General features: G+C 44.5%; 27 protein-coding genes. 9 read left to right on the plus strand and 18 right to left on the minus strand.

What is annotated here, in order from left to right; all coding sequences use genetic code 11:
- Window positions 1–498 precede the first annotated feature (498 nt).
- From BFP75_RS01750 to BFP75_RS01770, 5 genes are all read right to left on the minus strand, one after another.
- Window positions 499–4,395, minus strand: a complete 3,897-nt coding sequence (locus tag BFP75_RS01750; RefSeq protein ID WP_099542963.1) for a PVC-type heme-binding CxxCH protein — start codon at window positions 4,393–4,395, stop codon at window positions 499–501.
- 161 nt (window positions 4,396–4,556) lie between these two features.
- Window positions 4,557–4,847 (minus strand): hypothetical protein, encoded by a 291-nt coding sequence (locus tag BFP75_RS01755; protein ID WP_099542964.1) that lies wholly within the window; start codon window positions 4,845–4,847, stop codon window positions 4,557–4,559.
- A gap of 685 nt (window positions 4,848–5,532) precedes the next feature.
- Window positions 5,533–6,153 carry a DJ-1/PfpI family protein gene (locus BFP75_RS01760; RefSeq protein WP_099542965.1) on the minus strand — a complete coding sequence of 207 codons (621 nt, stop codon included), beginning with the start codon at window positions 6,151–6,153 and terminating at the stop codon, window positions 5,533–5,535.
- Between the two features lie 136 nt (window positions 6,154–6,289).
- Complete coding sequence (locus BFP75_RS01765) at window positions 6,290–7,066, minus strand: 5'-methylthioadenosine/adenosylhomocysteine nucleosidase (RefSeq protein ID WP_165776520.1); 777 nt, start codon at window positions 7,064–7,066, stop codon at window positions 6,290–6,292.
- Between the two features lie 20 nt (window positions 7,067–7,086).
- A complete protein-coding gene (locus BFP75_RS01770; protein WP_206073472.1) occupies window positions 7,087–8,394 on the minus strand; it encodes an NCS2 family permease in 1,308 nt (435 codons plus the stop codon).
- Window positions 8,395–8,764: 370 nt separating this feature from the next.
- Here BFP75_RS01770 and BFP75_RS01780 point away from each other — a divergent pair, with 370 nt between their 5' ends.
- From BFP75_RS01780 to BFP75_RS01790, 3 genes are all read left to right on the plus strand, one after another.
- Entirely contained in the window at window positions 8,765–11,953 is a 3,189-nt protein-coding gene (locus tag BFP75_RS01780; RefSeq protein WP_099542968.1) for an AsmA family protein, read from the plus strand.
- A 286-nt stretch (window positions 11,954–12,239) separates the two neighbouring features.
- On the plus strand, window positions 12,240–13,313 hold the full coding sequence (locus BFP75_RS01785) for a serine hydrolase domain-containing protein (RefSeq protein ID WP_099542987.1): 1,074 nt from the start codon (window positions 12,240–12,242) through the stop codon (window positions 13,311–13,313).
- Between the two features lie 73 nt (window positions 13,314–13,386).
- The gene (locus tag BFP75_RS01790) at window positions 13,387–14,064 is read left to right on the plus strand and encodes a hypothetical protein (protein WP_099542969.1); all 678 of its coding nucleotides are present in this window, start codon (window positions 13,387–13,389) and stop codon (window positions 14,062–14,064) included.
- A gap of 226 nt (window positions 14,065–14,290) precedes the next feature.
- On the opposite strand, the gene BFP75_RS01795 is transcribed toward BFP75_RS01790, so the two are convergent.
- The 4 genes from BFP75_RS01795 to BFP75_RS01810 form a co-directional block, all read right to left on the minus strand.
- Window positions 14,291–14,722 (minus strand): hypothetical protein, encoded by a 432-nt coding sequence (locus BFP75_RS01795; RefSeq protein WP_123803289.1) that lies wholly within the window; start codon window positions 14,720–14,722, stop codon window positions 14,291–14,293.
- Window positions 14,723–14,939: 217 nt separating this feature from the next.
- Window positions 14,940–15,539, minus strand: a complete 600-nt coding sequence (locus BFP75_RS01800) for a DUF6642 family protein (RefSeq protein WP_099542988.1) — start codon at window positions 15,537–15,539, stop codon at window positions 14,940–14,942.
- Between the two features lie 86 nt (window positions 15,540–15,625).
- Complete coding sequence (locus tag BFP75_RS01805) at window positions 15,626–18,652, minus strand: WD40/YVTN/BNR-like repeat-containing protein (protein ID WP_240531663.1); 3,027 nt, start codon at window positions 18,650–18,652, stop codon at window positions 15,626–15,628.
- A 220-nt stretch (window positions 18,653–18,872) separates the two neighbouring features.
- A complete protein-coding gene (locus tag BFP75_RS01810; RefSeq protein WP_099542972.1) occupies window positions 18,873–20,753 on the minus strand; it encodes a CocE/NonD family hydrolase in 1,881 nt (626 codons plus the stop codon).
- 725 nt (window positions 20,754–21,478) lie between these two features.
- On the opposite strand from BFP75_RS01810, the gene BFP75_RS01815 reads away from it, so the two are divergent.
- The 5 genes from BFP75_RS01815 to BFP75_RS01835 all read left to right on the plus strand — a co-directional run bounded on the left by BFP75_RS01815 (window position 21,479) and on the right by BFP75_RS01835 (window position 28,885).
- On the plus strand, window positions 21,479–22,219 hold the full coding sequence (locus tag BFP75_RS01815) for an SDR family oxidoreductase (protein WP_099542973.1): 741 nt from the start codon (window positions 21,479–21,481) through the stop codon (window positions 22,217–22,219).
- A 22-nt stretch (window positions 22,220–22,241) separates the two neighbouring features.
- Window positions 22,242–23,639, plus strand: a complete 1,398-nt coding sequence (locus BFP75_RS01820) for an NAD-dependent succinate-semialdehyde dehydrogenase (protein ID WP_099542974.1) — start codon at window positions 22,242–22,244, stop codon at window positions 23,637–23,639.
- A gap of 745 nt (window positions 23,640–24,384) precedes the next feature.
- Entirely contained in the window at window positions 24,385–25,383 is a 999-nt protein-coding gene (locus tag BFP75_RS01825) for an NADP-dependent oxidoreductase (protein WP_099542975.1), read from the plus strand.
- Window positions 25,384–25,759: 376 nt separating this feature from the next.
- Window positions 25,760–27,211 (plus strand): aminopeptidase P N-terminal domain-containing protein, encoded by a 1,452-nt coding sequence (locus tag BFP75_RS01830; RefSeq protein WP_099542976.1) that lies wholly within the window; start codon window positions 25,760–25,762, stop codon window positions 27,209–27,211.
- A 27-nt stretch (window positions 27,212–27,238) separates the two neighbouring features.
- Window positions 27,239–28,885: a M1 family metallopeptidase gene (locus BFP75_RS01835; protein WP_099542977.1), complete on the plus strand. Its 1,647-nt coding sequence runs from the start codon at window positions 27,239–27,241 to the stop codon at window positions 28,883–28,885.
- 170 nt (window positions 28,886–29,055) lie between these two features.
- Here the strand turns inward: BFP75_RS01835 and BFP75_RS01840 are convergent, their stop codons facing one another.
- The 3 genes from BFP75_RS01840 to BFP75_RS01850 form a co-directional block, all read right to left on the minus strand.
- Window positions 29,056–29,931: a sulfite exporter TauE/SafE family protein gene (locus tag BFP75_RS01840; protein ID WP_099542978.1), complete on the minus strand. Its 876-nt coding sequence runs from the start codon at window positions 29,929–29,931 to the stop codon at window positions 29,056–29,058.
- Between the two features lie 73 nt (window positions 29,932–30,004).
- Window positions 30,005–31,594: an L-serine ammonia-lyase, iron-sulfur-dependent, subunit alpha gene (locus tag BFP75_RS01845; protein ID WP_099542979.1), complete on the minus strand. Its 1,590-nt coding sequence runs from the start codon at window positions 31,592–31,594 to the stop codon at window positions 30,005–30,007.
- Between the two features lie 94 nt (window positions 31,595–31,688).
- Complete coding sequence (locus BFP75_RS01850) at window positions 31,689–33,041, minus strand: GAF domain-containing sensor histidine kinase (protein ID WP_317044501.1); 1,353 nt, start codon at window positions 33,039–33,041, stop codon at window positions 31,689–31,691.
- A gap of 720 nt (window positions 33,042–33,761) precedes the next feature.
- Here BFP75_RS01850 and BFP75_RS01855 point away from each other — a divergent pair.
- Window positions 33,762–34,058 (plus strand): hypothetical protein, encoded by a 297-nt coding sequence (locus tag BFP75_RS01855; protein ID WP_099542980.1) that lies wholly within the window; start codon window positions 33,762–33,764, stop codon window positions 34,056–34,058.
- Here BFP75_RS01855 and BFP75_RS01860 read toward each other — a convergent pair.
- From BFP75_RS01860 to BFP75_RS01885, 6 genes are all read right to left on the minus strand, one after another.
- Complete coding sequence (locus BFP75_RS01860; RefSeq protein ID WP_099542981.1) at window positions 34,050–35,432, minus strand: transglutaminase-like domain-containing protein; 1,383 nt, start codon at window positions 35,430–35,432, stop codon at window positions 34,050–34,052. The genes BFP75_RS01855 and BFP75_RS01860 overlap by 9 nt on opposite strands.
- Window positions 35,433–35,700: 268 nt before the next feature.
- Window positions 35,701–36,483 carry a hypothetical protein gene (locus BFP75_RS01865; RefSeq protein WP_099542982.1) on the minus strand — a complete coding sequence of 261 codons (783 nt, stop codon included), beginning with the start codon at window positions 36,481–36,483 and terminating at the stop codon, window positions 35,701–35,703.
- A 100-nt stretch (window positions 36,484–36,583) separates the two neighbouring features.
- On the minus strand, window positions 36,584–37,492 hold the full coding sequence (locus BFP75_RS01870; protein WP_123803291.1) for a hypothetical protein: 909 nt from the start codon (window positions 37,490–37,492) through the stop codon (window positions 36,584–36,586).
- Between the two features lie 24 nt (window positions 37,493–37,516).
- Entirely contained in the window at window positions 37,517–38,230 is a 714-nt protein-coding gene (locus BFP75_RS01875; protein WP_240531664.1) for a class I SAM-dependent methyltransferase, read from the minus strand.
- Between the two features lie 23 nt (window positions 38,231–38,253).
- Complete coding sequence (ggt, locus tag BFP75_RS01880; protein WP_240531665.1) at window positions 38,254–39,951, minus strand: gamma-glutamyltransferase; 1,698 nt, start codon at window positions 39,949–39,951, stop codon at window positions 38,254–38,256.
- Between the two features lie 282 nt (window positions 39,952–40,233).
- A complete protein-coding gene (locus BFP75_RS01885; protein WP_099542990.1) occupies window positions 40,234–41,007 on the minus strand; it encodes a DUF1080 domain-containing protein in 774 nt (257 codons plus the stop codon).
- Between the last annotated feature and the right edge of the window lie 204 nt (window positions 41,008–41,211).

Here is a 41,211-nt window from a genome sequence, read left to right on the forward strand (position 1 = left end):
TTACGCATATCTATTTGCTTATTAGCCATTGTCTTTTTAACAAAAAAAGACCTTTGACTTTTTACAAATAGAATCGACTTTTTTAGTGGTTCACTTTCACCCGTTTTAGGTGGCTCACTTTAGTCCGTTTTGGGTGGTTCACTTTAATCCGTTTTTAGTGGTATACTATGACCGTTTTTTGCACAAAGAGTATTCCATTACCTTTTTAGAAAAAACTTTTTTGAAAGAAAAAAATCAAGGAAGATTGTCACAACTTTCGCTTTTAATCAAAGCTCAAGTTACATAACGCAGAACATTATAGAACATAAATATTCTATAATCCGTCATTATGGTCAAATAGCGATAAGTTATAAGTAATTACTGAGTCTTCCTAGTGTTTTGAAATTCAAAACTATCTTACTGTTCTTCAAATTAAACTTTAATGAAAAACTCAGAATCAATTTAAACCAGTTTCCAAATATGTTCTATTCACTTGCTTAATACTAAGCAATTGTGACATTATGCCGATGGCTCCAGCTTCTTCAAATACGCTATCAAATTCAACACCTCTTCTTTGCTTAAGTTGTTCAATAACCCTTCTGGCATCATAGATTTTTCAGAAACATCCCTAGTCCTAATTTGTGATTTATTGAGCACAATCGGGTCTTGACCAACCACCCGCAGGGTAAGACTTCTGTCGTTTTCGGCTATAACGTTTCCGCTATAGGTACGTCCGTCTTGTGTAGTAATCACCACTAGTTTATAATCTTCCTGTACATCTCCACTCGGGTTTAGAATATTACTCAGTAAATAGGTCATGTTGGTTCGATTGGAGCCCGTAAGGTCTGGTCCTATCTTTCCGCCTTTCCCATGCAGCATATGGCAAGTGGCACAGACACGCGCATAGACCTCCTTGCCCCTGTCCGGGCTCGCTTTGGCGAGGGCATCATCTGTCAATATGCCTTGGTATTTGATATACTCAACTTGTAATGTTTGGGATATATCATCAATGGGACCCCAAATCTCCACAAAACCATTGCCTAAAACGGCCCTTAATTGTAGAACAGCATGCGCCGGGATATCAGATTTTGGAATCGTGCCATTTTTAAGGGCATTCCCTAAAAACCTTCCATATCTTGGCCGCGAAGCCATGGTCAATATGGCCTGCTCTTTTTCCGGCTGCGAAAGGTTCTTATATTTCTGAAATAACGCCTTGCCCAGCTCATCACTATCATAAGCTGCAATGGACGTAATAGTTTCTAATCGCAGCTCCTCATCCTCCAGTAATTTAGGTATTTCCTCTTGCAATGCTGGATTTTGCTGGGAAGCCAAGGCCCGAATTGCTTTCCTTTTTTCCTCAGGTTTTGCACTTGAATCATTGATAACCGCCAACATTTTTTGAGCTACTTCAGCATTACCAAATTTCTGAGCTACGGCATCGGCAAGGGAAGAGAACTTGGCGTTGTTTTGCAATGATTGATATACATTCGACCAATTCGAAGGCTCCTTAGCATCTATATTTCCTTCCAAACCTGCCAATAGTCCGCTTAACAGATCTGACTGTGTACTGGATTTTTGCCCAATCGCAGCAATCAATTTTTCCAATTGGCCCTCATCCACGAGACGTCTTGCAATTTTTTGTACAAGGGAGGGAATTGCACTTTCCACAGCCATCGCCAATGCTCTTCCAGGCTGCTTTGCTACTATTGGTTCTATCCCAAACCATAACATCAGAGGTATATTTGGGTCATCCGCGTCTTCCTCAAACCGAACTAGGGATTCAGCAAGAGCCCAACGGTCGGCTTCATTTATACGTTGTAGGGCTCCGGCAAGATGGCGTCTAACGACAGCCGAAGTTTCAGTATTCGCCATAGCTGTCATCTGGTTTATGGCTCTTTCCGAGGGTTGCCCATCCTCAACCAGAAATTGAATGGCCCATGAACGGACGTATTGGTCCTTGTCATTCAATAAATCCAAAAGTCTTTGTGAACTAAGGTTATTGGTTATTTGTAAAGTCCATAAGGCGCGCAGCCTTATATCTTCACTTTTCTCATTGGCCAATATGTCATTCAAGCGTTTAACCGCATTTGCATCCAGTGCTTTTTTAGCTGCTCTGTATTGCAATATGACACGTGACCGTTGCGCATGCCAATTACTTTTACTCAATTGCAACGCTACAAGTTCCTCATCACTTCTCTTGTTTAAGTCATCAAATCTGCCCGGCCAATTCTCGGCCAAGGACTTTTCGGGAGTAATTCGGAACACCCTACCCGTATCCTTATTAAGTACATCGCCCCCACATATATCGGCATCGTGCCAATCAAGTACATACAGATCGCCTGCAGGACCCACCTCCATGCTGAAGCCTACAAACTGGGCATTATTGGCCATCATGAACTCATCGCTATGGCGCGCAGTGAAGCCAGAACCGTTGGGCTCAAGAATATCCGACAGTACGCCATGGTCATGGATGTTCGCCATAAATAAGCGTCCTTGCTCACTTGCTGGAAAGGCATCGGACTGGTAAATTCTTGCGCCTCCGTGTGCCGATCGGTGACTATGGTCTACAATGGTCTTGATATCCTCATAAACATAGGGGTTAAAATGTTGTCCTCCCTGCCTGTGGTATATGCCCCCGTTCATAATGTGGAACATGTGGGGAATTACACATGCCGTTATAAACATTTCTCCCTTGGCATCATAGTCTATGCCCCAGGGATTGCTAAAGCCATGGGCCACCACTTCAAAACGTTCCTTTATGGGATGGTACCTCCAAACGCCTCCATTAATATCGACTCCTTCCTTCTCCAATAGATTTTTTGGAAATTCATCGCCATGCTTATACAGTCGTCCTTCTCCATCATTGGGCTTTCGTATTTTAGAGGGAGTAGCAAAACCCTCAAGACCATACAACCAACCGTCGGGACCCCAATGGAAGCTATTAATCGTCTCGTGCCGATCACGGATGCCCCAGCCAGTTAAAAGTACCTTAATGTCCTTTTCATCGGCCTTGTCATCATTATTGCCATCGGGCACGAAAAGCAGGTTCGGTGGTGCACCGATGAATACCCCGCCATGACCAACTGCGATGGCCGAAGGGAAAGGGATGCCCTCCATAAATACTTTTTTAGTATCCGCCACCCCATCGCGATCGGTGTCCTCTAATATAAGTATGCGACTGTCACCCGAATTGGCAAACCCTTCTTGCCTGTTTTCATAGTCCCTGTTCTCGGCTATCCACATCCTACCCTTATCGTCCCAACAAAAAGCAATGGGCTGGGTAATCATGGGCTCGGAGGCAAATGCGTTTACGGTATAACCTTCCTTTACGGTCATGGCCTCGACCGCTTCCTTTGGATTTAAAAACTTGGCGTCTCGGCCTTCCTGCTTGGCAATTTGCCAGAGCGAGGCGGTATTGTACATTCCCTTATCCCCTACATAATCGCCCCAAAGGGCGTTCATTTCCATTGTATCCAATTCGCCTGAATACGCCACTATTTGATATTGGAATATTTTTATCACCCCTTTTTTGATATGCCAATCCCCTGACTTTGCCAATACGGGGCCGATGCCAAACTGCCCGTCTACCCTCCATGGCTGTGGATATCCTTGATTCCCTGTATGATCGAAAATCGCAATATGGCCCCATGGTTCCATGCCTTCTATGTCCATTCCGACATCGGCCCACATGGCTCTTTTCTCGTTCGCCTTTTCATTTTTTTGGAGTGCGGCATTCATCACTTCGCCTTTGATGCCCTTTTCCCAAGGCATTCTAAGGAAGAGACCTCCGTAATCAAATTCATTGATCGTAATATCGGTCAAGGCCTCACCTTGCCATTCAAGACTTAAGAAATATTTGTTCCCTTTTTGGGTTAGGGTCCATGTTTGGGTCTCTTTAAGAATTGGTTTTTTTTCTGCATCCAGCATGTTGTAGACCGTCTTCCATTTTACTTCCTTCCCTTCGGGAACAAGAACTTCGGATGCGACTTTTTGCCAATAATCACCACCAGGATTATGGAAAAAATCTCTACCTATCTTTTTTTTGATAGCCTCGGGCTTATCGGGCTTGTAAAACCATTTTTTCAATTCTTCGGGAGTGGCGCCTTCGCCGTTCACTCGGGTAAAGCCCCAATAAAGTCCTGTCTGGTGCTTGTGGTGCCCGGGACTGTACTGGGTCAGTTCGGCCGTGGAGCCAGGCGCCAAAATCGGATGGATATAGGGTCTAAAATCGTGTTTAGCGTTCTGGGTCAGCAGCGCTGACGTTGCCCCGTCTTCGAAAACCCGTATTTCATTATCGCTCTCATCAATGTGAAAATTATAGGCTATTTCATCGGCCGAATCCAGGTTCTTTTCTTTCTTGGATTTGCACGACATCAGACATGTAAGTACTAGAAGCAATAGAAATAATCTTGGCATTATTTTCTTTTTAGTGGTTATTTGATTCCAAATTTTTTCCAGATAACTCTAAAGGGTTGTGGAAAAATATCATTCTTTGGATGGAAAAAGATAGCGATATGATCGCATTTCTCCAACTCCCCTATTTCCGTCGCATATTTACCCGTATGCCTCTCTTACCTTCAGCTTCCTGATTCCGTTTTCTTGGCGAATTCAAGGCTTCCCATTGGACGCCCTTTTGCCAGGTTTCGGGTCAAATGGAAAACAATTTTGAACTTACCTTCGATTTCGATTGTTCCACCAGTAACAGGGACACTTTCAGTTTTTATCAAAATAACTTCTGGGGTGTCATCAGCAGAATCTTCCGTTGGTTCTTCAGCAATGGGATTATCTTCTGAATTCGTATTCCCTTCATCATTTGAGCAACTTAGAACAAATAGTAAAATAAATAAGCCAAGTAATTTTCTGGTCATAGTAGGGTGTTTACTTTTCAATAAAATATTAATCTGAGATATAACTGTGGATGGTAAACTCTTTGGAGATTTTAAATATATTAAAAATTAACAAGAAATCAATTACGCTTTTCTGTTACTAATTGTCATTTGTAATAAAATTCCATTCCACACACATTACACTCTCCTCCTACTGTCGGCTCGTATAATAAGTGTTCCATTACCTTTTAAGAAGATACCTTTTAGAAGAAAAATTTAAAGGAGAAGTAGTACTAATTACTTTGCTTTACCAAAGCAAAGTGTCATAACGCAAGACATTATAGTACACGTGACAATATGGAAAGCCCAGTGGGCTTTTTATATTGGCGGCGAGACTTGTGCGGCTGGTAATGTGTAAAACGGCGCATGCTTGCATTTGATATAATATCAGATATCGGGCGAAGCACTATATCGGCAGATATTATGTCAAAGCCGTTTTACTGGAATGTTTAAAATATCAGTAGCTATAATTCTATTATGTACGGAATATTTTAAAAGATTGAGAATCTTTTAAAATTTAGCGAGTTGATGCGGCTGGCAAATCGCATTCTTCCTAGAAAAGCCAACGCTACATCTCGCCACCAAAAGCAATCACCCACTGGGTAATCTTATTTGCCATGGGTTATGTCAAATTGCCGCATAGCCAATCGCTATTAGAATCATCCATTTATTTGGCTTTAAAAGTATCGTTATCCTTATCCTCTATCCAATTATATTCAATTTCTAGAGCCACGTTTCGGGCAAAATCAATACCGTGTCTATCGGCCAAAAAGCCTAGTGACATATCCATTCCGGCACTTACTCCTGAAGAGGTATAATACTTTCCATCGATTTTCCAACGTGCCGTTCTGTCCCAAATCACTTTAGGACCTGTGGTAACAACCCAGGAAAAGGCCCTTTTATTTGAAGTTGCCTCCTTATTATCCAAAAGCCCCGTTTTAGCCAAGAGTGCACTGCCGGTACAAACCGTTAACACATAATCACTAGCGTTCGATAACGCTGTTATTTGATCAATTAGCAATTCATTTGTTACTTCTTTACGGGTACCAAGACCTCCGGGCACCAAAATCATATAGGGTGCATCGTTGGCTGTCGATAACTTTTCCGTCATGATAGGTACCTTGTGTCTGTTAGAAATGACACCACCTTCAAGCGAATAGAATTTTAAGCTGTATTTGTCAACGAGTCTCCCGAAAATTTCAGCTGGCCCAAAAACATCGAGGGTTTCATAATCATCAAATAGAATGAACGCAATTTCTTTCTTTTCGGTTTTTGAATCCGTTGTCATGATATTTTGAGCATAAAAAGATTTACTAGATAAAAGTAGAAAAATTACAAGGTTGGTAGCGAATACCTTAAGTTTTGAATTCATCATTTTATTTTTTTAATACTTCGTTTTCATGATTTTTAGCCGAAGCAATGCATTATTTTTCTCCTTTATAATGATCCAATAGTGCAAGTACCATTTGGGCAGAATTTCCTGCTGCTACCTTTACAAATGCAGCATAATCAGAAGGCGCATTCCTATTGGCATTATCGCTGCAACTTCTGATTACGATATACGGAAGCTTGAGCATGGTACAAATTTGGGCGACCGCGGCACCCTCCATTTCTACTGCGAGTGCCTTAAAATTTGAATACAGTTCCTCAGCCTTTTTTGAATCACTCAAAAAAGTGTCTCCAGTAGCAATAACACCGGTATAAATTTTTGGAATTCTATGCTGAAAAGGTGCCAATTTGATTTGTTCTACTACCTTCTTTGTTTTTTCCAATAAATAAGAATCAACAGGAAGATATAGTGTATTTCGTTTATTGTTTTGAACTAAATTTCGAGTGGGCCAGGTTTCGAACGCTCCATTTTTGAACGCTCCAAAGTCATATTGAATCATTTTTGTTGCAACAACAATATCTCCTGGTAAAATATCTGGATGTAAACCACCTGCAACGCCGGTAAAAATCAGTCCTTTCAACTTAAAGTTGGCAGTAAGAATGGCGGTGCTATAAGCTGCGTTTGTTTTTCCTATTCCTGCTTTTAAGAGCACTACCTTTTGTCCTTTTAGTTTACCGGTAAAAAATGTGATTCCGTTTTTACGGACTTCTTTTTTGTGTAGTAAATCAACTTTCAGTAGTTCAATTTCCTCATCCATAGCACCCATTATAGCAATGCGCTGTGCATTTGCAGTGCCAAATAAGACGAACATGAAAAGGAGTAGAATTCTATTTAGAACCATAAGTAGAGTAAGGATAATAGATTGATGAGTACTAGTACGGGGTTAATTTCTTTTGTTTTTCCCGTTACCAGTTTCAACAAGGTCCAACTTAAGAATCCAAAAATAATTCCAGTTGTAATACTGTATGTCAGAGGCATGAGAATCATTGTGAAAAAAACAGGAATTGCCTCGTCTGGACTACTCCATGGTATTTTGGTCAATGGTTTCATCATAAAAGAACCTACCAGTACCAGAGCAATCGAACTTGCAATGCTTGGCACGATCGATAATAAGGGAGAGAAAAAGAGAAAGGGTAAAAACAAAAGTCCCGCGGTAATTGCCGTTAGTCCAGATTTTCCACCTTCGCGGATGCCCACGGCAGATTCAATATATGCGGTTCCTGAACTGGTGCCAACGAGACCTGAAAACATGGTTGTAACCGCATCTACTAGCAGCGATTTTTTAAGGTTTTTAGGATTTCCTTCAACATCCTTATAACCCGCTGCTTCAGATAGGCCAACGAAGGTGGACAGACTATCGAATAAATCAGTAAATGCAAAAACAAAAATTACAGGAAGAAAAGAATACTTCATTGAACCGATCAAATCGGCTTTAAACAACATACTAAAGTCGGGCAATGCAAAAACACCTGTGTAATTTACTAGGGTAGGCAAACCAGAATTAATCAATGAGGCATCACCCCACCACCTGCCTATTGGCCATGCCAAAATAGTGGTAAGCAAAATTCCTATAACCATTGCTCCAGTAACTTTTCTTGAAATTAAAATAGCTGTGATTGCCAAGCCTGCTAAAAAAGTTTGACACGTGGTTTCTTTTAATGACCCTAGACCAACCAAAGTGGCGGCATCATCTACAATAAAGCCGGCATTTTGAAAACCAATAAAGCAAATAAAGAGCCCAATGCCCGCTGCGATAGCGTAGCGCAATGCATACGGAATAGAACGCACAATGGTATCTCGAACCTTAAAAAGGCTTAGAATCAAAAATAATACTCCAGCCCAAAAAACAGCCCCCAATGCAGCTTCATAGGATAATCCCAATCCCAAAACTGCCGTATACGTAAAAAAGGCATTTAAGCCCATGCCAGGGGCGATTACAAAAGGATTTTTGGCATAAATTCCCATGGCTATACTACCAAAGGAACACACAAGAACAGTTGAAGTTACCACTGCAGAAAATGGCATGCCCGTCTCTGAAAGAATTGAAGGATTTACAATAATGATGTAAAAAGTAGCCAGAAAAGAGCTTATTCCTGCTAGTATTTCCGTTTGAATAAATTTTCGATTTGCTTTCAACAAGCTGAAAATATTAATAAATCACTTCTTTTACACGAATTTATGTTACTATTTTAAAGCTATTGTAAAATATACAATTGCTATGGCATATTTTGATAAATATTTACTGAAACAAAGTATATTATTAGAAAAACAAAATATATAGGCACACCAAAAAGGCCAAGAAACAAACTACCAACTTCATATATGAAATATTCGTGAAGTAACCTGCCATTTCACGTACACTTACTCGCTTAAAATAATGAGGATCTGCACGGTCCTCCATAATTTGAAGCAAAATTTCACCGTCGAAATAGTGCATCAAACAATAGGATGCCCAGGGCATTCGTTTTAAGGAAAGGACAAGGTTCCTACCACATCGTATAAAATTGATTTGAGGCTTAAAAAACACTGGAAACGGATCGTCTTGTGCATCTTCTTGGTGCCTATGCTCCTTATAGGGGCCCTACTACTCTATGTCCAAAGCCACCAGTCTAAAATTATCCAAGAACAGATTGCCCTTCTCAACCTGGAGCATAAAGGCCGTATTACCATGGGCAAGAGTAATTTGTCCATTTTCGGTAATTTTCCGGACCTCTCCATAAAGATCTATGACGTTCAGGTCTTGGAGTCCAAGTTTGAAAATGCCCCCCTGATCATGGACGTTAAGGATATATATGTGGGCTTCAACCTTTGGGATATTCTGAGCGGAAACTACGAGATCCACTCGCTTTTAATAGAGGACGGGCTTCTTAATATAGTCGTTCACGAGGATAATAGCACCAATATCCAAAATTCCCTGATGACCACTTCTAACGAGGGTACGGCGACCACGAATATTCGTTTGAACAAGATCCGATTAAAAAACCTGGATGTCCATACCTTGGATGAAGCAACCCAAACCGATGTTGAAAAATTCATTTACGATGCCAAAGGGGGCTTTGGTATACAGGACGGTATGATTGCCGGACATATTGATACGGAACTGGAACTGAACGTGATCAAAGAGGGCGACACCACATTTATCCGTAAAAAACATTTTGAGATCCACACAGACCTGGTGTTCAATGAAGCTACGGGCATACTGGACATAGCGCCCAGCGGAATTGTTATGGAGAACGGTGATTTTGAGCTTGAGGGGTCTATAGATGCCAAAAACGATATGGCCCTTGACCTTGCCATTAAGGGCACAAAGCCCAATTTTGATATGCTCATTGCATTTGCCCCGGCAGATGTTATCCCCCTTTTGGAGAGGTATAAAAATGCCGGGGAAATTTATTTCAATGCCACCGTAAAAGGTGCGGCAAACAAAGGTAACAGGCCCGCGATTTTTGCCCAATTTGGTGCTGGAAAAGCCTTTTTGGAGCATCCTACCAGTGCAAAGAAAATAGATAATATGGGCTTTAAGGGCCATTTTAGCAATGGGGCCAACAGGGATGCCAGCACCATGGAATTTTCCTTGACCAATATGGCCGCCTCCCTAGAGAAAGGCGAGTTTAAAGGGTCGATCTTTGTACGGAATTTTGAATCCCCTGAGGTGGATATGCAAATGCAGGCAGACTTCAACCTGGATTTCATCTCGGAATTTTTAGAACTGCGACAGGTACGGAACGTCTCTGGCAACATCAAACTAAAGATGAATTTTCATGATATCATAGATATCGATCATCCTCAAAAGGCGTTGCAGCAACTCAATCAGGCCTACTATGCGGCCCTGAAGGTTGAAAATTTGCACCTGGAGGCGGACAATCTACCCGTACAGCTCGATAGTTTACAAGTGGAGCTGGAGATGAACGGCAAGGAGGCCACGCTCAAACAATTTGAGCTCTTAATGGGCAATTCCGATGTTTCCATACGCGGTTTTTTGTCAGACTTACCGTCCATTGTACATCATACCAACACACCCGTGAAGGCGCATTTGGATATTGCCTCCAACTACTTGGATATTGCGGCATTGACAGGGTTTTCACCACAAGACTCCATCCAAACAGGAATCGATGAACAGGTGGAAAATCTGAAAATGGGCGTTTCCTTTGTGGGTACCGCCAAAGACTTTACGGAATCCGAATATTTGCCCAAAGGGGAATTTTATATCGATAGCCTCCATGCAGACTTAAAGCACTACCCACATCGTTTGCATGATTTTCAAGCCGATGTGCTCATCAATGACGTGGATTTGAAACTAGTGGACTTCAAGGGCTATATTGACGATAGCGATTTTCATTTTAATGGATGGGTACAGGATTATGCCTTTTGGATACGACCCGAACGAAATGGCGATGTAGCCTTGGATTTCAACCTTACCTCAAAAAAGTTGCGACTGGAGGACGTGTTCTCCTACAAGGGGGAAAATTATGTGCCGGAAGAATACCGACATGAAATATTTGACGATCTGGCCCTGCATTTTACATCAAGGATGCATTATACGGATGCTTCGCTACAATCCGTTGCTGTTGACCTGGACAAGTTGGATACCAAAATGGAACTACATCCGCAACGTTTTCACGATTTTAAGGGCAACATCAGGTATGAGGACAATCATATCATGATCAATGATTTTCACGGCGAAATTGGTTCTACCAAGTTTAAGGTCGACCTGAACTATTTTCTAGGGGAAGACCCATCACTGCAAATACGTGACAATTACCTAGAATTAAGTGCGGATTATATTGATTACGATGCCCTATTCAAATTTGACCTAAGCCCTCCTCAAGCCAAAGAGGCCATTACATCCACCACAGAGGATGTTGCGGCCCATGCAGAGGCTTTTAACATTTATGAACTACCGTTTACCAATATGCGCTTTCAGGCGGATATCGCCCATTTCGTATACCACAGGATAGACCTTCAAAACATAAAGGCAGCGTTACGAACGTCGCCCGATCATTATGTGTACGTGGATACGCTTAGCATGGATGCAGCTGGGGGAAACATTCGTTTGAAAGGCTATTTTAATGGGAGTGACCCAAAACACATCTATATGCAGCCGGAGTTGGTCATGACCAATGTGGACCTTGATCAACTACTCCTCAAATTTGAAAATTTTGGGCAAGACCACCTTGTTTCTGAAAATTTGCAAGGAAAGCTTACCGCCAAAATAAACGGCAACATAAGGGTATATCCTGATTTAGTGCCAGATTTGGACCAATCTTCCCTTGAAATGGACGTGAAGGTATTGGACGGAAAACTAAAGAATTATGATCCTATGTTGGCACTTTCGGACTATATGGGAGACAAGAACCTGCGCAACATTCGGTTTGACACCCTCCAAAATAGTTTGGCCATTGACAAAGGGAAAATCACTATTCCAGCGATGTCCATTGAATCTACCCTAGGTCACATGGAACTGTCAGGAACACACGATAGCGGTCAGAATATAGACTATTACCTACGCTTACCTTGGGAAACGGTACGCAAGGCGACATGGCAAAAACTGTTCGGAAGCAAAAAGGACAGTATTGTTGAACAAGATAGGGAAGATGAAATCGTAGAAGTAGACCCCAACAGAAAAACCAAGTTTCTCAATCTAAAGATACAGGGAACCATAGACGACTATAAAGTTTCCGTGGGCAAGAAAAAGTAATAGCGTGCCTACTATTTTAAAGTGACCTGTTTATTAATTTAGAGTATGTAATTTTCCTATAAGAATTTTTGGGCATTTGGATTTCGCTCACCCACTCCACTCCTAACCCAAAACAACTGATTTATGACGACAAAAAACTTATGAAATTACACCCGGATCCCATACAACAAAGCAACCCTGAGAACGTTATCATAGTTGATTATTCCTGTCTTGTAGGGAATCCTTGAAAAAGGTTTGGCCGCAATTTGCGGGCAGGTCAGGGAACAAAACTTCAATAATTGATTTTATGAAAAACGGGTATTTGCTTTTAATATTCCTATTTGGTATGGTGGGGAGCTGTTCAACATCAGACGATAGCCCTATTGAGGTTCTCAATCCAACCATGTATTTTCCACCTGTAGGAAGCAATACGTGGGAAACGGTTACACCAAGTAGTTTGGAATGGAACGAATCACAAATTGACCCTTTGAGAGACTTTCTCATCCAGACCAATTCCAAATCCTTTATGATCCTCGTCAATGGTAGGATCGTGATTGAAGAGTATTTTGACGGCCATACGGCCCAAGAACCTTGGGAATGGAACAGCGCCGGAAAGACCTTGGTGTCCGCCACCACAGGAATCGCACAGCAAAACGGACTTATTGATATCGATAACAAGGCGTCCGACTATCTAGGGACCGACTGGACCAATATGGACCTGGACAAGGAAAACCTAATTACGGTAAGGAATCTGCTGACGATGACCTCGGGAATCGATGATACCAAACAATTGGTCGTAAAATCCAACCTTACCTATGTGGCCGATGCCGGCACCCGATGGGCCTACGGCAACGTGTTTCAAAAATTGATGGATGTCGTGGCCGAATCCAGTGCGACGGAATTTGAAACCTACTTCAATGCCACCCTCAAGTCGAAAATAGGCATGGACGGGTTTTGGAACGTGGGAACGATTTTTACCATTTATCATAGCACGACCCGGAGCATGGCCCGGTTTGGTCTGCTCAGCCTTAATAACGGCACCTGGGACGGGGAGCAAATCATTGATGCATCCTTCTTTACCGAATCTGTAACTACCTCCCAAAGTATCAATCCCTCCTACGGATACCTTTGGTGGTTGAATGGAAAATCCCAGTTTATGGTACCTAGTGAACAAACCGTGTATCCAGGTTCCTTGGTCCCAAATGCCCCTGCCGATATGGTGGCGGCCATGGGTGCCAAGGATCAACGTATCTATGTGGTTCCCAGCAAAAACATGGTGGTCATACGTATGGGAGATGCTTCGGACCCACAAAATCCCAATTTTGCGGTATCTGGTTTTGACAATACCCTATGGGGAAGAATAAATGCAGTTATTGACTAGAACTCGATACCTCCACTCCATTGACTACGATCTTAATATATAAACATCTTACACACCGATAAAGCTTATAACGATGAAAAGAAATACCTATATCTCTACCACTCTTGCCCTGATGACCACACTCTTCGCTTCGGCTCAGAATGCCAAGGAAACCGTTCAGGACCACCGACAAATCAAGGTGGGTAACGCACAATTGGAACGTGATACCAAAGAACTGGAAACCTTTAAAGCCGATGTATCCGAATTCCAATCGGCCCTTGAAAATGGCGACGCAAACTTGGCCCAAAAGTATCGAAAGGGAATCCTTTCCGCCATGGAACGGGAGATTCAACAGGCCGAGGGAAAAGTAGCCAGGGCCAAACGGGAAGTGGTGCAAAGTTCCGTGGAAAAAGGAACCAACAGAAGGGAAAAAAGAAGGAACCGCAGAGGCTACGAGGGTACACCTGACGATAGAAGGGATATGCGTCGCGACCGAAGGAATACCCGTGACGACCGACGTGATAAAAGGGACGATGTAGCCGACCGTGCCGAATTGGAAGTCCGATTGGAAAACCAAAAAGCCCTATACGAAAACGCAAAAGCCGATGAATCCCTTGGAAATGGCATTCTTGAAAGGTTTATCACTACCATGAACAATGACCTGTTGGAGACACAGGAAGAACTTAGGGAGGATAAAGGTGAATTACGGGAAGACCGTCGCGAACGCAGGGACGACCGTAGGGAGCGAAAGGAAAACAGAATGAACGGTTAATCCTTTAGGTTAAAAAGGTGTATACCCTATTCTTATCATGGTTTAATAACGCAATTTAATCCCGGATTTACAGGCATTATAACACCTCAGGTGCAACTCCTCTACCAAATCAAACATATCAACTTCTCTGTTTAGGATGCCATGAGCATATCCGTTCTTTTGGTGCTTTCATTTACAGATGCAACTAGTGAAACAAGGGCCAATACTACTTGTTTACATACACCTATCAAGGGCGCACTCCCTTAGTTCCTTTTATTTGCAAGCTGCCCTCCGGGGTTTCAGCAATCCCACTGATGATATCACCTTGCGCCTCTAAGGCAACCTTGACCAAGGAGCCCTCAACGTATACTTTAAAGTTGATTTTATTTCCTTGAACAACAACACTTTCTGCGTTAATACTTCCTCCAGGCAACATAATTTTTACCGTAAAATTGTCCTGTTCCTTGTTGATGAGCAAATCACCCTTACTATATTCATAAGGAGCGTTAGGCACGGAATAATTCCAATATCCTACTAGTTCCTCCTCGCCAAACCTAAAGGTATTGTGAACGATTTTTTCATTTTTATGCTGCACCATTAAAGCTGCACTCATTGATGAACTAAATACAAGAAAAGCCGTGCAAAAAAGTACTAATTGTAGTTCTCTGAATTTTTTCATTTTAGCTGATTTATTGTTCTAGGTTGAATATATTAAATAATTTTACAGCCCCATTAGTTTGCTAGGAGAAGTTACAAATTTCTAAGAAATTATGCATCAATTATGCGAACTTTACAACTTCGCAACGGCAACTGTGAGCCGAACGAGCAGGGAAACCCTAGCCTACTCTGTAAAGATGGTAACTTGGTACCTTTTTCAAGAAATTGGCAGCGCGGGATTAATAATACAACCTAAAATCCAGCAGCTTGCAGATATTGTAATGCCGTTGGTGCAATTCCTCTATCACATCGAACATATTGTCATCTTCCTTGAACAGGTTAAAGAAGACTTTGTCCAAGTCGGAGCTGCTGATGCCTTCATAGGCATGGCCATAGCCCGAAATCGCTTTGGCATTGGTAATATCCAAAAAATATTGGGATTCTTCCTCGTCCAGGTCCAGCACTTTGGCATTGGAAAAATGCAGGATCTTTCCTTTTAATCGGCCTTCAAACAGTTCGGCAATTTCCTGTAAACTGTAGTAGTAATCGTTCAGACAAATACTATTAGCCTCCCCGGTCATCACCAAATAGATGATCTCATAGTCCTTAAAATGATGGTCGTCCAAAACCAAGGCATTCAAACTGGCTTCCAGCCCTTCAATGGTGTCACAGGTTTGATAGATGCTGGCCACCCCATACTGCATGGCCAAATGTTCCAGGTTCTTTTGAACTTCGGTAATCGCTTCGGTTTCAATATCATCGACCGCTTCCAAACAGTAAATAAACCGTTCAGTATCGTTGGTAGGAATTTGGGGCAACTGTCGTCTTTTTGCTAACACATTCAAGCCTTTCTGCCAAAGTAAAAAAACACCAAATCAAGCCAAGGATTTTTATGATTTTTAACGTTTAACGGCTCACTACCGACTTATTTATACTTCGATTCCCAAAGGGCTTCCATCTCCCCCACACGTCTATGCAATTGCGCCGCGGCTTCCTGTGTGGCGGCTGTTGGTCGGGCATCTGCCTTTTGCAGCACATTGAGCAAAAAGAGCAATTTAGATTGCAGTCCCACAATCGTTTCGTCTTCCAGTTCCAACGCATAGATACTTCCATAGATCAAATCGCCATCCTCCGGGGCGCCATCGCCCCTGAAGGCCAACAACTTTTCCTTCTTCCTACCCTTTACCGAGCTGGCGTCAATCGCTTCCCGAATCTCCTGCAATCTCTCGTAATCTTTATAGGTCTCTAGGGATAGGTCGGTTTGAAGCTCAAGGGCTTCCTCGCTCATTTCGGAACGAGGGTCCAGTTTTACTTTGATGTTTTTTTCCAAAATTTTCCCATCAACCTTCAATTGCACTTTATAGGTTCCCGGAGCCACAAAAGGTCCTTCCGGTCCACTGGGGGTATTATATTGCACGGCCGCAATGGCAAAGGCCCTGTTCGCGCCCTGAGGCTCCTTGTATCGTAGGTTCCAAACAAATCGGTGATGGCCGGGTTCGCCCGACAATCCTTTGAACGGACGTATCCAATACGTGGGATGCTGCATTTGCGTCGTATCCAATACTTCCGCCCTATCGTCACTGGAAAAATGATTGACCAACGCTCCTTCCGAATCCAATATGTTGAGTTCCACCTTTTGTGCATCGGTACCTACATAATAGTCGATAAAAGCACCGTCCGGCGGATTCTCTCCCGTGGGTTCCTCCGGGGGTAATGGCGTGTCGCTAAACATATTGAACCGTACGCGGTAGGCAACGCTGGGCGAAAATAAATAGGCATTTTGGTCGGAAAAACTAGCCAATTCCCTTAACGGACTCACATCGTCCAAAATCCAAATGGAGCGGCCGTGGGTACCTATGACCAGATCATTTTCATGCACCACCAAATCCCGAATAGAAGATGCGGGCATGTTCATTCTTAGGGATTGCCAAGAGGCCCCATCATCGGCCGAAAAATAGACCTGCCGCTCCGTTCCGGCATACAACAGTCCTTGTTGTTTCGGGTCTTCGCGGACCACGTTTACCGGTCCGGAGGGATTCATCCCCGTAACGACTTCTTCCCAGATTTCCCCATAGTTATGGGTCTTATAGATATGGGGTTGCATATCGTCCTTTCGCATGGCATTCACCGCCACATAGGCCGTTCCCGCATCAAAATGCCCGGCATCGATCTGTGAAATTTTATCCCATGCGGTAATCGAGGTCGGTGTTACGTCGGTCCAAGTGTTACCCCCGTCCCGAGTCACCTGAATTAGGCCATCGTCCGTACCGGCCCAAATAATATCTTTATCCAAGGGCGAAGGTCCAATGGCGTAAACAATCGCCCGTTGCGGCATGTTTTCCATCGCGGCCGTTTTGTAATCCCCAACGCTGGTAGGCACTTCTGGTTGTGCTCTGGTGAGGTCGCCACTGATCTGTTCCCAATGCTGTCCCCCATCATGGGTTTTCCAAATGACATTCGTACCGAACAACAACATACTATCATCGGCCGGATGAAACAATAAAGGCATCGTACGTAGGTATCGGAAATCCCTGGAACGCAACACCTCGGGACCCACATATTGTGACTGCCCCGTTTTTTTATTGAACTTGATGACGCGACCGCCATACACAATATTGGCATCCTTTGGGTCCGGGGCCACATAGGCATATTCATCGGCACCCACCCCTATAAATTCCCGAAACGAGATTTGACCTCCATTGCTCCTACTGGCAATGCCAATGGCGCCACTTTCCTGTTGGCCGCCGTAGACCCAATACGGAAATTGGTTATCCGTGGTCACATGATACAATTGCGCCGTGGGCTGATTGTACCAAGAACTCCACGTGTCCCCGCCATTTACCGTGATTACGGCACCCTGATCGGCGGCAAAAAGCTTGATTTCCGGATGCAGGGGATTAATCCATATCCTATGGTAATCGTCCCCGCCCGGGGCACCTTTGATAGAGGTCCACGTTTTACCGCCATCCACGGATTTGTACGAAGCGATATTCCCCACAAAAACCACGTTTTCGTCCTTGGGATGTACCTTGATTTCGGCAAAGTCACTGCCACGGCCCCACAGACGGTTTTCCGTAGTGACCAAGCTCCAGTTTTCGCCGCCATCTTGACTTGTATACACCCCGCCCTTTTCTTCTGCATCTACGGTTGCATACAGCCGTTTGGAATTGCTGGCCGATAGCGCCACCCCTACCCTGCCCAGGCCCTCTTCCTCTCCCGGAAGTCCGTTGGTAAGAGGTCGCCAGGTGTCCCCGCCATCCGTGGATTTATAGAGTCCGCTGTGGGGACCGGAAAATTTGGCGTTCTCCCAAGGTCCTTCCTGATGTTCCCATAGCGCGGCGAATAGGACGTTGGAGTCGTTCGGGTCCATTTCCACCTGGATTGCCCCGGTATTAGGATTGATATACAAGGTCTTATTCCATGTTTTTCCGCCGTCTACCGATTTAAAAATACCCCGCATTTCATTGGCCCCGTACGGATGGCCCAAACCGGCCACATATACGATATCCGGATTGGTGGGGTGTACGATCACACGACTTACTTGTTGCACATCTTCCAGCCCGATATGTTCCCAACTTTTACCACCATTGGTGGATTTGAACATCCCATCCCCCACGGCAAGGTCCGGACGGTGCAGCCCTTCGCCGGTACCCACGTAAATGACATTAGGGTCCGAGGGCGAAACCGCCAAATCCCCCACGGAACCTGTGGGCACGTCATCAAAAATGGGGTTCCACGTACGGCCATAATCATCCGTTTTCCATACCCCGCCGTTGTTCACCCCAATAAAGAATACATTGGGTTGGGAAGGTACGCCCACCGCACCTACGGTTCTCCCCGCGCGAAAGGGCCCGATCATCCGGTATTCCAGATCCTGATAATAGGATGGGTCTATTTGCGAAAAGCATAGGCTCGTAAAGAGGAAACTCAAACAAAAAAGGGATGTTCTCATGGTAGCGGTCATTTAGTGGTCTCTGTTATATTCAATATTTTTTTATTGGCACCGCCAAAGGGTTTAATACTCCGAGGCTTGCCTAGAAATTAAAAATTTGTTTCCTGCGAATGCCTCGTGGGCTTGCCCCGAGGTAGTTTACTTGGGTACTGCAAATTTCCATACCAAAACGTAATACAATTCCCCATTTTACAAGGCCATCGAATCCATGTTTTTGGGACTACTTACGTATGGGCAAGCGTATCTGAGAGGGATAGGCTTTGGAGTGGTGTATCTTGTTGGTAGCCACCACACCTTCGGATTCATCGTAATTATTGCCCCCCGTATTTAAATTACGGGCAAAACGCGGGAAATTACTACTCGATACCTCAATACGAATGCGATGTCCCTTCTCAAAATAATTACTGGTTGCCATTGGGGTGAGGTCGATTTTGTACACTTCCCCTTCTTCCATAAAAACCTCTTTGTCGTACCCTTCGCGAAAACGCGCACGCTGAATGGTCTCGTCCAAGTTATAGGCCCTGCCATCCGGATAGACATCGATCAGTTTGATCGTAAAATCCGTATCCTTGACATCTGAGGATACATAAAGGGTGGATTCGATAAAACCGGTCACCTCTACGCCTTCTTGCAGCACATCGGTGGTGTAGACCAGTATATCATCACGCTCCTCCATCACCTGTTGGTCAAAGGCGCCTCCTTGGACCGCATTTCCCGTACAACAGACGTTGCCGCCATAGGAAGTTACGGGATTCATGGGGTCGTACACAAAGGTATCCGGTTGGTCTTTGGATGGTTTTTTTCTAGAAAGTGTTCCATTGCCCTTCACGGTATTGGCCGTCCCGTCACTATTTAAATAATAGGTCGTCATTTTACTGTCCTTTGGGGGCCATTGCTCGGCCGTCTGCCAAGTATTCCTCCCCATGGTGAAATATTGCACCCTGGGTGTTTTCTCCTTAAAATCGTTGTTTTCACCTTTCAGCCAAAGGTCCCACCAGGCATAGATCTGTTCGTCATAGTTCAGACGGGCATCGCCTACGCTACGCTCTCCTACGATGGTATTTTCCGTCGCCCTAGTATAGGCGCAGTGCAATGTCGGTGCGATGACCATATATTGATTGTCCCGTATTTCAGGGTCTTTGCTATTGTTCCGAACATGGTTGAAAAGCGCCAGATTGGGCGTGATGCTCACATCGTACCAGGAAGCGAACCAGAAACTGGGGGTGCCAATTTCCATATCGTCGTGATAGAGTCCGCCCGTATACCAATCCGGATGGTTGGGTTTACGGCGTACCATTTTATCAAAAATCTCTTTCTTCCCGTTCATATTTTTTAAGATGTCCTGAATAGGCAAGTGTTGTAGGGCTTCGGACATATCCACCGGCGGATTCTCTGGTGCCAGGTCGTAAAACCGCGAAATACGAATCAGGTCTTCCTGGGTCGCGCCTTCCGGGATGCGGGGTTTGAACTTATCATGCTCCACACCGTAAAGCCAGGAAAAAAATAGCAGCTGCTCCACCCCACCCCGGTACCAATTGCCCTGCTCTAGGATATCGCCCACGCGACCCACCCCCGCACCATAGCCTTGGGGCACCATGGCGGCATGTGCCGGATGGTCCAAAGCGGCCACGGCCATTTGCCATTCTGCGGTACTGGAACAGCCATAGGTACCAATTTTCCCATTGGACCACGGTTGGTCCTTCATCCAGCTAAAGGCATCGTAGCCATCTGTAAGGGGAACGCCCAGAATATCCCACTCCCCTTCCGAAAAATACCGTCCCCGCTCGTTCTGTACCACATAGGCATATCCCCGTTTTACCGCCTCGTAGGCACTTTTCGCCGTTCTGGTCTTCTGCTCCCCATCCCCCCAGGAATTAAAGTTATAGGGCGTTCTTGAGAAAATGATCGGTACCTTTTCATTGGTCTTGGGACGATAGATGTCCGTTGCAAGGCGAATACCATCGCGCATGGGCATTATGACCTTTTGGTCGATGATGGCAATCTCTTCTAATTGTTTGAGAATGGTATCGTCTTCCTGGGCCTTGGAAACGGTACTGAAGACGAGGAGGAATACGAGCAGATACGAATGCGCATTTTTCATAATGTGGTACTGGATTAGTTATCTTCTAAAAATAACCAAAATCCTCCAAAAAGCGATTGAAAACTAGGAAAAGCTAAAATACCGTGGTATTTATTCTCATGGTGTTCTGCCTTGTATTATTTGGAATTTGTGATTTGGAATTTGGAATTTGGAATTTGGAATATAAAAATGATATACGATTCTAATTACGACCACAATCATCCGTTTTCCATCCCGCCCTTGTTCCCACCCTACCGCCAGTTTATAACTGGTGGTCGCACCGTGGTACACAAGCAAAGTAGCAATAAAACATGAAATTCATTTATAAACTGTAAACAAAACCACAACATCGCTGCTGTGGTCTATTTGTCTAGTTTATACTCGGTACGCCATCAGCCATAGATTTCGCAGAGCGGGTTTCTGTTGGGGTACTGTTGCGGGTACGAAGTTGCAAACTTCTACAGCTAGAGGATGTAGCATGAAAAACCACGACATTGGAGCCATGGCCTTCTCTAAACCTTTTATGTTTGTTTTACTTACTCATGCCGGCCACCAGTCGCAGACTGGCGGGAGCGGGGGAACTTTAATTAAATAATATCCCTACAATCCCTTTTAAAATTTCTCTCCTACTTAACCCTAAAAACTATAAACCGCGCTCCATAGCGAACCCGTCAATTCCCTGTTCTTTATAGTTAAGGAAATCCGTCCGTAGCCCCTATATTGTAGGGAATCAAAAAAAGAATGCTATGAATTTAGAAAACAAAGTAATACTCGTAACCGGAGCCTCAAGCGGTATAGGAAGAGCGGCCGCCCACAAATTGGCCCAACACGGCGCCAAAATGGTCCTTATGGCCCGGAGCGAAGATGAACTCAACGAATTGAAATCCAACATAGAAGCCAATGGCGGTACCGCGTTGGTTGTAGCCGGGGATGTCACCAAAATGAAGGACTTTGAAAATGCGGTTTCCAAAGCGAAATTGAAATTTGGAACGGTGAATGCCCTGATCAACAATGCCGGACTGATGCCCCTCTCCTTTGTAGAAAAATTAAAGACGGATGAATGGGAAAAAATGGTGGACGTGAATATTAAGGGCGTATTGAACGGTGTGGCCGCGGTACTACCGGAGTTAAAAGCCAATAAAGACGGTCATATCATCAACATCTCTTCCATGGCCGCACACCGGTACTTTCCGGGCGGAGCCGTGTATTGCGCCACAAAGGCCGCAGTAAAGATGTTTTCCGAAGGCTTGCGCCAAGAACTGGCCCCAAAATACGGCATCAATGTCACTTCCATAGAACCGGGTGCGGTTGCGACCAATCTTACGGATACCATTACCGATGAAGATATCATGGAGAAAATGAAGGAGATGCAGCAAATGGACACCTTGGAAGCCGAGGATATTGCAGATGCCATTTACTACGCACTCTCCCAACCGGAGCGTGTAAACATCAACGATGTGTACCTGGTACCCAGCGAACAACAGTAATTCACTAAAAAAATAGAAAATAATGGCAACGACAACAACAAATAAAACGTTTAAAACAATCAATCCCGCAAACGGGAAACCCCTCACTACGCATACGTTAATGACGGATGAACAGGTGGCCAACACCATTCAAAAATCGCACGAAGCCTTTAAAAAATGGAAATTCAAATCCGTTGAGGAACGGGGCAAGGTGATTTCCGCCATAGGGGAAGAATTGCAAAACTATAAAAAGGAACTGGCCGAGATGATGACCTCCGAAATGGGAAAACTCCTGAAGCAAAGCGAACAGGAAATAGACCTATGTAGTGCCATTTGTAGCTTTTCGGCCAAAAATGCACCGGACGCACTCAAAAGCGAGGAACGCGAAATTTCCGATGGTGGCCGAGGCATCATCACCTACGCCCCTTTGGGCGTTATTTATGGGATCCAACCGTGGAACTATCCGGCCTATCAGGTCATTCGCTATACCATTGCCAATTTAATGGCGGGGAACAGTGTGTTGCTGAAACATGCCGAAAATGTGACCGGAACGGCCAAACTCCTGAAATCGATATTCGATACCGCGGGATTGCCCGAGGGACTGTTCAGTGTTCTGGTGATTACCCACGATCAATCGGACACCATCATAGAACACGAGTTAATCCGAGGCGTCACCTTAACGGGGAGTCCGGGTGCCGGAAAGAAAATCGGGAAGAAAGCCGGCAAGGCTCTCAAGAAAACGGTATTGGAGCTAGGTAGTAACGATGCCTACCTTATCTTGGATGATGCCGATATTGATCTGGCCGTGGAAAAATGTATCCAGGGACGAATCTATAACAATGGGGAAACCTGTATTGCCGCCAAACGCTTTATTGCGACGGAGGCGGTCTATGATGAGTTCCGGGAAAAGTTCGTAAAAGGCATGAAGGCATTGACATTGGGCAACCCAACCGATTCGGAAACCGATTTGGGCCCTATGGCACGTAAAGATCTTCGGGAAAAACTGCACGAACAGGTACAAAAGAGTGTACAGAACGGAGCCGAAATTCTCTGCGGTGGGGTGATGCCCGGTGGCGAAGGCTATTATTATCCAGCGACCGTTTTGGTTCAGGTAAGCGAAGGACAACCGGCGTATGACGATGAACTGTTCGGCCCGGTAGCTTCCTTGATCAAGGCCAAAGATGATGAGGATGCCATGCGTATTGCCAACGATAGCCGATTCGGACTCGGAGGCGGAATATTCTCCAAAGACGTGGACAAGGCTGTGGAAATGGCCAGCAAATATTTTGATACCGGAATGGTATTTATCAACTCCTTTGGCTTGGCAGAACCCAATATGCCTTTCGGAGGGGTCAAGAATTCGGGTTACGGACGCGAGCATGGTGGATTCGGTATGAAGGAATTCGTAAATGCGAAGTCCATCATGATCGGTGAAGATTAAGGTACTGTATATTTAGAACTTCGTAGTTGTTCAGACCCTTAATATGAGGCTGTCAAAAAAGTCATTTCTGCTGTCAATTCGAGCCTTTCGGCTCCGCTCAAGATAAACTTAAATCGAGAATTATATCCTTTTGGTTATTAACGCATCTCGACTGCGCTCGATGTGACATTTGAATAGAATTGTGACCTTTTAGACAGCCCTTAATTTGCAAAGTACGGATAACTGCCATCGCATCCACTGGGAAGTAGGAACATAACCTCTACCTTTGGGATACCTTAAAATTACTAAAAACCCGTTGTGCATTTTGAACCTGTCACCTTAACCAAAGGGTCAGTCCGAGTTATTGGAAAAAAATTTCGTTGGAATGTGAATGACGTTTTTTTGAACGGAGTGAGTAGATTTCAATGGTGGTTTTTGGGTATAAATTAGCGTTGGAATTGTCCGTTGAAAATCAGCAATAATGAACGAAGGGTTGGAAGTGCGGTGCGCTAGCGCGACGCATGTAAACCCGATAGTGAATGGTGCGCAGCAATTGCCTATTTTCAACTTGATTTTTTTGCTTCGTTTTTTTATCAAGAAAAAAATGAAGGGAAAGGCCCAAAGGAGCCTGCCCTGAGCGAAGGCGATGGGTTCGCGATACACTTGAATTTCGATGGAAAAAATCGAAAATCAACCACTCGAAGGGATACTTTTTATATAAAATTTTTAAAATGCATAAGGAATTACTTAACAAAAAAACGATACGATGATACAAACGATACACTTAAAAAAACGTCCGGTAGGGGCCCCTACCCTGGACAATTTTGAACTTACGGAATCCGAGAATAATTTAACCATCAAGGACGGCGAAGTGCTTTTGGAAACCAAATACCTCTCGGTAGACCCTTATTTACGGGGACGCATGAGCGATGCCAAATCCTATGTCCCGCCCTTTGAAGTGGGGAAACCCATCAATTCCGGCATCATTGCAGAGGTCATCGAGTCCAAAAATGAAAACTTTACCAAAGGCGATTTTGTGAGGGACCGATTGGATTGGAAAACGCTTCAAGTTTCCGATGGCGAAAACCTACAAAAAGTGGACCCGGATAAAGCGCCCTTAAGTGCCTATTTGGGTATTGTGGGCATGACGGGATTAACGGCCTATTTGGGCCTACATGAAATCGGAAAACCGAAAAAAGGGGAAACCTTGATCGTATCCGGTGCTGCAGGTGCCGTAGGTAGTGTTGTGGGTCAGATCGGGAAGATCTTGGGCCTTACGGTCATTGGTATTGCCGGTTCCGATGAAAAGGTGGAATTATTAACCTCCGAATTCGGATTTGACCGAGGCATCAATTATAAGACTACGGAGGATATGAAAGCCGCCATTAAGGAGGCCGCTCCCAACGGGGTGGACATCTATTTTGACAATGTGGGCGGGGAAATCTCCGATGCCGTACTCTTCAGCATCAACAAGTTCGCCAGAACCATCAATTGCGGGGCGATATCGGTCTATAACAACACCGAAACACCTACCGGGGTGAGCGTACAACCTTTTTTAATTAAGAACAGCGCCTTGATGCAAGGCTTTATCGTTTCTAATTACTCCGAAAAATTTCCGGAGGCCATGGAGCAGTTATCCACATGGTTGGGCGAGGGAAAATTGACCTACCGAGAAACCATCGTGGAAGGATTTGAAAATACCCCACAGGCCTTTTTGGACATGATGGACGGCAAGAAAAAAGGAAAAATGATCGTAAAGGTTTAATTGCCTGTCCTCTGAGCGTTGTCGAAGGGGATAAGGAACAAAGTATCTAAAATGTCCCCCCGAGCGCAGTCGAGGGGTCTTTTTACTAGCAGTAAAGTAAGCGGTACCCCCGAGCGGCTTGTACTGAGCCTTTCCTTTTGCTGCGCAAGGTGCGTTCAAAGAAAACATATTTTCTTTTCACCCAATGCTCAAGGTAAATTAAAGTCGTGGTAAGCCGAAGGGAATTAGGAATAAAAATGTGATATGTCTCCCTGAGCGACCTGCATCCATCGGGATATGACATTCTTTAACCCGGCAATCCATTCAACAGGAATAATCTGTATCTTCAAAAGCCAAAAGATTTAAAGCATTCATACATCGACCTAAAACCAAACGCATGAAATCCCTTACAACAACACTGGCTACTCTATTGCTCTTGTTCACTATCGTTCCCCTTTTTGCGCAGGAAAAGCACCACTATCAAACCGACTTTTCGCCCGAGGAATTCGGCCAACGACGGTCGCATATCCTGGAAACGATCGGGAACAATGCCATTGCCCTAATACAAGGTTCCGGTGGCCGGCCCGGTTTCAGTGTTTTCAGACAATCCAACACCTTTTATTATTTGACAGGTTTGGAAACCGATCATGCCTATCTTCTCCTGAACGGAAAAAACAAACAGGTTACGCTCTATCTCCCCCACAGGGATGCAGGCCGTGAGGAGAGTCAAGGAAAAATACTATCCGCCGAGGATGAAGCGCTTGTCATGGAACTTACCGGGGTGGACCACGTAAAAGGCTATGAATTTCTTGCTTCCGACCTATTGCGCACCGGTCTCATTAAGGCCAACGCACCTGAGCTGTTTACACCGTTAAGTCCGGCCGAAACAGGAAACGATAGCAGGGACGAACTGCTATACGGCCAGGCACGTGCCGCTGCGGATCCTTGGGACGGGAACCCCACCAAGGAGGCACTCTTTGTCCAAAAAATAACGGCACAGTTTCCCCAGTTCCAGATACGGGACCTTTCGCCCATACTTGACGCCATGCGACTCATAAAAAGTGATGTGGAAATTGCCATGATACGAAAGGCGACGCAAATTGCCGGGCTTGGCATCATGGAGGCGATGCGTTCCACCAAACCGGGCATTTATGAATATCAGTTGGATGCCGCGGCCAAATATGTCTTTCATCTGCACGGGGCCCGTGGTGATGGCTATGCCTCCATCATAGGGGGAGGGACCAATGCCTATATGGGCCACTATTTTCATAAGACCGATGTGCTTGAGGACGGTGACTTGGTGTTGATGGATTACGCACCGGATTATCGGTATTATACCAGTGACGTAACCCGTATTTGGCCGGTAAACGGGAAATTTGACATGGCCCAAGAAGCTTTGTACAATTTTATTGTGGCCTATCGTGATGCCTTGTTCAATTATATAAAACCGGGCGTAACCTCCAACGAGGTTTTGGATCGGGCCGCGGAGGATATGACCGAATACATCAAAGATAAACAGTTCGTGAAACCACATCATGTAAAGGCCGTACAGGAAGGCATCAAATTCAGGGGGCATTTTCAACACCCTGTGGGAATGGCGGTACACGATGTGGGCGTTGTGCGTGGGGTCCCCTTACGGGCCGGCATGGTCTTTACCATTGACCCCATGATATGGATTCCGGAAGAACGCCTGTACATTCGTATCGAAGATATGGCCCTAGTTACGGAGGATGGGGTTGAGAACCTAAGTGCCTTTGTGCCTTCCTCCATCGAAGCGGTGGAAAAGACCATCAATGAAAAAGGGTTGACGGAATTTCATCCGCCCGTAGCATTACCTTTTAAAAATTAATTTTTCCAATTGCTGAACACAGGACCCATGAAAAGAAATAGACTGTTTACACTGATTTTTATGACCCTGACGTGGTGCGGGGTTTTTGCCTTGACGGACACCTATCCTAAAAACCCGAACATTGATGCCCTAAACTACAGGTTCGAGATCAAACTATCCGATACTTCGGACGAGATCGTCTGCGAAGAGACCCTAGACATACGCTACCTGACGGCAGGCGAAACAACCTTGCGTCTTGATCTGGTCAATGTTTCCAAAAATTTGGGCAACAAGGGCATGGAAGTGCTTTGGGTACGTTCCAACGGTTCAACCTTGACCTATACCCATGAAAATGATGTCCTTCATGTTCAGCTACCGGAGCCCTCTTCAAAGGACCAACGCACGAGCTACACGATACACTATAAGGGGATTCCAGCTTCAGGGCTTAAAATAGCCGATAACAAATATGGGGACCGCACCTTTTTTAGTGATAATTGGCCCGATAAGGGAAGGCATTGGCTGGCCACCATAGACCACCCGTACGATAAGGCCCAATGTGAGTTTGTCGTCACGGCACCATCGCACTATCAGGTCGTTTCCAACGGACTGAAAATCGAGGAGCGGGATATGGAAGATGGCAATCGCTTGACCCATTGGAAGCAGTCGGTCCCCATCGCCTCCTGGCTTTATGTTTTGGGGGTTGCGAGGTTTGCGGTCCAGTACGTGGATGAATTCGACGGGAAATCCATTGAAACATGGGTATACCCACAGGATAGGGATGCAGGGTTTTATGACTTTGCCATTCCCACCAAAAGTACCTTGGAGTTTTATAGTGATCGCATTGGTCCTTTTTCCTATGAAAAATTGGCCAATATCCAGTCCAACAGTGTTAGCGGCGGTATGGAGGCGGCTTCGGCTATATTATATAGTGAAAACTCCGTCGTGGGCGATAGAAACGAACGATGGCGCAACGTAGTCATCCATGAAATTGCCCATCAGTGGTTCGGGAATGCCGTAACGGAGTATGATTGGGACGATGTTTGGCTTAGCGAAGGCTTTGCTACCTATTTCACTTTGCTCTTCATTGAACACCAATACGGCCGTGACGCCTTTTTGAATGGCTTGGAAAAAAGTAAAAAGACGGTAGATGCATTTTATGAAAAGAACCCCGGCTATCGCATCGTGCATGATAATTTATCCGATATGTCCCAGGTGACCACGGTACAGACCTATCAAAAGGGCAGTTGGATCTTGCATATGCTGCGGGGCGTTGTGGGCACGGACGTATTTTGGAAAGGGATACGCTCGTATTACCAGAAATATATGGATGCGAATGCCACAACGGGTGATTTTCAGCGGGAAATGGAAGATGCATCGGGCATGGACCTTGAAGCTTTCTTTGATCAATGGTTGTACAAACCAGGAACCTTACAGCTCAGGGGCACTTGGGAGTTTGATCCAAAAAATAAGGAGGTGAAAGTCTGGCTAGACCAAGTACAGAACGATGGCAGCCTCTTTAAAATGCCCTTGGAGATCGGTGTATATGGTGCTTCGGATAAACAACAGGTCATCAAAACGATATCGGTGGACAAACAATCGGACACATTCACATTTCCGATAGATTTTACGCCTGAAAAGGTAGTGCTTGACCCCAATTACTGGGTACTCATGGAAGCCGATTTTTCCAAAAAGTAAACTACCTCGGGGCAAGCCCACGAGGCATTCGCTGGAAACAAATTTTTAATTTAGAGGCCTGCCCGACAAGCATTCAGGCGGGCAAGCCTCGGAGTATTAAACCCTTTGGCGGTGCCAATAAATTGGAACAACACATTGGCCCAGATCCTGAAACGCAACGTGCTTTAGATTTAATCTGAATCTACGTTTTCCTTATGGGTAAAACCACCATGGAGCATTACGCCGGAAGTGTAGAGTATGACTGCAATAACGACCCATCGCAGCACATCCAACGGTAATGATTTAACCACAAAGGCAGCAAGGCCCACGGCCACGATGCCCGGAATGGCCATGGCAACGGCCGCCTTTCTGTTATAGGCCTTTTCCCGAATAAATCGTACCGAGGCCGGGGGCATCAAGAAAGCGCAAGAGCCCATCATAATGGGAAAAGCCACTTGGGGCGACATTCCCAAAGCAAATACCAAGGCCATACAAGGCGCATACAGGCCAATGCCCGCCGTCATCAAAGCGCCCAAACCAAAATTCGCAATAAGGGCAATGACCAATTTTGTACCGGTGAGCCCTATGGCCTCTCCCCCGCCCTGTATCCAATCCAGGCTCGTGGCCATCATGAAAAAAGCGGTGACCAAAAGGGCAAAACCCATCACCAACCGTATCTTTTTTTCGGACATCTTGGCCACGATTCCCGCACCCAAAACAGCCCCTAATGCCGCTGAGATGAACATGGTTACCAAGGTGATCGGCTCCACCTCGATAATGGTAATAAAAATCAGTGCCTGAAAAAGTACGGGTAGCGTATTGGCCACGTTCATGGTTCCCGGGATATGCTTGTCCTTCGTTTGTTTCGTGAATTTTAAAAGGGCCGTTTGCGGCGCAAAGGCACCAATGCCCAAAACATCAAAAAAATTGACCACAAAACCAATAACGGAAGTCTTTAGCCAGCTACTATCCTCCAGGGAGGTTCTATGTGCCCAAAAGTCCCTTGCCAAGACAATGGAAAACCAAATCCCTAAAGCTGCCAAAGACACCCAGAGTACTGTAATCATACTATATTTATTTAGGACCTAGACCCCTTGATATGCGGTGAACACTGTAAAAAATGGATAATGGAATAAATTTCTAACACACCTTAAAAAAGGTTTTGTTCGTATTCAACTCCCCGTTTGCCAGCTTTGCTTCGATTTCCTTGGCCGTTTTTGTAATGGCCAGTCCCCCCAGACCCGTGCAGCATAAGGTATTGGGCATGGCATCGCCCACTCGTTTCATGGTTTCAATAACTTCATCCAACGGGATAAGGTGGTCATAGTCGGATAAGGCCATATTTGCACAAGAAATGGCATTCGTGGCGGCCATGACGTTTCTATTTAGACAGGGTGCTTCCACACGATCGGCGATCATATCGCACACCATGCCCAAGCTGGATTGCAGGGCCATGGAGGCTGCCGAGAGCGATTGCCGTAACGAACCTCCTTTCAAGACTACGATACCCGCAGCGGCCATTCCCGAACCCGAACCGCATTCGGCCATGCAACCGCCAACTTCTGCGGCAAACGTGGCATGTGCAGCAATGAAAACGCCGATCATCCCAGCGGCCAACATTCCCTTTACCAGTTCATCCTCTGAAAGTCCCAATATTTTTCCAATGCCCAAAATTGCCCCAGGCAACGCACCGCAGGAACCTGCCGTTGGGGCCGCAACGATTACACCCATGGAACTTTTTACCTCCATCATGGCCGAGGTATAGAGAATCACTTGGTTCAGTACATCGCCTTCCACCAATTTTTTACCGTCCATCCGTTCCTGAAACGTAAGGGATTGCGGACCAAGAATACGATCGGCATACTCCGTTCCTTTTAGTCCCTGGGCAATGGCATGTTGCATGATTTTTACAATGGAACGCATTTTCTCAAAAACTTCCGCCTCGGAAATATGGCCCCTCATGCTTTCATAAACCAGTGCCAACTCCCATAATTCAAGATTTTTATCGGCATTATAGTCCAACATTTCATTACAAGTGATAAAAGGGACCTGGAGGTCTTTTCTTGCCAGTACCGGAAGTACAGGGTTCAATTTTTTAATAAAAAGAACCTCCTTCAACTCCAAAAGTGATACCTCGAGATCCTTTGGAATAAACCGATTTGACTTGACTTCAACAAACCCTGCATCCCCATCCCGATAGGCAATTTCATCACAGGCAAAGGACTTTTCAACTTGAGAGATAATGGCTGAGGGCGATGTACAATAAATCAAGGTCTGATAATAGTCCCCGGCCATTGAAACGTGGGCCCCATCTATTTCCTGTACCTCGATCATGCCTCCCCCGGTGGAAATTGCCGTGAGCCTTCGGGTCTCCTTCGCGTTTTTGAGGGTAATTTTGTACGTATTTGGATGCGTGGCCCCAATTGGATGAATATCAATTTTTATGGCAATACCCGCTTCATCGATTGCCTTTAGGTAATTGGGCAAACGTTCATCGTCCGCTTCCCAGCCCATAAATCCGCCGAACAAACCCATGTCCGAACCTTGACCCTTATGCGTGGTGGCCAAGGAACCATTGGGGTCAAATTCAATGTAGACCTCTTGGATGTCCCCATCCATAAGGTCAAGACAGAGCCTGCCTATACGAAGCGAAGCCGCACAATGCGAACTTGAGGGGCCTCGCATAACGGGGCCGATTACGTCATTGAATATACTAGGATATGTTTTCATGCGATGTTTCCTTAGAAGGTTTGCAAATCAAGTGTTTATAAAGATAAACGGAAATTTCCCACTATGGAAAAAAGAATGAAGGAACCTTTACGGGCTAACCCAATGCGGCGGGTAGCGTAAAGTAAAAGGTAGTGCCTCTGCCCTCTTCACTTTGCAGCCAAATGCTGCCCTTGTAGTGGTGCACAATTTTCTTTACGATGGACAGCCCTATGCCAGAGGATGCATTGTTATGGTCCAGTTTGTTGAACACTTGGAATATCCGCTCAAAATGGTCCGGATGGATGCCCATGCCATTATCTTTTATAAAGAATTCATTCACTCCCTCCCTTTCAGAGTGCCCAATAGTAATTTTTCCTTTGGGTTTGTCGCTGTATTTAATGGCGTTTTGTATCAAGTTTTGGAACAGTTGCTTAAAACGCCAATCGTTGCCATACATACGGGGCCATGATTTCTGTAGGTGGATATGAATGTGCGCCGGCACCAATAGCGTTTCCAGCACATCCTCCAAGAGGGCCTTGAGATCAATGTCCCGATCGGCCGTGGTAAGCTTGTCTATGGTTGCATAGTCCAAGATGCCTTTGATAAGATGGTCCATCTTTTCCACGTTCTGCTGTACTTGGTATAGTGGCTTTAGGGCGCTTTCCGTTAAGGTAGTTTTATGGTCGTCCAAAAACCAGGTGATCAAGGTATAAATATTGATCAAGGGCGCCTTGAGGTCATGGGAGACCGCGTGGGCATATTCGTTCAATTCCTGGTTCTGTTGGGAGAGGTGTTGCAACAGTTCCTCCTTTTTGGCCTCTTGCTCTGCAATACGCTCCTCACTTTCCTTGCGCAACAGAACGTTCACTAGCATGTTGGCATAGACAAAGAGGATGTCCTGTTCATTCTGGGAGTATTGATTGATCTTCCGTACGGAATCAAAGCCTATAAATCCAATGAGCTCATTATTTTTTATCTCTGGGATGGTGATCAAACTTTTGATGCCCTGGGGCTCCAAGATGGCGCGTAGCCCAAACTCCCCATCCTGGGGCAGTTGGGAAACATCTTCCACATAAAAGGGCCTGCCCATGCGGTGCGCCTGCAACCACTGTGGGATGAAGTCCACCGGTATATTCTGTAAATTGTGTATCTCAGGCTCAATACCTTGGGCGCACCATTCATAGGTGTTGCTGGTGGTGTTGGCGGTAAAGTCATAGGAGAAGATATAGCTGCGGTCCGCCTCTACAAACTCTCCGATCTGTTGTAGGGATTTTTGGATGAGCCTATCAATGTCCGAGACATCTGCGTTGATGTATTGGGTGGAGATGCTCATCAACAGGTTTTGAAAACGCAGTTGGCGTTCTATGATCTTGTCCTTTTCCAGTTGGTCCTCACCCAGTCCCCCGCCAAGGGCTGTGGTCACCATCTGGGACTTTTTGTCCATAGGACCTGTTAGTTCTTCTTTCATGCTGTTGGGAGGATGAAATCCTTGTCGGTTGATTCTTACATGAATTTAACTTAATTACCGACGTATTATTGTATAAAAAGGCATTGAAAAAGGTTATCGGCGCCAGTGCCTTTTTCCGCCCCCCAACAAAGGTGCTTAAACCTTACCCTGGGCAAAGTCGAGTACCTGGCTTACCCCAATGCCATTTTCGCCCCTCTCGCTTATTGAAGAGCTTATCTGGCCCTCGCATAACGGGACCCAAGGACGTCATTAAAAATATTAGGAGAATTTTGCATCTAAGGATTTTTTTAGTAATTGAAGATTGTTATTACTGAAGTAGATAAATGGGTCTTTCCAAATCATTAGTGGATATTTTGATGTTTTTAGTAGTGCTAAATACTTCATATTGGTTTCATTTTAATGCCAAAAAGAAATCATATGAACCATTTACTAAATAGTGAAGTATTTCACAATGGCCTTAGCAATTATTACCTTTATATTATAAGAATTTTCACGATTAAAACGTACTGAAATTGGTGGCATCAATTAAGCTCATGACACTATCAAAATAGGAAAGGCCATTTGAGGTCATCATTAAAGAAATAAATGATTTTGGGATTCTTCTTTTATCCTAGGAACAAATCAGTCATATTAACCACTTAGTAGGGGATATTTTACTACTTTTAAATAAATCAAATGCTTAACATGAATTTGATAATTTATCACTAAAAACAATTTATTATGATACGATTAAAAGGACTAAAATATTTCACAATGTCGATGTTGCTATGCTGCTTTATTTCTGCAGGGGCATTGACCTCTTGCCGAGATGAAAAAAAGAAAGAGAATACAGAAGAGCAGGCGGAACACCCTGAAGCTGGCGAGCATCCAACGGATGATACCGAAGCTGAAGGAGAACACCCAAGTGGTGGTGAACACCCAAGTGGTGGTGAACACCCAAGTGGTGGTGAGCATCCTGAAGGTGGTGAACATCCTGAAGGTGGTGAACATCCTTCTAAGGATTCCGTATCAGGGTAAGCTTGCCGTTTCTTTTGGTTTTTTTTGCTCCGCTTTCCGAACAAAGGAAAAGAATGTTTTGGGATATGCTGGTGACTCTCCAATTTCCATAACGGGATAGGCAAGAAAGTTTATGGGGCCTGCGTGAGGTCCGGGCTCAAAGCAAAGGTCACGTCCTTTTGTGAATTCAATACGATTTGCCGGATGTCTTCCAAAGTAATAGGTAGCAAGTGCCGTGTATTTATTGGCTTCACTAATATCTACGGGCCACCATTTTCCTTCTGCAAAGAACTCCGCCCAACAATGATATCCGTCTATACCACCTTCATTACGATCTGAGGGTATGGAAGCGCCAACGCCAAAACGAGATGGGATACCTGTGGATCTTGCCAGAGAAATGAAGAGGGAATGGAATTCGGTACAGTTACCGGTCATGGCATCACAGGCGTAAACGGCATCGCCAGTACCATACGTACCAGCTTTTACATATTTCATATTATCTATGATATAATCGTATAGGGCGCGTGCCTTCATAATGTCACCATCGTTTGGTTTTAGACCGATGATGGAATCGGCTAGTGTCTGGAACCTATCTCCCAAGGGCATGAGACGACTGGGGTTCAAGTACCTTGAAATTGCAGCGTCTTCCTCATAGGGGTTTTTTTCCCGTCTTTTAACATGGTATGTAATTGCTATTTCCGTTCCACTCTGCTCAGGGGTAAGTTCTGCATACATCACCTTGTTGCCATAGACCTTTTCTTTGATTATTTGATGTTCCACGGGAGCTTTAATGGCCAATTGCCCAATAGTTTGAAAGCGATCGCTCTGCGGAATGGGAATCCATATTTTTGCCGCTTCTTTTATTTCTGGGATAGTGACCTGATAACGAAACTCAAAATTATCTTCGTCCTCTATGACACCCAATAGATCGGAGGTGGCATTTTCAATGGGTAATCGGTACCATGTTTTGTCCTTTCGTTGTTTCCAGGTATAAAAAGGCTTGCCATTGAGTTTGTGCAAAGTTGTTTCGGTGACATTCATGTTGCCAGGTTCACCATTCAAGAAAAAATCTACATCGTATACATCACCGCTCACATCGGCAAGATCAACGCAAGCAAAATGTCTACCAGGTCCAAGATTGGAAAGGTACTCAGTATGCACGCGTACCAATTTTAGTCGCAATTCCTTACCATCTGCCGTCATGTTAAAATATCCGCCACCTTCGGCGACCTTCTTATCTATAATGGCCTTTATTCCTTTTTCAATATCGTCAGTAACCACTTTGGGGCTATTATTTTCGGCAATTGCTTCTTCATCATTTTTGTCATTCTTCTGAGTATTGCAGGCAAAAACAACTAATAGCGTGGCAAGAGAATATAGTTGGGAAATCTTCATTGTGTCAACTGATTTTGTATCGTATGAATTTACGATTATTTCAGTGGAATTTTATAGTTGGTCTTATTTTCAGAATTTTAAGGAAGAATTATCCTCTCCCGTTCTAGCAAACCTACTCTCACCATACTAGGTTATAAAGTTTGTATCCTGATTATAGAGCCAAACATTGTTCCAAAAGCAATGCATTCGGGATTAAAATCGTTCTTTGAAGATAGTTTTACAACATGGGCATTTGATGCCTTTTTTTTTTAAATATCGGGCGCTAGTTTTACAAAACGGTACCATTTTCCAACCAACGTTGTAGAAGGACCTCATTATGTGAAATATCAACAAGATGAAATTTTTTGAATTTTGTAAACACCCGTGATTCATTTAGTTTTTCCATACAGACAGAAACAGGTGAAAAATAGTTGGAATGAATTAAAAGTAATTCCCCGTCCCTTTTTAAAAGATAGCCCACGTGACCTTCATCAAAACCTATGAAATAGAGGCCTTCCTGGGTTAAACTATCGATTTCGGCCAAGGCATTTTCCGGAGTTTCTTGTACAACATTTTTAATTTTAGACCCACAACTGATCATTTTTGCTTCATCGATGGGAGATTTTTGGGCCAAAGTATATCGATTTAGCTTTACACCCATATCACGTAAGGTGGTAGATATAAAATATCCACATGCTATTTTTCCTTGATTGGGAACTTCTGTATGACCTCCAAAACTCCAAGGCGTGCCATACCAGTGCGGTAGGATTTCATTAACCAACTGATCGGTGAAGGCTTTTTTAACATGATCAAAGGAAATAGTGCCGTTCCTAAGGTCTTCCTGTAATCGTAACCGTAGGGATTTGACGGCCGCTTTGGTATTTGTGTAGGAAATGGCGATACTATCGGGGTCCATCTCATAAAGTGCTGTTTCCTTTTCGTTCTCCTCTTTTAATGCTACAGGAGGACGTATCATTTCCGATGCATAGGATACCTCCACATTTCTATCGGTGTTTACGGTCAAGGGAAGTGTAAAAATCAGGGAGAATAATAACGAAAGATAAAATATCATTTTTCTAGGTGCTAATATATCTTATAATAAAGTAACGTATTCATTACGAACAAAGTACGTATAAATAGTTAAATTCCTGCACTTCAACTTCCCCTGTTCCTTAAATACTAAGGTTTACACCCCACCAAACTTCATAATCCCTAGGTATTAATGGCCGGTAACTTTGAAATCCTTGATCGGCAATCTTGAGGCCTTCAATCTCATTTTTATCGTTTCGGACGTAACCGATGAAAATGAAGGAATGACCGTATGGGTCCAATTTCTTCACATCGACACCCTTTACCACTTTTTCATAGTCCTTTTGAAACCGCCAAACTTGCATCAGGGCCCCAGGTTGTAACTCTCCAGACCAAACACCCTTAGTATCGACCAGGGTTCCCATACCGGCATACGCCACGGCCCCCGCGTTTCCTTTGCCTCTATATGCTTCCGGAAGGCTTTTCCAGCCCTTTTTTGTATCGGAAGCGGATACATAGAGTAAATTGTAGACCTGTTTTGGAGTATACGTAGCTGTGCCCATATATTTGGGCAAATCCTGATAAATGGAATGGCCGTGAATCTCCTTATAAGCCTGTTCAAATCGATTCTTACTTACAGACAAACAATGACCATTGGGTTCCTTATTCTCGCTATTGATATAGTTTTCTAAAATTTTGAGAGCAACAGGACTTTTTGGTCTTTCATTCTCCGTTTCTTCCATCAAATTTGTCAAATCAAGGGTATCGTGCAGTATCAGCGAGTCTATGGAACCGGAAATGGAAACGGTCATATCCTTAGTAAAGCGGTTGATATATCCATGGTCGTCCAAAACATAGTTCCAGCCATTAGAATTCACTTGGTTGTTACTTTCCTTTTTAAGAACAAGATTCTCATCCGGTACGGCAAGGTTTGCTTTTTCTTTGACCTTCTTTGAAGAGGCACAACTAGTCAGAACCAATCCAATGGCAACAATACCTCTAAAACAATTACAGAACTTCCCAAGCCCTATGGATAACGAAATGCGGATCATTTTTTTGGCCAACGATTCTAATTACTAGTCCTTCACAAATACCATACAGTGCTGCCATGGTAGGTTGTCCATATTTTGTTTTAAGGAAAGACCTGCAGCTTTCATTTCTGTAACCGCTTGTGCCTCGGTCATTTTATGGAGTTCCTTGATGGGCACGGAGGCATCCTCGCCCCGGTATTCGATAAGATACAATTCGGCTTCCGGTCGCATCGCCTTTATGATGGATTGTATCATTTCCAGCGGATAATTGAACTCGTGGTAAACATCCACAAGCAAAACCTTATCCACTGAATTTTCACGGAGGTTCACGGATTTTTCACTTCCTTGGACCAGCAGTACGTTTATTGAATTTCCTTCCATTTTTTTGGCCTCCATGGCGGCCAACATTTCAGGCTGAATATCTACGGCATATACCATTCCGTCTTCGACCATGGGTGCCATTTTAAATACATGATAGCCGGAACCCGCGCCAATATCCGCAATGGTATCGCCGGGCTTAATATTCATGTTTTGAAGTAGTTTAGAGGTATTTTCCTCTTCCTCCCGCTCCGAACGCTCCAGCCAGGACATCCCTTGAAATCCCATGACATGGGCTATTTCACGCCCCTTGTACCATTTACCGATGCCGTTTGGGTCACCGCTTTTGTATTGATAGTCGGTAGAAGATTCCATTACCTGTCCCTTGCAGGAGCAAACCATTAGCAATCCTAGAAGTATTAATACCGATTTGTATTTCATTCCGATTTTCATTTTTCACTCTATTAATATCCTGCTGCCTGACCGTCCTTACGCGACTCCGATGCACCTGTATACACCTTGTTTTCCAAATCGACACCAATCGCCTGATAGCCTCCATACATGCCTACACCAAAGCCTATTCGGTGGCCTTTTTTCCGTAGTTCCCGTAGGATTTCTGGTTCAAAGCCTGTCTCCAAATTCAAGGTGCCCCCATTGCTCATTTTGGATCCTGTAGGTTGTGAACTTCCTGTGTGCCGCATTCTGGGTGCATCCCCGGCTTCCTGTAAATTCATGCCAAAGTCAACCACGTTCACTACAATCTGCGCATGCCCCTGGGGCTGTACGGCCCCACCCATAAGCCCAAAACTGACCCACGGTTTACCGTCCTTGGTGATAAAGGCCGGAATGATGGTATGGAAGGGACGTTTCCCCGGTTCCAGGGCATTCGCATGGCTAGGGTCTTGAACATTGAACATTTGCCCCCTGTTTTGTAGCACAAAACCCAATCCGTCCGGCACCATGCCCGAAGCAAATTCGGAATAAATACTTTGTATCAAGGAGACCATATTGCCTTCCTTATCGGCTACGGTCAAATACGTCGTATTCCCCGTTTCAATTTCCATATCCCCTGCGGGATAGGTATCGGCCGCTTTGTCCATGTTTATGAGCTTTCTGCGTTGTTCGGCATAGGCGTCTGACAATAGGGTTTCCAAAGGAATCTTGTTGAATTCAGGGTCGGCATAAAACTTCGCCCTGTCCTCGTAGGCCAGTTTTTTCGCTTCGGTGAGCACATGCAGGTATTCGGTACTACCCAATCCCATTTGGGCGATATCGAACCCTTCGAGAATGTTCAACATCTGAAGGGCCGCTGTACCTTGTCCGTTGGGCGGAAGTTCCCAAACATCATAACCTCGATAGTTGACGGAGACGGGCTCTACCCAGTTGGAAGTATGGCTAGCCAAATCTTCAAAACGTAGGAATCCGCCGTGCTTTTTCATATAACTGTCGATGGTCTTGGCAATGGTACTTTTGTAAAAGGCATCCCGACCTTCTTTAGCAATAAGTTGATAGGTATTGGCCAAATCGGTATTGACAAAAACTTCACCCTTCATGGGTGGACGGCCCTTTGGCATATAGGTGTCGGCAAAACCGGGCTGATTTTGAACCGATTCATAATTGGATGCCATTTCATAGGCGATGACCTCGGACACGGGAAATCCATTTTTACCATAGTCAATCGCAGGTTTTAATACATCCTTCATGGCAAGCTTCCCGAATTTTTCATGCAATGTGAACCAGCCATCTACACAGCCTGGTACGGACACAGGCAAAGGACCATAAAATGGTACATATTTCATACCCTTATCAATAAAGTAGTCAATGGATAGGGATTTGGGTGCCCGGCCACTACCATTGAAGCCGTATAATTTCTGTTCCATGGCCGACCATACGATGGCAAAAATATCGCCACCAATACCACAACTCGCAGGTTCTACGAGTCCTAACACGGCATTGGCCGCAATGGCCGCATCCATGGCGGTACCGCCCTTTTTAAGGATGTCCAAGGCAGCCTGTGTAGCCAAAGGCTGACTGGTCGCCGCCATTCCATTTCGGGCCAGAATCTCGGAGCGCGTCGTAAAGGTTTCTCCGGTCAGTCGGTCTTGAGCATTCAATAGGGTTCCTATAGTAAATAGGGCCATAAATACAGGTACAAATTTCATTTTCATTTTTCAAAAACGTTTCTATTCGTAAAAAAATTGGTTATTACCTTTAAAGATAGCGATAGAAGCCTGAATTTTTATGGCACTTGGGTAAAAGTTTGTAATTGAAGTGAGGGAATTATTTATTGGGGAGGTTCAAGGAGTCCTTTTCAGCGTTCATCCTTCATTAGTAGAAGAAATAAATGGGTACAAACAGCTTACTTCAATGAAAAAACAACCTTGGTGATGATTTTATTGGCGTAAATAGACCGCATATTTAGGGGCAATGGCCTGCTGTACGAACTACAACTCCCTTATTTTCATATTACGGAACCACGATTCAAAATACCAGTTTTGGAGGGCTATTTTTCCCTTGGTCGACTTCCCAAAAGCGGATCGGTCCTTAAAATTGGATGCTGCGACCGTTTTTGACCATTCTGGAGATGACAAAACGGCTTCTGCGGTAAGAATGCCATTGAGGTAAAATTGAATCTGGCCATCTTGTTGCACGATTTTGGCGGTGTTCCATTGTCCGGTGGGATTGGCCTTTGCCTCGTTTTTTTGTGGATACAAGCCCCAAAGGCAGCCAGGCATTTTTAAGGGCGTATTTGTATCCATATGTTCAGGGTCCAATAGTTGATACTCCGGACCTGTCTCATAGGTCGCACCATACTCTGGGGATTCCTGAACATTTATAAAAACACCACCATTGCCACGAAGGCCCATTTGCCACTCGAATTGCAGCTCGTAGTTCTCGAATTCGGTATCTGTTACCAAATCACCAAAGACTTTGATTTCATCGGTCGCGTTACAGTAAATGGTGCCATCCTTTACTCCCCATGCAGAATAGCGAGTAGAATCGGGTTTATTGAACAAATGCCACCCGTTCAGTGTCTCACCATCAAAAAGCAACCTCCATCCATGCTCTTTTTCAATATCCAACAATTGATTGTGAACCTTGTTTTTGATAGCGAGCTCCTTGGAGCGTTCAATTTGAAATTTCTTTTTGTCTTGCTGATTACAGGAAAAAACCAGAAGTAATATGCAGCATAAAAAACTAATGGAAATACGTTTCATAAAAGTGGTCATTTGGTCATTTTGAATTGAAGTGGTTTAAACTTTTTTTGGATCGAAAGACAGGGTTGCAGAGATTTGTGTTGTGAAACATAAGTCAAACCAAAACAACCCTTTATGTACTTTATTCTTGACAAAGATATGATAGAAGAATCAATAGTCGCATACCTTCCTTCACCTAGTCGTGGCTTTAACGTTACGGTACCC

Source organism: Maribacter sp. 4G9, from assembly GCF_002742265.1.
In the GTDB taxonomy this organism is placed as follows: domain Bacteria; phylum Bacteroidota; class Bacteroidia; order Flavobacteriales; family Flavobacteriaceae; genus Maribacter.

Coding starts and splice junctions, on each gene's coding strand:
- BFP75_RS01750 (WP_099542963.1), bottom strand. CDS start 4,395: ATGCCAAGATTATTTCTATTGCTTCTAGTACTTACATGTCTGATGTCG.
- BFP75_RS01755 (WP_099542964.1), bottom strand. CDS start 4,847: ATGACCAGAAAATTACTTGGCTTATTTATTTTACTATTTGTTCTAAGT.
- BFP75_RS01760 (WP_099542965.1), bottom strand. CDS start 6,153: ATGACAACGGATTCAAAAACCGAAAAGAAAGAAATTGCGTTCATTCTA.
- BFP75_RS01765 (WP_165776520.1), bottom strand. CDS start 7,066: ATGTTCGTCTTATTTGGCACTGCAAATGCACAGCGCATTGCTATAATG.
- BFP75_RS01785 (WP_099542987.1), top strand. CDS start 12,240: ATGAAAAACGGGTATTTGCTTTTAATATTCCTATTTGGTATGGTGGGG.
- BFP75_RS01790 (WP_099542969.1), top strand. CDS start 13,387: ATGAAAAGAAATACCTATATCTCTACCACTCTTGCCCTGATGACCACA.
- BFP75_RS01795 (WP_123803289.1), bottom strand. CDS start 14,722: ATGAAAAAATTCAGAGAACTACAATTAGTACTTTTTTGCACGGCTTTT.
- BFP75_RS01805 (WP_240531663.1), bottom strand. CDS start 18,652: ATGAGAACATCCCTTTTTTGTTTGAGTTTCCTCTTTACGAGCCTATGC.
- BFP75_RS01810 (WP_099542972.1), bottom strand. CDS start 20,753: ATGAAAAATGCGCATTCGTATCTGCTCGTATTCCTCCTCGTCTTCAGT.
- BFP75_RS01815 (WP_099542973.1), top strand. CDS start 21,479: ATGAATTTAGAAAACAAAGTAATACTCGTAACCGGAGCCTCAAGCGGT.
- BFP75_RS01820 (WP_099542974.1), top strand. CDS start 22,242: ATGGCAACGACAACAACAAATAAAACGTTTAAAACAATCAATCCCGCA.
- BFP75_RS01825 (WP_099542975.1), top strand. CDS start 24,385: ATGATACAAACGATACACTTAAAAAAACGTCCGGTAGGGGCCCCTACC.
- BFP75_RS01830 (WP_099542976.1), top strand. CDS start 25,760: ATGAAATCCCTTACAACAACACTGGCTACTCTATTGCTCTTGTTCACT.
- BFP75_RS01835 (WP_099542977.1), top strand. CDS start 27,239: ATGAAAAGAAATAGACTGTTTACACTGATTTTTATGACCCTGACGTGG.
- BFP75_RS01840 (WP_099542978.1), bottom strand. CDS start 29,931: ATGATTACAGTACTCTGGGTGTCTTTGGCAGCTTTAGGGATTTGGTTT.
- BFP75_RS01845 (WP_099542979.1), bottom strand. CDS start 31,594: ATGAAAACATATCCTAGTATATTCAATGACGTAATCGGCCCCGTTATG.
- BFP75_RS01850 (WP_317044501.1), bottom strand. CDS start 33,041: ATGAAAGAAGAACTAACAGGTCCTATGGACAAAAAGTCCCAGATGGTG.
- BFP75_RS01855 (WP_099542980.1), top strand. CDS start 33,762: ATGATACGATTAAAAGGACTAAAATATTTCACAATGTCGATGTTGCTA.
- BFP75_RS01860 (WP_099542981.1), bottom strand. CDS start 35,432: ATGAAGATTTCCCAACTATATTCTCTTGCCACGCTATTAGTTGTTTTT.
- BFP75_RS01865 (WP_099542982.1), bottom strand. CDS start 36,483: ATGATATTTTATCTTTCGTTATTATTCTCCCTGATTTTTACACTTCCC.
- BFP75_RS01870 (WP_123803291.1), bottom strand. CDS start 37,492: ATGATCCGCATTTCGTTATCCATAGGGCTTGGGAAGTTCTGTAATTGT.
- BFP75_RS01875 (WP_240531664.1), bottom strand. CDS start 38,230: ATGAAATACAAATCGGTATTAATACTTCTAGGATTGCTAATGGTTTGC.
- ggt (WP_240531665.1), bottom strand. CDS start 39,951: ATGAAATTTGTACCTGTATTTATGGCCCTATTTACTATAGGAACCCTA.
- BFP75_RS01885 (WP_099542990.1), bottom strand. CDS start 41,007: ATGAAACGTATTTCCATTAGTTTTTTATGCTGCATATTACTTCTGGTT.